At 34.3% G+C, this 57,671-nt stretch carries 56 protein-coding genes, 1 tRNA gene and 1 pseudogene (2 of these 58 only partly in view); 40 read left to right on the top strand and 18 right to left on the bottom strand.

Translation table 11 applies throughout. The features are described 5' to 3' along the window. The 10 genes from J8281_RS07955 to J8281_RS07910 form a co-directional block, all read left to right on the top strand. On the top strand, positions 1–734 hold the 3' portion of the coding sequence (locus J8281_RS07955; RefSeq protein ID WP_210197085.1) for an N-acetylmuramoyl-L-alanine amidase. The gene continues 394 nt to the left of window position 1, outside the view; the window shows 734 of its 1,128 coding nt (coding positions 395–1,128); the start codon falls outside the window, past its left edge; it ends in the stop codon at positions 732–734. An 88-nt stretch (positions 735–822) separates the two neighbouring features. Next, entirely contained in the window at positions 823–1,773 is a 951-nt protein-coding gene (locus tag J8281_RS07950; protein WP_210197084.1) for an MlaD family protein, read from the top strand. A 5-nt stretch (positions 1,774–1,778) separates the two neighbouring features. Continuing rightward, complete coding sequence (locus J8281_RS07945; RefSeq protein ID WP_210197083.1) at positions 1,779–3,095, top strand: (Fe-S)-binding protein; 1,317 nt, start codon at positions 1,779–1,781, stop codon at positions 3,093–3,095. A 55-nt stretch (positions 3,096–3,150) separates the two neighbouring features. Continuing rightward, positions 3,151–3,597 carry a phosphoheptose isomerase gene (locus J8281_RS07940; RefSeq protein WP_210197082.1) on the top strand — a complete coding sequence of 149 codons (447 nt, stop codon included), beginning with the start codon at positions 3,151–3,153 and terminating at the stop codon, positions 3,595–3,597. Then, the gene (locus tag J8281_RS07935) at positions 3,578–3,757 is read left to right on the top strand and encodes a hypothetical protein (RefSeq protein WP_210197081.1); all 180 of its coding nucleotides are present in this window, start codon (positions 3,578–3,580) and stop codon (positions 3,755–3,757) included. Before J8281_RS07940 ends, J8281_RS07935 begins: the two co-directional genes overlap by 20 nt. 44 nt (positions 3,758–3,801) lie before the next feature. After that, a complete protein-coding gene (locus J8281_RS07930; RefSeq protein ID WP_210197080.1) occupies positions 3,802–4,593 on the top strand; it encodes a (Fe-S)-binding protein in 792 nt (263 codons plus the stop codon). A gap of 410 nt (positions 4,594–5,003) precedes the next feature. Further along, positions 5,004–5,489, top strand: a complete 486-nt coding sequence (locus J8281_RS07925; RefSeq protein WP_210197079.1) for an ABC transporter ATPase — start codon at positions 5,004–5,006, stop codon at positions 5,487–5,489. 7 nt (positions 5,490–5,496) lie between these two features. Next, positions 5,497–8,421 carry a glycoside hydrolase family 3 N-terminal domain-containing protein gene (locus tag J8281_RS07920; protein WP_371812595.1) on the top strand — a complete coding sequence of 975 codons (2,925 nt, stop codon included), beginning with the start codon at positions 5,497–5,499 and terminating at the stop codon, positions 8,419–8,421. A 229-nt stretch (positions 8,422–8,650) separates the two neighbouring features. Then, positions 8,651–9,541: an aldo/keto reductase family oxidoreductase gene (locus tag J8281_RS07915; RefSeq protein ID WP_210197078.1), complete on the top strand. Its 891-nt coding sequence runs from the start codon at positions 8,651–8,653 to the stop codon at positions 9,539–9,541. 402 nt (positions 9,542–9,943) lie between these two features. After that, a complete protein-coding gene (locus tag J8281_RS07910; protein ID WP_210197077.1) occupies positions 9,944–10,396 on the top strand; it encodes a hypothetical protein in 453 nt (150 codons plus the stop codon). Positions 10,397–10,457: 61 nt separating this feature from the next. Here J8281_RS07910 and J8281_RS07905 read toward each other — a convergent pair whose 3' ends face one another. The 3 genes from J8281_RS07905 to J8281_RS07895 are packed head-to-tail and all read right to left on the bottom strand — an operon-like array spanning position 10,458 to position 12,443. Next, positions 10,458–10,991 (bottom strand): RsmD family RNA methyltransferase, encoded by a 534-nt coding sequence (locus J8281_RS07905; protein WP_210197076.1) that lies wholly within the window; start codon positions 10,989–10,991, stop codon positions 10,458–10,460. A gap of 2 nt (positions 10,992–10,993) precedes the next feature. Beyond that, the gene (locus J8281_RS07900) at positions 10,994–11,818 is read right to left on the bottom strand and encodes a DUF3822 family protein (RefSeq protein ID WP_210197075.1); all 825 of its coding nucleotides are present in this window, start codon (positions 11,816–11,818) and stop codon (positions 10,994–10,996) included. Beyond that, complete coding sequence (locus J8281_RS07895; protein WP_210197074.1) at positions 11,799–12,443, bottom strand: hypothetical protein; 645 nt, start codon at positions 12,441–12,443, stop codon at positions 11,799–11,801. Before J8281_RS07895 ends, J8281_RS07900 begins: the two co-directional genes overlap by 20 nt. A gap of 129 nt (positions 12,444–12,572) precedes the next feature. Between J8281_RS07895 and J8281_RS07890 the strand changes: the two genes are divergently transcribed. From J8281_RS07890 to J8281_RS07875, 5 genes and pseudogenes are all read left to right on the top strand, one after another. Next, the gene (locus tag J8281_RS07890; protein ID WP_210197073.1) at positions 12,573–14,003 is read left to right on the top strand and encodes an ATP-dependent RecD-like DNA helicase; all 1,431 of its coding nucleotides are present in this window, start codon (positions 12,573–12,575) and stop codon (positions 14,001–14,003) included. Positions 14,004–14,158: 155 nt separating this feature from the next. After that, positions 14,159–14,881, top strand: a pseudogene (gene kdsB / locus J8281_RS19650) (3-deoxy-manno-octulosonate cytidylyltransferase); the annotation flags it as partial. Positions 14,882–14,944: 63 nt separating this feature from the next. Next, on the top strand, positions 14,945–16,006 hold the full coding sequence (locus J8281_RS19645) for an iron-containing alcohol dehydrogenase family protein (RefSeq protein ID WP_246849031.1): 1,062 nt from the start codon (positions 14,945–14,947) through the stop codon (positions 16,004–16,006). Between the two features lie 200 nt (positions 16,007–16,206). Next, positions 16,207–16,767 carry a 1-acyl-sn-glycerol-3-phosphate acyltransferase gene (locus J8281_RS07880; protein WP_210197071.1) on the top strand — a complete coding sequence of 187 codons (561 nt, stop codon included), beginning with the start codon at positions 16,207–16,209 and terminating at the stop codon, positions 16,765–16,767. A 378-nt stretch (positions 16,768–17,145) separates the two neighbouring features. Next, entirely contained in the window at positions 17,146–17,829 is a 684-nt protein-coding gene (locus J8281_RS07875) for a DUF3455 domain-containing protein (RefSeq protein ID WP_210197070.1), read from the top strand. Positions 17,830–17,980: 151 nt separating this feature from the next. Here J8281_RS07875 and J8281_RS07870 read toward each other — a convergent pair whose 3' ends face one another. The 6 genes from J8281_RS07870 to rlmH form a co-directional block, all read right to left on the bottom strand. Then, entirely contained in the window at positions 17,981–18,703 is a 723-nt protein-coding gene (locus J8281_RS07870; protein ID WP_210197069.1) for a YebC/PmpR family DNA-binding transcriptional regulator, read from the bottom strand. A gap of 58 nt (positions 18,704–18,761) precedes the next feature. Next, positions 18,762–19,049 carry a 4a-hydroxytetrahydrobiopterin dehydratase gene (locus J8281_RS07865; protein ID WP_210197068.1) on the bottom strand — a complete coding sequence of 96 codons (288 nt, stop codon included), beginning with the start codon at positions 19,047–19,049 and terminating at the stop codon, positions 18,762–18,764. A 171-nt stretch (positions 19,050–19,220) separates the two neighbouring features. Continuing rightward, positions 19,221–20,153 (bottom strand): septum formation inhibitor Maf, encoded by a 933-nt coding sequence (locus J8281_RS07860; protein ID WP_210197067.1) that lies wholly within the window; start codon positions 20,151–20,153, stop codon positions 19,221–19,223. A 33-nt stretch (positions 20,154–20,186) separates the two neighbouring features. Continuing rightward, positions 20,187–20,774: a Maf-like protein gene (locus J8281_RS07855; RefSeq protein ID WP_210197066.1), complete on the bottom strand. Its 588-nt coding sequence runs from the start codon at positions 20,772–20,774 to the stop codon at positions 20,187–20,189. Between the two features lie 3 nt (positions 20,775–20,777). After that, positions 20,778–21,671, bottom strand: a complete 894-nt coding sequence (locus tag J8281_RS07850; RefSeq protein ID WP_210197065.1) for a geranylgeranylglycerol-phosphate geranylgeranyltransferase — start codon at positions 21,669–21,671, stop codon at positions 20,778–20,780. 82 nt (positions 21,672–21,753) lie between these two features. After that, the gene (gene rlmH, locus J8281_RS07845; protein WP_210197064.1) at positions 21,754–22,227 is read right to left on the bottom strand and encodes a 23S rRNA (pseudouridine(1915)-N(3))-methyltransferase RlmH; all 474 of its coding nucleotides are present in this window, start codon (positions 22,225–22,227) and stop codon (positions 21,754–21,756) included. A gap of 137 nt (positions 22,228–22,364) precedes the next feature. On the opposite strand from rlmH, the gene nadC reads away from it, so the two are divergent. From nadC to priA, 6 genes are all read left to right on the top strand, one after another. Next, positions 22,365–23,222, top strand: coding sequence for a carboxylating nicotinate-nucleotide diphosphorylase (gene nadC / locus J8281_RS07840; RefSeq protein WP_210197063.1), 858 nt, complete (start codon positions 22,365–22,367; stop codon positions 23,220–23,222). A gap of 4 nt (positions 23,223–23,226) precedes the next feature. Further along, positions 23,227–24,153 (top strand): YihY/virulence factor BrkB family protein, encoded by a 927-nt coding sequence (locus J8281_RS07835; protein WP_210197062.1) that lies wholly within the window; start codon positions 23,227–23,229, stop codon positions 24,151–24,153. A 27-nt stretch (positions 24,154–24,180) separates the two neighbouring features. Further along, positions 24,181–24,744, top strand: a complete 564-nt coding sequence (locus tag J8281_RS07830) for a chalcone isomerase family protein (protein WP_210197061.1) — start codon at positions 24,181–24,183, stop codon at positions 24,742–24,744. A gap of 421 nt (positions 24,745–25,165) precedes the next feature. Beyond that, positions 25,166–25,726, top strand: coding sequence for a chalcone isomerase family protein (locus tag J8281_RS07825; RefSeq protein WP_210197060.1), 561 nt, complete (start codon positions 25,166–25,168; stop codon positions 25,724–25,726). A gap of 43 nt (positions 25,727–25,769) precedes the next feature. Then, positions 25,770–26,195 (top strand): DUF2147 domain-containing protein, encoded by a 426-nt coding sequence (locus tag J8281_RS07820; RefSeq protein ID WP_210197059.1) that lies wholly within the window; start codon positions 25,770–25,772, stop codon positions 26,193–26,195. 382 nt (positions 26,196–26,577) lie between these two features. Continuing rightward, positions 26,578–29,028: a primosomal protein N' gene (gene priA / locus J8281_RS07815; protein ID WP_210197058.1), complete on the top strand. Its 2,451-nt coding sequence runs from the start codon at positions 26,578–26,580 to the stop codon at positions 29,026–29,028. On the opposite strand, the gene J8281_RS07810 is transcribed toward priA, so the two are convergent. Both J8281_RS07810 and J8281_RS07805 read right to left on the bottom strand, forming a co-directional pair. After that, entirely contained in the window at positions 29,025–29,732 is a 708-nt protein-coding gene (locus J8281_RS07810; RefSeq protein ID WP_210197057.1) for a LytTR family DNA-binding domain-containing protein, read from the bottom strand. The genes priA and J8281_RS07810 overlap by 4 nt on opposite strands. 405 nt (positions 29,733–30,137) lie before the next feature. Then, complete coding sequence (locus J8281_RS07805) at positions 30,138–30,842, bottom strand: LytTR family DNA-binding domain-containing protein (RefSeq protein ID WP_210197056.1); 705 nt, start codon at positions 30,840–30,842, stop codon at positions 30,138–30,140. A 249-nt stretch (positions 30,843–31,091) separates the two neighbouring features. Here J8281_RS07805 and rpsF point away from each other — a divergent pair, with 249 nt between their 5' ends. The 8 genes from rpsF (at position 31,092) to J8281_RS07765 (ending at position 40,141) form a co-directional block, all read left to right on the top strand. Then, positions 31,092–31,430: a 30S ribosomal protein S6 gene (gene rpsF / locus J8281_RS07800; RefSeq protein WP_210197055.1), complete on the top strand. Its 339-nt coding sequence runs from the start codon at positions 31,092–31,094 to the stop codon at positions 31,428–31,430. Positions 31,431–31,433: 3 nt separating this feature from the next. Beyond that, positions 31,434–31,730, top strand: a complete 297-nt coding sequence (rpsR, locus tag J8281_RS07795; protein ID WP_073312677.1) for a 30S ribosomal protein S18 — start codon at positions 31,434–31,436, stop codon at positions 31,728–31,730. A gap of 16 nt (positions 31,731–31,746) precedes the next feature. Continuing rightward, positions 31,747–32,199 carry a 50S ribosomal protein L9 gene (gene rplI, locus J8281_RS07790; RefSeq protein WP_210197054.1) on the top strand — a complete coding sequence of 151 codons (453 nt, stop codon included), beginning with the start codon at positions 31,747–31,749 and terminating at the stop codon, positions 32,197–32,199. A 107-nt stretch (positions 32,200–32,306) separates the two neighbouring features. Further along, positions 32,307–35,495 carry a carboxypeptidase regulatory-like domain-containing protein gene (locus J8281_RS07785; RefSeq protein WP_210197053.1) on the top strand — a complete coding sequence of 1,063 codons (3,189 nt, stop codon included), beginning with the start codon at positions 32,307–32,309 and terminating at the stop codon, positions 35,493–35,495. A 372-nt stretch (positions 35,496–35,867) separates the two neighbouring features. Beyond that, on the top strand, positions 35,868–36,341 hold the full coding sequence (locus J8281_RS07780) for a DUF6495 family protein (RefSeq protein ID WP_210197052.1): 474 nt from the start codon (positions 35,868–35,870) through the stop codon (positions 36,339–36,341). Between the two features lie 122 nt (positions 36,342–36,463). After that, positions 36,464–38,446: a hypothetical protein gene (locus J8281_RS07775; RefSeq protein WP_210197051.1), complete on the top strand. Its 1,983-nt coding sequence runs from the start codon at positions 36,464–36,466 to the stop codon at positions 38,444–38,446. Beyond that, complete coding sequence (locus J8281_RS07770; RefSeq protein ID WP_210197050.1) at positions 38,443–39,276, top strand: DUF2490 domain-containing protein; 834 nt, start codon at positions 38,443–38,445, stop codon at positions 39,274–39,276. Before J8281_RS07775 ends, J8281_RS07770 begins: the two co-directional genes overlap by 4 nt. A gap of 10 nt (positions 39,277–39,286) precedes the next feature. Continuing rightward, the gene (locus J8281_RS07765) at positions 39,287–40,141 is read left to right on the top strand and encodes an MORN repeat-containing protein (protein ID WP_210197049.1); all 855 of its coding nucleotides are present in this window, start codon (positions 39,287–39,289) and stop codon (positions 40,139–40,141) included. 46 nt (positions 40,142–40,187) lie between these two features. Here the strand turns inward: J8281_RS07765 and J8281_RS07760 are convergent, their stop codons facing one another. Further along, positions 40,188–41,423, bottom strand: a complete 1,236-nt coding sequence (locus tag J8281_RS07760) for an ABC transporter permease (protein WP_210197048.1) — start codon at positions 41,421–41,423, stop codon at positions 40,188–40,190. 261 nt (positions 41,424–41,684) lie between these two features. Here J8281_RS07760 and hisS point away from each other — a divergent pair, with 261 nt between their 5' ends. Together hisS and J8281_RS07750 are read left to right on the top strand one after the other, a co-directional pair. Beyond that, entirely contained in the window at positions 41,685–43,055 is a 1,371-nt protein-coding gene (gene hisS / locus J8281_RS07755; RefSeq protein ID WP_210197047.1) for a histidine--tRNA ligase, read from the top strand. Positions 43,056–43,137: 82 nt separating this feature from the next. Further along, on the top strand, positions 43,138–43,650 hold the full coding sequence (locus J8281_RS07750; protein WP_210197046.1) for a hypothetical protein: 513 nt from the start codon (positions 43,138–43,140) through the stop codon (positions 43,648–43,650). Positions 43,651–43,843: 193 nt separating this feature from the next. On the opposite strand, the gene J8281_RS07745 is transcribed toward J8281_RS07750, so the two are convergent. Then, positions 43,844–43,917: transfer RNA gene (locus J8281_RS07745), tRNA-Met, on the bottom strand. Between the two features lie 148 nt (positions 43,918–44,065). Between J8281_RS07745 and J8281_RS07740 the strand changes: the two genes are divergently transcribed. Together J8281_RS07740 and J8281_RS07735 are read left to right on the top strand one after the other, a co-directional pair. Then, positions 44,066–44,458 (top strand): START-like domain-containing protein, encoded by a 393-nt coding sequence (locus J8281_RS07740; protein WP_210197045.1) that lies wholly within the window; start codon positions 44,066–44,068, stop codon positions 44,456–44,458. A 58-nt stretch (positions 44,459–44,516) separates the two neighbouring features. Continuing rightward, entirely contained in the window at positions 44,517–45,365 is an 849-nt protein-coding gene (locus J8281_RS07735) for an aminotransferase class IV (RefSeq protein ID WP_210197044.1), read from the top strand. On the opposite strand, the gene J8281_RS07730 is transcribed toward J8281_RS07735, so the two are convergent. The 5 genes from J8281_RS07730 to J8281_RS07710 all read right to left on the bottom strand — a co-directional run bounded on the left by J8281_RS07730 (position 45,362) and on the right by J8281_RS07710 (position 50,631). Continuing rightward, positions 45,362–45,922, bottom strand: a complete 561-nt coding sequence (locus J8281_RS07730) for a YqgE/AlgH family protein (RefSeq protein ID WP_210197043.1) — start codon at positions 45,920–45,922, stop codon at positions 45,362–45,364. The two genes, J8281_RS07735 and J8281_RS07730, sit on opposite strands and share 4 nt — an antisense overlap. A gap of 228 nt (positions 45,923–46,150) precedes the next feature. Next, complete coding sequence (locus J8281_RS07725) at positions 46,151–46,423, bottom strand: HU family DNA-binding protein (protein ID WP_210197042.1); 273 nt, start codon at positions 46,421–46,423, stop codon at positions 46,151–46,153. A 392-nt stretch (positions 46,424–46,815) separates the two neighbouring features. After that, positions 46,816–47,763, bottom strand: coding sequence for a methionyl-tRNA formyltransferase (gene fmt / locus J8281_RS07720; RefSeq protein ID WP_210197041.1), 948 nt, complete (start codon positions 47,761–47,763; stop codon positions 46,816–46,818). A 402-nt stretch (positions 47,764–48,165) separates the two neighbouring features. Beyond that, positions 48,166–50,067, bottom strand: coding sequence for an ATP-dependent DNA helicase RecQ (locus J8281_RS07715; RefSeq protein ID WP_210197040.1), 1,902 nt, complete (start codon positions 50,065–50,067; stop codon positions 48,166–48,168). 6 nt (positions 50,068–50,073) lie between these two features. Next, entirely contained in the window at positions 50,074–50,631 is a 558-nt protein-coding gene (locus J8281_RS07710) for an AAA family ATPase (protein ID WP_210197039.1), read from the bottom strand. 183 nt (positions 50,632–50,814) lie between these two features. Between J8281_RS07710 and J8281_RS07705 the strand changes: the two genes are divergently transcribed. The 7 genes from J8281_RS07705 to murA all read left to right on the top strand — a co-directional run. Continuing rightward, on the top strand, positions 50,815–51,276 hold the full coding sequence (locus J8281_RS07705; RefSeq protein ID WP_210197038.1) for a (2Fe-2S)-binding protein: 462 nt from the start codon (positions 50,815–50,817) through the stop codon (positions 51,274–51,276). A gap of 52 nt (positions 51,277–51,328) precedes the next feature. Beyond that, the gene (locus J8281_RS07700; RefSeq protein ID WP_210197037.1) at positions 51,329–53,482 is read left to right on the top strand and encodes a xanthine dehydrogenase family protein molybdopterin-binding subunit; all 2,154 of its coding nucleotides are present in this window, start codon (positions 51,329–51,331) and stop codon (positions 53,480–53,482) included. Positions 53,483–53,489: 7 nt separating this feature from the next. Beyond that, entirely contained in the window at positions 53,490–54,554 is a 1,065-nt protein-coding gene (locus J8281_RS07695) for an XdhC family protein (RefSeq protein WP_210197036.1), read from the top strand. A 65-nt stretch (positions 54,555–54,619) separates the two neighbouring features. Beyond that, positions 54,620–55,240, top strand: a complete 621-nt coding sequence (locus J8281_RS07690) for an NTP transferase domain-containing protein (RefSeq protein ID WP_210197035.1) — start codon at positions 54,620–54,622, stop codon at positions 55,238–55,240. A gap of 73 nt (positions 55,241–55,313) precedes the next feature. Next, positions 55,314–55,607 carry a DUF493 family protein gene (locus tag J8281_RS07685; protein ID WP_210197034.1) on the top strand — a complete coding sequence of 98 codons (294 nt, stop codon included), beginning with the start codon at positions 55,314–55,316 and terminating at the stop codon, positions 55,605–55,607. 332 nt (positions 55,608–55,939) lie between these two features. Continuing rightward, on the top strand, positions 55,940–56,578 hold the full coding sequence (locus J8281_RS07680) for a DUF4290 domain-containing protein (RefSeq protein WP_210197033.1): 639 nt from the start codon (positions 55,940–55,942) through the stop codon (positions 56,576–56,578). A gap of 44 nt (positions 56,579–56,622) precedes the next feature. Then, positions 56,623–57,671, top strand: the 5' portion of a protein-coding gene (gene murA, locus J8281_RS07675; protein WP_210197032.1) for a UDP-N-acetylglucosamine 1-carboxyvinyltransferase. It continues 265 nt past the right edge of the window; only the first 1,049 of its 1,314 coding nucleotides appear in the window; the start codon lies at positions 56,623–56,625; its stop codon lies beyond the right edge, outside the window.

Raw genomic sequence — 57,671 nt, 5'->3', positions numbered from 1 at the left:
ATGAAAATTTTAATGTAGCAAAAAACGAAAACTCTGTTATCTTGCTCGAAGATAATTATGAAGCCAACTATGATGGTTTTGATCCAAATTCTCCAGAATCTATTATAGGTCTTACCTTAATGCAAGAGGAGTATCTTGATCAAAGTCTTACATTGGCCAGTTTTGTACAAAATCGCTTTAAAAAAGCCCTGGATAGAAAGAGTAGAGGGGTCAAGCAGGCGGGGTTTGTAGTTTTACATCAAACATACATGCCGAGTGTGTTAATAGAACTTGGGTTCTTAACAAATAACAATGAAGGACGATATCTTAATTCAAAAGCGGGTCAGGAAAACATGGCCAAATCAATTACCACATCAATTATAGATTATAAAGAAAGTCTTGATGCTATCTATTATGTAGAAAAACCTAACACAACAGAAACTTCGCAAACCACTGCACAAATCGAAGGGGATACGGTATTTAATGATATTACGTTTAAAGTTCAAATCGCAGCCGGTACTACCGACATTGCACTAGAACCTTTTAATTTTAATGGATTAGATCAACTGTCAAAAAAGAAAACAGGTGATCTTTTTAAATATTACTTCGGAAATACTTCGAACTATACCATGATTCAAGAATTAAAAGACATTGCGGTAAGTAAGGGCTTTGACTCTAGTTTTGTAGTAGCTTTTCGCAATAACGAATTGATTCCGTTAGCAGAAGCCTTAAAAGCTACCCCATCTTCTCATTAAATCTTTATTAATACGCAGAATTCCTTAAAGAATAAGCAGTAGAAATCTATTTTTTATCCTAAATTTGTGATTTAAAATTAAATCTATTTTGAAAATTACTCGAGAAGTTAAGACCGGTATACTAGCAGTATGTGCAATAGCATTATTAATATTTGGATATAGTTTTTTAAAGGGAAGAAATCTTTTAGAAAACGACCGAACGTTATTTGCAGTATACGACAATGTAGAAGGACTTATTCCCTCGTCCCCAGTCACTATTAACGGATTGGTCGTTGGGCAGGTGGTGGCTATTAGATTTGCAGATACGGCTGGCAATCTTGTAGTAGAGTTCAATGTAGATAGTGAATTCGAGTTTTCTAAAAATAGCGAAGCCAAAGTCTACGGAGGAGGGTTAATTGGTGGAAAAACACTGGCTATCATTCCAAAATATGAAAAAGGAAATGCCGCTGTAGACGGGGATACACTTCCGGGTAGAATAGAACCTGGCTTATTAGAACTTGTTAATGATAAGCTAACTCCTTTACAAGCTAAGCTTGAAACAGCAATAACCGATGCAGATACCTTACTTCGATCTGTGAATGGCGTTTTAAGTGTTGATAATCAGAATAATCTGAATTCGATTTTCGACGATCTCAGCGTTAGTGTCAAGCAATTTAAAAACACCTCGATACGGTTGAACAAAATTTTAGGCACTAATGAAGAAAAATTAAATAATGCGTTCACTAACGCCGATGTGATATCTACAAAACTTAAAAGTGTTTCAGACTCTCTTAGCGAAATAAATATTAAGAAAATAGGTCAAGAACTCGAAGTTGTTCTTGCAAATTTTGAAAGGATTTCGCAAGATCTTAATTCAGGAAAGGGTACGGCAGGAAAATTACTTAATGATGAACAACTTTATAATAATTTAGAAAGTTCAAGCAAACAACTCGAATTATTGCTTCAAGATTTACGATTAAATCCAAAGCGTTATGTACACCTTTCAGTTTTTGGGAGAAAAAATAAACCTTACGAAAAACCAACAGACTCGATAAATTAAAAATTATGCAATATATACCTAATATCTTATTTGTAATTGCCCTCGTGGCTGGAATTGGATATTTTACGATGAACATCCGAAAAATCATACGTAATATTCGTCTGGGTAAGGATGTTGATCGCTCAGATAATAAAAGAGAACGATTTAAAAATATGGCTATGATTGCTTTGGGGCAGTCTAAAATGGTGAGAAGACCCATCGCCGGTATTTTGCACGTTATCGTATACCTCGGTTTTATCATTATTAATATCGAAGTCTTAGAGATTATTATCGACGGTATTTTTGGAACACATAGGATATTTGCATTTCTAGGAGGATTTTATGATTTTTTAATCGCTTCTTTCGAAATTTTAGCTTTACTCGTATTAGTTAGCGTTATATTATTTTGGATACGTCGCAATGTGATTAATATTAGACGTTTTAAAACCCTAAAAGGATGGCCTAAAAATGATGGTAATATCATTTTATATTTTGAAGTTGTGCTTATGGCACTTTTTTTAACCATGAATGCAGCCGATTTACAATTACAAGAATTAGGAGCAGATCATTATGTAAAAGCAGGTGCTTACCCTGTAAGTCAGTTTATAGCGCCACTTTTTGATGGAATGACCCAAGGAAGTCTAATTATCCTAGAAAGAACAGCATGGTGGTTACATATTCTTGGTATACTTATATTTCTTAATTACCTATATTTTTCAAAGCATTTACACATACTTCTGGCGTTTCCAAACACCTACTATGGTGCATTAAAACCCCAGGGGGAGTTTGATAATCTAGAAGCAGTTACCAATGAAGTAAAACTAATGATGGATCCAAATGCTGATCCTTTTGCAGCGCCAACAACAGAGGTAGAAGAAGAGCCAGAGAAATTTGGAGCTTCTGATGTAATGGATTTGAATTGGGCACAATTACTTAATGCCTATACGTGTACCGAGTGTGGTCGTTGCACAAGTGAGTGCCCTGCTAACCAAACAGGAAAAAAACTCTCTCCTAGAAAAATTATGATGGATACCCGTGATCGATTAAAAGAAGTAGGGGATAATATAGATAAAAATGGAAGTTTTGTAGATGATGGTAAGCAATTATTAAACGACTATATCACTACAGAAGAATTATGGGCGTGCACCAGTTGTAATGCTTGCGTAGAAGCATGCCCTGTAAGCATCAATCCATTATCCATTATTATTGACATGAGAAGATATTTGGTGATGGAGCAAAGTGCGGCACCAACAGATCTTAATAATATGATGTCTAATATTGAAAATAACGGAGCACCATGGCCATTCAACCAAATGGATAGATTAAATTGGAACAAAGAATAACCACGAATAAACCATAGTATTAACCAAATTAACCACTAATTGAGAACTAAAAATTATGAAGAAGGAAGAAATTGATAAGTTACTGAATGAAAAGATAGAAGAGGGCGCACATATAAGTCCTGTATTGCCAGAAGGAATCAAAAATTATCTTATCGATATTGATGGAACGATAACAGAGGATGTACCTAATGAAGAGCCCGAACGAATGGCTACATGCGAACCCTTTCCTGATGCATTGGCAACCTTGAATAAATGGTATGAAGAAGGACATATTATCTGTTTTTTTACCTCTAGAACAGAAGAGCATAGAGAAGTAACTGAAACCTGGTTGAACAAACATGGTTTTAATTATCATAGTTTATTGATGGGGAAACCCAGAGGAGGCAATTACCATTGGATAGACAATCACCTGGTAAAAGCTACTCGATATACCGGTAAATTTACCGAATTGGTTGAAAGAGTAGTGACCATAGAGGTTTTTGATGACGGAAAACACGATTAATCTAAAGAAAGAATATATTCCTGAGAATAATCGAGAGTTATCAGGTTTTAGAACAATCAAAATTCATAAAGAACCGAGGGTATTAATACATGCAAAAGCCAAAACAGGTGTTTTCGGATTTGTTTTCGGAGATTTCGGTTTAATGAATGATTTGATTTAGAGTGAAGATTTCAATTATTTGAAAATGAATTTAAAATACTATTTATGAGTGAAACTATAAAGGTGCCTACAATGGCAGAGTATATGGCCGAAGGCAAAACGCCAGAGGTTTTATTTTGGGTAGGGTGCGCCGGTAGTTTTGATGACAGAGCAAAAAAAATTACCAAGGCTTTTGTAAAATTATTACATAATGCAAATGTTGATTTCGCAGTATTAGGCACAGAAGAAAGTTGTACCGGTGATCCTGCAAAAAGAGCAGGTAATGAGTTTTTGTTTCAAATGCAGGCGGTTACCAATATCGAAGTAATGAACGCCTATGAAATTAAAAAAGTAGTTACTGCTTGTCCCCATTGTTTTAATACGTTGAAAAATGAATATCCTGTCTTAGGAGGCGATTATGAAGTGATGCACCATACTCAGTTTCTTAAATCACTGCTAAACGAGGGTAAGTTAACCGTAGCAGGAGGACGATTTAAAGGTAAAAGAATTACTTTTCACGACCCTTGTTATCTGGGAAGAGCCAATAAAGTATACGAGGCGCCAAGAGATCTTTTAACCAAATTAGAAGTAGAGCTGGTAGAAATGAAACGATCTAAGCGAAATGGCTTATGTTGTGGAGCCGGAGGTGCACAAATGTTTAAAGAACCAGAACCCGGACACAAAGATGTTAATATCGAAAGAACGGAGGATGCACTCGAAACGCAACCCGATATCATAGCAGCAGGATGTCCTTTTTGTAATACGATGATGACAGACGGGGTAAAAAATAAGGAAAAAGAAGATAGCATAGCTGTAATGGATGTGGCAGAATTGATTGCTAATGCTCAGGATTTATAGCATCACACCGCATTGTATTTTTGATAGTAAATTCATTCTTTAATTTAGGATGAAAACTTGAGCGTATTGTATTCTTAGATCTAGAGTAATTGTTTCGGTCTTAAAGATCATTGTTGTCCGATAAAAAGATTGATAAGCTCTAAAAATCGCTATTACCATTAAAGATGTATGAGTTTATAGAAAAGACACCTTGCTTTTCTAAAATTTAGACAACTTATTTTGAAACTGAATCGCCTTTACTTCAAAAACCATAGGAGACAAGTATTTACAAATAAGTCTTTGTTCTATTTTATAGCAGCGCAGCGGTTTATTTTCTTTAACCGGACAATACTGATTAAAAATATTACGTTTTACTTCGATATGAAAAAGAAATAGTTTTATTACTTTAGTGCTACGTAAAATAAAAGCAGATGTTGGTAGATTTTAATGATCTAGCTGAAACGTCCAGAGTATGGATTTATCAAGCAAATAGATCGTTTTCTTCAGAAGAATTAGAAGAAATTGAACAGAAATTAGACAAATTTATCGCCAAATGGACGGCTCATGGTGCCGATCTTAAGGCAGGATATGATATCAAATACAAACGATTTATAACAATAGGTTTAGACCAAGCGCTCAATGCAGCCACCGGTTGCTCTATCGATGCATCTGTACATTTTATTCAGGAACTAGAACGTACCTATAAAGTCGATCTTATGGATAAAATGAACGTTTCTTTTAAACAAGGAGACTTCGTAGCCTATAAAACCCTCGCCGATTTTAAGAAAATGGCAAAAAATAGATCAGTATCCCCAAATACTATCGTCTTTAATAACCTGGTGACCAATATTGCTGAGTATAAAACGAACTGGGAAGTACCGGCAAAACAAAGTTGGCACAACCGATTTTTAAACTAAATTTTTCGTGTGGCATAAAACTAAAACCTACATTCTTCTTACTATTACATGTGTTTCTTCTGTATTGTATGCACAGCAGAAAAATCCATTATTATCAAAAGATCAGGAAGCTCAAAAGCGTTGGGTAGATAGTGTATATAATAGCATGACTTTAAAAGAAAAAGTAGGTCAGTTGTTTATGGTCGATATCTTCTCTTCCAAACCTAAAAAGGATACCGATAAGATTAAGCGGTTAATTGAAGATTATCATATAGGGGGCGTCATCTTTTCAAAGGGCGGTCCGGGTAGGCAAGCAAAATTAAATAATGAGTATCAATCGCTTTCTAAAATCCCTTTGCTAATCGGGATGGATGCAGAATGGGGCTTAGCAATGCGATTAGATTCTACAAAGGCATTTCCATGGAATATGACTTTGGGCGCTATTCAGAATAATCAGTTAATTGAAGAGACCGGCAGGCAGATTGCCAGACACTGTAAACGTCTGGGTGTTCATATTAATTTTGCACCTGTAGTTGATATCAATACCAATCCGAAAAATCCAATTATCGGAAATCGATCTTTTGGAGAAAATAAGGAAAAAGTAACACAAAAATCCCTCGCTTTTATGAAAGGAATGCAAAAAGAAGGGATTTTGGCTAGTGCAAAACATTTTCCCGGGCACGGCGATACCGACAGCGACTCTCACAAAACGTTACCTACTATAGGTTTTAATGCTCAAAGAATTGATAGTGTCGAATTATATCCATATCGAAAACTGATTAGTGAAGGACTTTCTAGCGTTATGGTTGCTCACCTTAATATCCCAAGTTTAGAATCCCGTTCTGGGTACCCGTCTTCCATCTCAAAAAATGTGGTTACTACTTTGCTAAAAGATAAACTAGAATTTCAGGGATTAATTTTTACCGATGCTTTAAATATGAAAGGAGCATCCGATTTCAAAGATCCGGGAGATATAGATTTGGCCGCTTTTTTAGCCGGTAATGATGTGTTATTAATTTCTGAAGATGTACCACTGGCTTCTCAAAAAATAATTTCGGCCTATTATTCCAAATTAATTACAGAGGAGCGTTTGGCGCATTCTGTACGAAAAATATTGCTTGCAAAATATAAGGTCGGACTTCATCATTACAAACCCGTAGATGAGGCGTTCCTTTACCAAGAATTGAATAGTGTAAAGAATGAAGTATTACATCATGAGTTGGTAGAACATTCGTTAACAGTTATAAAAAATGCAAGAGCAACCTTGCCTGTCAAAAATTTGGATCTAAAAAAGATTGCATATGTCTCTTTTGGAGATGATTCTGGTGATGCATTTTATAATCAACTTAGCAAATATGCAAAAGTAGATTGGGTAAAAGCCAGTCAATTAAGTGACATAATGAATGAATTGCGCCAGTATAATTATGTAATTATAGGATTTCACAAACCGAATACTTCACCATGGGCAGCCTATAAGTTTACCGATAAAGAATTAGTTTGGTTGTATGAAATAGCTCGACTTAATACTACTATTCTAAGTATTTTTGCTCGTCCGTATGCAGCATTGGATATACTTTCTACCACAAATTTTGAAGGTATCGTTATGGCATATCAAAACAGTAGTGTAGCTCAAGAAAAAACGGCACAACTTATTTTTGGTGCGTTAGAAGCTAAAGGTAAACTGCCAGTAAGTCTTAATGAAGAATTTCCTGAAGGAACAGGAATCGAAACACGATCATTAAAAAGACTTACATACGGTCTTCCAGAAAGCGTAGGAGTAAATTCATATAAATTAGGCAGAATTGACTCTATAGTTCATCGAACATTAAGAGAAAAAATGACACCTGGTCTGCAACTTATTGTAGCTCGAAAAGGAAAAGTGATATTTGATAAAAATTATGGGTATCATACTTACAATAACATACGTAAGGTAAAGGGGTCTGATGTTTATGATTTGGCATCACTTACAAAAATATTGGCTACCTTACCACTCACTATTGAGATGACAGATAAAGGCCTGATTTCTTTAGATTCAAGGGTTGGTGAATTATTACCCTCGTTCAAAGATTCGAATAAAAAAGATATCACGGTTAGGTCTATGCTATCGCACTATGCACGATTAAAAGCTTGGATTCCGTTCTATTTAAAAACTCTAGACACCATAACGCTTAAACCTGATAAAAAATATTATCGCAATAGGTTTTCTGAAGAATTTAATATAGAAGTCACTAATAACCTATACCTGCGTAGTGATATGAAAGATTCTTTGATGCTAAGAATTAAAGATAGTGAGTTGCGTAACAGGCTCAGTTATAAATATAGTGATTTGCCCTACTATCTTTTAAAAACATACATAGAAAATCATTATGGTAATACGCTCAATGCCTTAACCCAACAACATTTCTATCGACCATTAGGAGCAAATAATACTTCTTTTTTACCCCTTAAGCGATTTAAGAAAAAGCGAATTGTACCTACTGAAGATGATCAAGCTTTTAGAAAAGAAATTATTCATGGGTATGTTCATGATCAAGGAGCGGCTATGTTTGGTGGGATAGGTGGACATGCCGGACTTTTTGCGAATGCCAACGATGTAACCAAAATGATGCAAATGTATCTAAACGGCGGTTATTATGGCGGTAAACAGTATTTTAAAAGTCAAACCTTAGAAAAATTTAATACGTGTTATTACTGCCATAAAGATGTGCGTAGAGGGGTAGGATTTGATAAACCGCAATTAGGAGATATTGGTCCTACGTGTGGATGTATTTCTATGACAAGCTTTGGTCATAGCGGTTTTACTGGTACGTTTACTTGGGCCGATCCCGAAGAAGAAATTATTTATGTTTTTTTAAGTAATCGTACATTTCCTAATTCTGCTAACCGAAAATTAATATCCAACGATATTCGATCAGAAATACAGCGAATGATTTATGATGCTATTGATTATTAGTTAAATGTTTTAATTTAATATGAATATCCGTAATTTAATCGAAACGGTTTGCGTCAAGCTGAATACTGAAACGAGTTCAGCACAGGCTCGTTTCAGCTTCTCATCTCAATGTACTGAAAATAAATTTAATGAGATCCTGAAATGAATTCAGGATGACTTCTCGGTTAAATCTTAGATATAATAACGGACAATTAATAATTTAATGTCCTTTTTAAAAATAAAAAAGTAAATGTCAAAAAGTAGTCCTGTTTTTTCTGAAATTGTTGCAGGTTGTATGAATTGGGGATCATGGGGCGCTAATTTATCGGTAAATCAAACCCAGCAACTTATCAATGAATGTGTAGATAACGAAATAACTACATTTGATCATGCCGATATTTATGGGCACTACACTACCGAAGCACTTTTTGGTAAGGCCATGAAGGGGATGAATTCACTTCGTGAAAAGATACAAATTGTTACAAAATGCGGTATTAAGCTTGTAACATCTAATCGTCCTGAAAACTTGATTAAATCATACGATACTTCTACTCGTTATATAATTAGGTCGGTAGAGAATTCTTTACTCCATCTAAATACAGATTATATTGACTTGCTTTTGATACACAGGCCTAGCCCTTTATTAAATCCTATAGAGATTGCAGATGCTTTTTCAAGATTACAACAAGATGGGAAAGTACTTAATTTTGGGGTATCTAATTTTACACCATCTCAGTTTACGTTACTAAATAGTTGTATTCCTCTCACAACTAATCAGATAGAGATATCCGCTTTACATCTAGAACCTTACATAGATGGTACGTTAGATCAATGTATGCAATTTGGTATTAAGCCTATGGGATATTCAACTTTGGGGGGCGGTAAGTTTTTTACAAAGCATCCCGAGCAACGAGTAGCTCGAGTTCTTACTATTGTAAATCAGCTGGCGAAAAAGTATGATTTGTCTGTTGATCAAATCCTTTTGGCTTGGATTGTTAAGCATCCTTCGGGGATTATTCCTGTAGTTGGTTCTACACAAATTAATAGAATAAAGGCAGCAAAAGAAGCTATTACTTTAGAAATTACTGACGAAGAATGGTTTATGGTCTGGGAGGCATCTACAGGAGAAGAGGTTGCTTAAGGGATATAATTTTGTTAGGTAAATAGATAGCTATAGTGCGCTATGCACTGACTTTACATGTATGATTTTATATATTTTACTTTGTACATTTATGGCTTTACATCAAAAGCCTAATGTTAAATTACAAGTAAATTATCTTAAAGCTATGGTTTTTGTTTATATTTAACCTAAAATATACTTAAATTTTAGTAAAATATTATTGTAGTGATGTGCAGTATTGTTCTTGATGTATCGTTATGATAGAACGACAGCAGTCATAATACTACTTAATGAAAACACAGGATATTTAGATAATCTAAACATAAAATCGACAACCTATCGTGCTAATTAATTTTCGCATTATAGTAATAATAACGATTATATTCATACAAAAAACCCTAACCCTCTAATTCCCCCTATCCAATGAATAAGTATAAACTCACATTATTCGGATTAGCCTTATCAATTTTCATTTATTTATCTTCAATTTTTCTAGAACTTGATTTGTTTGAGAAATTTATGGCTTTTCTATCTAGCGTAGAGCAGTTCGAAATTGACGAAATGATAATTCCGTTTTTGATATTTGTTGTATTCCTTTTTATAGATACGTTTAGAATTAATAAAAAAGTAGAGATGGAAAGTGCGAAATTAAACATTTATAAAGCAATGTTGTCCTCTAGTCATCATATTTTAAACAATTTTATCTATCAAATGGATATTTTTAAGCTTACAGCTGAAGATACACCTGGATTTGATGCAAAAGTGCTGGCTTTTTATGAAGACATTATAAGCAACGCTTCAGAACAGATTAATTCACTAAGTAACCTTACTACCATAGATGAGTTTTCTATTAGGACTTCGGTAATGAGTGACTAATGTGATACTTGTATTTCACTTTTTATTGACACCGCCAAAGGGCATAATACTCTGAGGTAGTTTACTGAAAAAAGCTAAAAACAGAACCACCATATTTTCTTGAATGGGTATAATGAGGCGTATCTTCTAAAGACATATATTTTGAATGTTCGATGATTAAGATACCATCTTTATTCAACAGTTTTTTTTCGAATACTAGCTGTGCTATTCTGGAAAATTGTTCTGTTTTAAAATCGTAAGGTGGATCTGCAAAAATGATGTCGGCCTTTCGATTCGATTTTTCTAAAAAGGTGTATACGTCAGATTTAATAATTTCTAAAGAAATGTCAAGCTCCTCAGCAATACTTTTAATGTAGCGTAAACATAAATGATGCGAATCGACAGCAATGATATCTGCTGTGCCTCTCGATGCAAATTCGTAGCTAATATTACCAGTACCGGCAAATAGATCAATTACTGATATGTCTGAGAACGTAACTTGATTATTCAAGATATTGAAAAGTCCTTCTTTTGCCATATCTGTTGTGGGACGAACGGGTAGTTTTTTGGGAGCGAAAAGTCTTTTTCCTTTATATTTTCCAGAGATAATACGCATATTTAAAAATGACTAAGTAGTGAAAAATATTCGTGAGGTTGTATAGGATTTGTGCTTGAGGCGAATGAATAATTTTGATCATGACTGCCAAAATCTACATTCTTTATATAGGTACATGCGATATCGTAATAGTCACTCGTCTTTTGAATGTTCCCTAAGAATACCAAAGAAAAATCCCTTGCGTTTAATTTTGTTTGTTCGATTGTAAATAACAGGTAATATAGAAAATCTTCTTTCGTTGTGTGATGATAAGAATTAGCCAGAATTAATTTACCTTTTACTATAATGACAAGGTCAAACGACTTATCATTCATATTTGCAAATGCCTTACTGGTATCGCTATTTTTTTCTTGTAAAAGAAGCGTGTTTAATAAAATTGTACTAATATGCTTATATGTAAAAGCCCCAAAAGTTTCAAAAAAGAAATTATTGATGTTGGTGTAGGGAACATAAACTATATTCATTTCATGTTGGTCTAGTTCATCGTAAGCTATAAAATCATTTTGAAGTAATCTTACATTATAATTTAAATATTCTTTTACGGTATTCTCATCAAAAAGCGCCTTAGGGACGATGCTATATAACATGTTTTGATGAATAACTTCAATAGTCTCAAAATCTGTTTCTAAAAATGGATTTGTATCCAAGTGATGTTTAATTTTCTGAAGCACTTGTTCAGGTGTAAGCTGTATGCCAAAAGCGTCTTTTTCAAGTGTTACTATTTGCTTATTCGCGTTTACAATACAAAAAGAAAGTCCATTCAAGCTAACCTGAATGGACAATGTATGTTTTGTATCTTTTATATGATTATTGGTCGTTTGCACCATACGTTCTTGGCCAGTTACCCGACGTCATTACTTCTGTCATAGATCCAACAGATAAATAGGGACCATTTACTCCATCTACAGAAACTACTTCCTTTTCCTGTGCCAAAAGATCTCTGTCTTGATCATGTAAAAGTACATCTTTACCTACCTTTGCTTCAAATACAGGGATTCGCAGATCATTTTTATTAATGAAACCTGCATTCATTTCAAATTTGGCATCAACTCCTTCCACAGGAACCTGCATCATATTTTTATGACCATCAGCTTTGAATAGCGAATCTTTTACCGAAGCGTACCCTAATGTATCTACAACTACAGTATCTTTAGGTTCGTCTATTCTCAAAATCTTATTATAACGTATAAAACTGGAATCTCTTCGTTGCGTAAGCGTAAATTTTGCCGTGTCTATAAATGAGATTAGTTTTTCAGGATCTTTTTCAAATCGTCCTGTTATAGATCTATGAGCTAATTGGGCGGTACGGATTTCTCGTAGATTTTCAACGGCTTGAGCATATCGCGCTTGTTTGATTTTATTGAATTTCACCGGACCGTTAATAGAATTGAATACCAGGTATCCCAAAAAACCTATAACTACCCACAGAACTAATTGTATAACAATTTTCATTTTATGATTTAGCTTTAAACATTAGTGTATACGCAAATCTACAATTTTTTTTTAATCGTAAAAGTTTATTGCCAAAAAATCATTCCTATCTTTGGTGTATTAAAACCCATTAGCATAATAAACGAAGTAATGAAGGGAAAAGAATTTTATGAATTACTTAAAAAAGATTTTCCTTTTGAACCCACTCTAAAACAAGATATTGTACTTCAAAAATTAGCTCATTTTATTCTAAGCAGCGGCAAAAATTCTATTTTTTTATTAAAAGGCTATGCGGGAACTGGTAAAACAACGCTGGTGGGTACTTTGGTTAAAAATTTGTGGAAAGCTAAATTAAGCGCCGTACTTTTGGCTCCCACAGGAAGAGCTGCAAAAGTTATAAGTAACTACTCTGGGAAGCAGGCACAAACAATCCACAGAAACATTTATTATCCCAAAAAAGATAAAAGCGGAGGTCTAGCTTTTCAATTAAAACAAAACAAAGCCCGCAATACCATTTTCATTGTAGATGAAGCTTCTATGATTCCAGATACACCTAGCGATAGTAAATTGTTTGAAAATGGTTCGCTGCTCGACGATCTGATGATGTATGTATATTCTGGATACCAATGTAAAATTTTATTTATAGGCGATACGGCACAATTGCCGCCGGTAAAATTAGAAGTTAGTCCGGCACTCAATCCTGATAATCTATCTGTAGGATTCAATAAAGATGTGATACAAATTGAACTAGATGAAGTAGTAAGACAAGCAGAGGATAGTGGTATTTTAATGAACGCTACACGTTTAAGAGCGTCTATTAATGATGGCTTTTATAGTTCTTTTCAATTTGAAATTACTGGATATGCAGATATAGTCAGATTTTTAGACGGTCAAGAAATTATTGAAGCCTTGCAAGAGGCATATGCAAGTTCTGGTCACGAGGAGTCTGTAATTATATTGCGGTCCAACAAAAGAGCCAATATCTATAATCAACAAATACGATCAAGAATTCTATTTCAAGAAGAAGAGCTTTCTGCCGGAGATTACTTAATGGTGGTAAAGAATAATTATTTCTGGTTAGATAGCAAAAGTGATGCTGGTTTTATTGCTAACGGGGATATTATAAAAGTACTCGAAATTTTTGCTATTAAAGAACTGTATGGTTTTAGATTTGCAGAGGTGAAAATAAATATGGTCGATTATCCTAATCAAGATCCTTTTGAAACCGTACTCATATTAGATACACTTACTTCAGAAACACCTTCGTTAACTTACGAAGAATCGAATACATTATATCATGAAGTTATGAAAGATTATGAAGAAGAAAGATCTAAATATAAAAAGTTTTTAAAAGTAAAAAATAGCAAGTATTTCAATTGTTTACAAGTCAAGTTCTCATATGCGGTTACGTGTCATAAATCGCAAGGAGGACAATGGGATAAAGTATTTATAGAGCAACCCTATTTAGCCGATGGAATTACTAGAGAGTATTTGAGATGGTTGTATACCGCTGTGACCCGAGCTAAAGAAAAATTGTATTTAATAGGTTTTAAGAATGATTTTTTTAGCGAAAATGAATAGGTTCATAACCTGTTATTGAGAATCGGTGACGATTTTCTACGTGAAATATGATAACTTCCCACTCGCAGAGATTACATAATTGAGTAAAAAAAGCTATTTTTGCAATTCTAGAAAAGCAACATACATTGAACAAAAATACACTAAAAATCATCGCAATGATACCTGCGAGATATGCTGCAACGCGATTTCCAGGAAAATTAATGCAAGATCTTGCCGGTAAAACTGTCATAAGACGTACTTATGAAGCAACCATCCAATCAGGACTATTTGATGCTGTATATGTAGTTACCGATAGTGATATTATATATCAGGAGATAGTAAATCATGGGGGTAAAGCGATTATGAGTAAAAAAGAGCATAGTTGTGGTAGTGATAGAATTGCTGAAGCAGTAGAAAATATGGACGTTGATATTGTAGTTAATGTTCAAGGTGATGAACCTTTTACTGATCGTGAAAGTTTAGAGAAAGTATTGAATGTTTTTTATGAGGATGATTCTGATAAAATCGATTTGGCAAGTCTTATGACCCCAATTAATGATTGGGATGATATAATGAATCCAAATAGTGTAAAAGTTATTGTAGATGAAAACAACTATGCGCTTTATTTTTCTCGAGCTCCCATACCGTATCCAAGAGATAAAGAACTAGATTATACATACCATAAGCATAAAGGTGTTTATGCTTTTCGTAAACAAGCGATTTTAGATTTTTACAATCTACCCATGCGAGCTTTAGAAGCTTCAGAAAAAATAGAATGTATACGCTATCTAGAATATGGTAAAAATATTAAAATGATTGAAACACAACACGAAGGTGTTGAAATTGATACCCCGGAAGATTTAGAAAGAGCAAAAAAAACAATGAACAAAGAAAATGTTTTGAAAACGAAATCTACAATTACTACTTCCGAAGGGCATACTTCTGATCATAAAAATTTTCCTATGGTGCCCAAAGTGGTATTCGGTAAAGGGGCTTTTAATCAAATTGGAGAGATTATAGCAGTTGAGCGTAATGGGATTGCACCATTTGTTTACTTGATTGATAGTGTATTTGAAACTAATAAGGCATTTATTGAAGATAGAATTCCCTTATCTTCAATAGATGAGATTATATATATATCAACCGCAGAAGAACCAAAAACGTCACAAGTAGATGATATTGTTTCTAAAATAAAAAAGAAGTATCAATATATTCCTAGTGGAATCATAGGAATAGGAGGAGGATCAATATTAGATTTGTCTAAAGCAGTGGCCATAATGCTTACTAACCCAGGAAGTGCGTCAGAATATCAAGGCTGGGACTTGGTAAAAAATAAAGCTGTATTTCATGTAGGAGTACCCACTATATCTGGTACAGGAGCTGAAGTATCTAGAACAACCGTGCTTACCGGACCCGAACGTAAATTGGGAATTAATTCAGATTTTACTCCTTTTGATCAGGTAATTTTGGATCCCGAGTTGATTAAAGATGTACCCAAGGATCAATGGTTTTATACGGGTATGGATTGTTATATTCATTGTATAGAATCACTAGATGGGACCTATTTAAATGCTTTTAGTCAAAGTTATGGTGAAAAAGCGTTAGATCTGTGTAAAGAGATTTTTGTAACGAATTCATTAAGCAAAGAAGAAGCAGATGCAAAATTAATGATGGCATCTTGGCATGGTGGTATGAGTATTGCGTATTCGCAGGTAGGTGTCGCCCATGCCATGAGCTATGGCCTAGCCTATGTTTTGGGTACCAAACACGGGATAGGCAATTGTATTGTATTCGATAAATTAGAGCGATATTATCCCGAAGGTGTAGCAATTTTTAAAAAAATGAAAGAATTACACAACATTAGTTTACCTGTTGGGGTATGTGCTAATGTAACCGAAGACCAACTTAATGTTATGACAAATGTAGCCCTAAGCCTGGAACCCCTATGGGAAAATGCATTGGGAGCAAAATGGAAATCAGAAGTAAACGCTGATATTTTAAAAGAAATCTATCGATCTTTATAGAAACTGGTTCAAACACTTTTTTTAATTAGTTAGAAAAATGCTGTTTTGCCCTTATATTTCGTAATTTAAACTTCCGTAGCACTGCTATCAAGTAAAAAATTACTTCATCTAAGCACAAAATCTTCATTTTTGCCCTAAATCAAAAAAGTTAAACCAGCTCATCATCTATTTTTGAAATATCGTTACTACAACTCAATTTTATGAAACGTCTTTATTCTTTTATTTACCATAATCTATTAGGTTGGAAAATGATAGGAGATTTTAGTAAAAAAACAGTTAGTAAATGCGTTGTTATTGCTGTACCCCATACCAGTTGGCATGATTTCTACATTGGGCTATTAATACGAAAGATTGACGGTGTTCGAATACATTTTATGGCAAAAAAAGAATTGTTCAAATGGCCTTTAGGATGGTATCTTAAAAAAGTAGGAGGCATCCCGTTAGATAGAACTCCGGGGCAAAATAAAGTGGAAGCCATAGCAAAATCATTCGAAAAAAGAAACGAGTTACGCCTTACTATTGCACCAGAAGGAACACGTAAAAAAGTTTCAGAATGGAAAACTGGTTTTTATCACATTGCAAAGGCGGCACAAGTTCCTATTATTATGGTCACTTTTGATTTTGGAAATAAACAAAGTAAGATTTCAGAACCATTCTATCCTACAGATGATATGGAGAAAGATTTAAAATATATGTATGGTTTCTTTAAGGGAGTAAAAGGGAAAATACCGAAGTATAGCTTTGATCCAGAACACATTTGATTGTTTCGTTTTTGTTTATGAAATGGTTTAGACTTTTTTGATTTAAGTAGCACCGACCGATAAGGAAACTGCCAGATGGTACGCTTGCGAAAGGTTTTTTGCTCAGATGAAGCAACTTTTTACTTGCTTTGACCGGAAGGAAGAAGTGTGTAAAGGCCTTTGACTACGCTAGGATGACGTACAATTTTAGATCAGCAAAGCTATTATCGGTATAATTTTTCTTCAAGTTATCTGGAGCGGAGTCGAGAAGTTATTACGAAAAACCACTCGAATTGACATTTTTTTACTATTCTTTTCTTAATGCACAAAGGGTCTTATAAAATATTCTTGTGTTTTAATACGTTATAACTTTATAATTAATCTTAAAACCTTTTAATCATGAAAAGTAATTTTTTTATTGCCCTATTGCTAGGGACGTTTTTACTCACTGTAGGATGTTCAAAAGAAAATGATTCTTTCGAAGAACAAGGAGTGCAATCCAAAGAATCTGAAACCAATGTACCTTTATCCAATGATGATTATGATCTTCTAAGTGATGATGATAATGATTCTTTAAGTAACGAAGCTTCTTTTATGGCTAAAGCAAGCACATTAGATTTTAATGATATTATCGCAAAAGCCAAGGCAGATGCCAATGCAAAAGGACTTAAAGTGAAAAAAGTGGTATATGCTCGAGGTATACAAGCTTATGAATTACAACCTTCTTCAGAATGGGCGGGAAAAGGTCCACTCGCAGATTTGTATAAAGCATCAATTGATGATGTCGGAGATTTGCACGTAGATTTTAGTCAAACCATCGGAACACACTACCAACATTTATCTACACCTGCCTGGGAATTTCCTAACGGTAGAGTAATTGCAGAGAGTGCTTCGCCTATTCCAGGTGCCGGTCCAAGAGACATAGACTGGCTTAACGTAGTACTGCAGTTACCTAACGAGTTCGGGTATAAGCGAATCTTAAGAATTGTTACTTTTAAGGGTAAAGCACCTAGAAGAACAAATTTTAGAAATTTTAAAAGATTTGGATCAGGGTACGAAACTGTTTATGTATTCTTAAAGTAGTTATTCAAAAAAATAGTGAAGTAAAGGCGACTTGTTCTATTATAACTACTATAGAATAAGTCGCTTTACATGTATTAGAAGTGTATCTGAAATTCAGAAATAGATGTATTCCCTTGTGTGAATATCAAGTTTATTGAGATTAATATAGAATTTATGATGCTGAAGATTCTTCCATAGTATGATATACATTTTGTACATCATCATCTTCTTCAATTTTTTCTAATAATTTTTCTACATCTGCCGCCTCTTCTGAAGTTAGCTTTTTTGTCACCTGCGGAATGCGCTCGAAACCTGAGGATAATATTTCAATTTCACGACTTTCTAGTTCTTTTTGAATGGCCCCAAAGTTCTCAAAGGGGGCATAAATCAAGATTCCATCTTCATCTTGAAAAACTTCTTCAGCTCCAAAATCGATAAATTCAAGTTCCAATTCTTCGGGGTCTATTCCTTCAGCATTAATTCTAAAGTTACAAGTATGGTCAAACATAAATTCTACAGATCCTGAAGTTCCCAAATTGCCATCACATTTATTAAAATATGACCTTATATTGGCTACAGTTCTATTGTTATTATCTGTTGCTGTTTCGACTAAAATAGCAATACCATGTGGTGCATATCCTTCAAAAAGTACTTCTTTGTAGTCTCCCTGGGATTTATCTGAAGCTCTTTTAATAGCTCTCTCGATATTATCCTTTGGCATATTAACAGATTTGGCATTCTGTATAACTGCTCTTAGACGAGAATTAGAATCAGGATCAGGACCGCCTTCTTTTACAGCCATTACAATGTCTTTTCCTATTCTAGTAAAAGCTTTGGCCATTGCAGACCAACGCTTCATTTTACGTGCTTTTCTAAATTCAAAAGCTCTTCCCATAAGTGAAATTTAAATTGTACATACAAACATAAGTAGAAACCAAGTTTTTGACAAATGTTTATGCTCCTTCTATAATTTCTTCTATAGTTTTGGCCAGCTTAAAATCTTTATCTGTTACACCATCAGCATCGTGGGTGGATAAACTAATTTGCAGGGTGTTGTACACATTGGACCAGTCGGGATGATGTTGTTGTAGTTCGGCTTCAAAAGCGATACGGGTCATTACCGAAAAAGCATCTTTAAAATCATTGAATTCGAATTTCGTATGAATTGCATCATCTTGATACTCCCATCCATCTATAGTTGCTAATCGTTCTTTAATTTCTGATGCGGTTAATTTTTTCATAGGTATACTGTTCTTATTATAATTATTGTAATTTGAATATCACTTATTTGCAAATTGAAAAAAGTAAACTACCTATGGGCAAGCCCGCGAGGCATTCGTTGAAAACAATTTTTCAATTTCGAGATAGGCCTTGGGGTATTATCCCCTTTGGCGGTGCCAATAAATAGGTATTTATAACCCCAAATCTTCTCGAAGCGTACTGTCGTTATTCGAGTTTTTATTCCAATAAGCAGATTTGATACGTTTTATTTTTGTAGCCTTGGTTACCAGTTCTTTAGCAGTTGGTCCAGAACCACTTTTGAAACTTTCGGTCCAGCTCTCTATTTCATGCGGAAAAGAAGTATTGAATGTAATGGTAACATTTCTTTTGAGTTCGGGGTACTCAAGGAAATAACTAGTTGTAGTTCCATTCTTGTTAATAGAAGCCTTTGCTGTATAACTTTTGATCTCTTTATGTTTAAGTCTAGAATACTCGAAAGACGGAATAATAGCTAGATTTCCTGTAGGTAAATGATCAGGATCAATTCTAATTTTTGTCCATAGTTCATTTTCTAGGATAGCTTTGTCTAACGAAAAGTTTTGATCCGCTTCGTTTTGAAAGTAAGAATGAGCCGTAATATCGAATTTGTCTCTATTATTCAGTTGCGCATAGATATGACCGCACCATTCTTGTATAGAACTTGATACTTTGATAGCATGTTGATTATCGGATACCGGATAAAAGGTACTTTGCATAATAGAATAGGGATAAATCCCTGTATTGAATTTTTTTGTAGCGTTAAGCTTTAATACCGGAATGTTTTTAGGATTGCTGTTATCTGCCTTTACCTGTTCATTAGGCAGAAAATCTTCGGTCACATAAATTAATGCTGCGGTACCTTTTCGTATTTCGCCATAGCGAACTTGTTCTAGTGCATAAGATGTGATTTCGGCATGACCGGCATACCAGTATTTTTTAAATTCTTCAGAAAGCGTTTTTGAAGATTTTTTTATGGTTTCTTCAGATTTTTCATGATTTTTATGTGCCACATCGGCATTCATACGGTTACAGGCAATACATAGCAAAACTCCCAGAATGGTTGATAGCAGTAGTACTTTTTTCATTTTCTCAAATTTTTTATACAAATTACAACAATGTTAGGATCTGGCAAGTGTTGTTAACATTTCATATACAAGATGTACAGGCAAACCCATTACATTAAAATAACTTCCTTCTATTGCTGTAATTCCTATAAAACCTATCCATTCTTGTATACCATACGCTCCTGCTTTATCTAGCGGTTGATAGGTGTTTACGTAATATTCAATTTCATCCTGTGTAAGTTCTTTAAACGAAACTTTTGTTGTGCTATGAATTATTTGGCATTGGTGTACAGTTTTAAAGCAAACCGATGTAATTACCTCGTGCGTAGTATTCGACAATGAAGTAATCATGTCTTTTGCATCCTGAAGATTTTTGGGTTTGCCAAGTGCTTCATTTTTATGCCAGACAATAGTGTCGCTGGTAATTAAAATGTCTTGAGGTCTTAAATCTTTGAACTCGTTCGCCTTCAATTTGGCTAAATAATTCGAAATTTCTTCTTTTTCTAAATGTTCTGGATATATTTCGTCAACTGCTCTTACATCAATTGTAACATCTACACCTAAATCTTTAAAAAATTGCTGTCTTCTGGGAGAACCTGAAGCAAGTATTATAGAATGATTCTTTAAAATAGTGTTCAGCATAATTTAAATTAATATAAATTGATAAAATAATAAAGATATTGCTGCTGCTATAAGTTCTAATTTTAAAAGTCGTTTTAAAATAGCGATATGTTGATGTGACTCCGCAGTAAAACATCGTATCATAAAGTAAATTAGCGGACCAACTAAAATAAATAATGCAAAAATAACCGCTAGCGTATTAGAGAATAAATAGGTGTAGACATAGTAAAGTATAGCTATTATCGGAACTAGAGCAACAATACCTATCCATTTTAGAGCACGCTCCTTACCCAAAACCATCGGAATGGTTTTAATTTCTAAACGATGATCTCTGTTCATAAACAAACAATCCTTAATAATTTCTCTCATAACTATAATGATAAACGCAAATATCGAATAGTCTAGAACGATAGAAAAAATAACCGTTTGCGATGCGCGGTTTTTTACCGTGATAGCAGGGAGTAAATCAAAAATCCCTACGACAATCAAGCACAACGCACCTAATATGGCGATAACTAAATTTTTGACCACAAGCAGCTCTTTAAGAGATGTGGCATACATATAAAAAGCACCTGACACTAGAATAAATAAAGCCGCAAAACTAGGTTTGTTGACTAGGTTTGCCAAGTAGAAACCAATGAGAACACCAATAACATTGAAAATTACAAACAAACGGTATGCAGATTTGATGGTAATCCCGCCGTGCAATAATCCTTTATTTTCTTGCTCATATATTGCAATGATTATATTTCCTGCTGCAGCAATTAAAATTGTGGCTATAACTAGTAAAATAATACCAAAATTGCTTAGTGTGATAGCGATTCCAAAAGGTGAAAAAAGTCCGAATTTGATACATAGTTGCGCAAAAGCAAGAATTAATAGATTATCAAATTTAATAAGTTTGAGGTACAAGAGCATAAACTATAAGTTAATTAGAAGGCAAATGTAATTAATAATCTACTTCTAATGCACAAGGTAAATCAAATAGCTACTTTCTATATTATCGATGATGGTAGGGTTCATTTTTGAGAATAGTAAAACTTCTATATACTTGCTCTACTAAAAATAATCGTATCATTTGATGTGAGAATGTCATCTTAGACAGCGATAATTTGCCATTTGCTCGATCATATACAGCTTTACTGAAGCCATAAGGACCGCCAATAACAAAAACTAATTGCTTGATACCGCTATTCATCATTTTTTGAAAAAACTCAGAAAAATCAATAGAATTGAGCTGCTTTCCATTTTCGTCTAGTACAATCAAATGATCAGAATTTTCAACTTTTTTTAAAATCAAAGTACCTTCCTTTTCCTTTTGCTGTAATTCGCTTAGATTTTTTGAATTTTTTAGATCCGGAATAATTTCAATAGTAAACTTTACATAAAAACTTAATCTTTTGGTATAGATGTTTATCAGATCTTCTAATTGTCTGTTATCTGTCTTACCTATTACCAATAATTTAATATTCATAATATAAGTTTTTATCACTTTATGCTGCAAACAGCGTCGTATAATTACAAATAAATGAAATTACATTACAATGGCACATGCATAAGGCTTCGTACTTCCGACTTCTTTTTTTACATTAGCAAAAATAACCATTCAATATGATTAGTAAAGCTCAATTTGATAAAGAAATTAATTTGATTATCGAGAACGCTATTCGAGAAGATGTAGGCGAAGGAGATCATAGTTCGATGGCATGTATCCCAAGTACAGCTACCGGTAAAGCCAGACTCTTGGTAAAGGATAAAGGAATTTTAGCCGGAGTAGAATTTGCTAAAAGAGTATTCAGATATATTGATCCCAACATAACTATGAAAATAATGATACACGATGGAAGTGCTGTAGCCTATGGGGATGAAGCTTTTTATGTATCAGGAAACTCTCAGTCTATTTTAAAAGCAGAACGATTGGTACTTAATGCGATGCAAAGAATGAGTGCGATTGCGACCAAGACCAGTCAGTTTGTAAAACTTTTAGAAGGTACAGACACAAAAATTTTGGATACGCGCAAAACTACTCCGGGAATTAGAGCTTTAGAAAAATGGGCAGTAACTATCGGGGGTGGGGAGAACCATAGATTCGCTCTTTACGATATGATTATGTTGAAAGATAACCATATCGATTTTGCCGGCGGAGTCAAAAAAGCTATTGAGAAAACCAAGGAATATTTAAAAAAGCACCATCTTGATCTTAAAATTATTGTTGAGGCTCGTAATCTTCAGGAAATTAAAGAAATTCTTGAAACCCAGGGTGTTTATCGTATTTTAATAGATAACTTCAATTACGAAGATACTAGAAAAGCTGTCGATTTGATCGGTGACCAATGTCTTACCGAATCTAGTGGAGGGATTACAGAACAAACACTAAGAAAATATGCAGAATGTGGGGTTGATTATATAAGTAGCGGGGCCTTAACACACTCTGTACATAATCTTGACTTAAGTTTGAAGGCAGTATAAGCGCATGACAAAACCTATTGAAGATAAATTAGCAAAAATTCCCATCATCAATATTTTGGTTGCCTATGGAAAAAAAGCAGTTCTTCCTGGTTTAGAAGGTCTGTCTCTTTATGATTTAATAGAAATTTATGTGATCGGTATCATAAGAGGAACATTTTCTGCCAGAGCTAGTGCCATAGCTTGGAGTTTTTTTCTCTCCATATTTCCATTTTTACTCTTTTTACTTAATTTAATTCCGTATGTGCCAATAGAGAACTTCGAGAGTAATTTCTTCGAATTTATTAATGAGTTATTACCCAAACAAACTTCGAATTTCTTTTCGGCAATTTTCGAAGACATTGCATCAAATCCAAGAGCGGGTTTGCTATCTACGGTTTTTTTACTTTCAATTTTTTTTATGACCAATGGTATTAATGCCGTTTTTTCAGGTTTTGGGTATTCTTACCATGTAAGCTTAAACCGTACTTTTGTTAGACAATATTTAATCGCACTTGGAGTATCTATCATTGTGGCATCGTTGTTGCTAATTACAGTAATAGGAACCTTGTATTTTACCTATTTGGTTAATGATTTAAATGAAATAGGAGTAGTTAATGATACCGTTTTTTGGTTAACCTTCGGACGGTATTTACTGTTTGTTTTAATGATATTTGGGATCATAGCAACATTATTCTATTTTGGCACTTCTGAAGGGAAACTTAACAAATTTTTCTCGCCTGGTGCTTTAATGACAACCATGTTAATCATAATAACAACGTATTTGTTTGGAATTTATATAGATAACTTTTCTACCTACAATAAACTATATGGTTCAATAGGAGCCGTTTTGATATTGATGATTTATATTTGGCTTAATGCAAATCTATTACTATTAGGTTTCGAATTAAATGCATCACTAAATCAATTAAAGAAAAATTTTGAAACATTTTAATAACATAAACTTTAATAAATTTTAAAAATGAAAAAACTGAGCGTAGTACTTTTAATTTTGATTTCTTCAATATCCATGCAAGCCCAAATAGAAGTAGGGGATGCTGTACTTCCTAAAACTGTAACGTTTAATGGCGAAAATCTTACAATCAATGGATATGGTCTAAGAGAGAAATTTTTTATTGATATATATGCAGGAGGGTTATATGTAAAACAAAAAAATACAAATGCCAAAGCAATTGTCGAAGCAGATGAGACAATGGCAATAAAACTACATATCGTTTCTGGATTAATGTCAAGAAGTAAGATGGAAGGCGCTTTAAGAACTGGTTTCGAAAAATCTACGAATGGTAATCTTGCACCTTACCAAGAAAGAATTGATACTTTTTTAAGTTTTATTCAAGAAGAAATCGAAGTTGATCAGATCTACGACATTGTTTACGAGAAAGGAAAAGGAAGTGTGATCTACAAAGATGGAAAAGAGAAAGGATATATCGCCGGACTAGATTTTAAAAAGGCATTATTTGGTATTTGGTTAGGAGATAAACCAGCTGATAAAGGATTAAAAAAAGAAATGCTTGGGCAGTTTTAACAATAAAAATATTGTCGTATTTTTATAATGAATTGATGTAAACTTTTCTGATTTAGGTAATAAAGTTTACATCAATTTATTAAATAATTTGAAATTGACGTAAGAAAAATGCACTTTGTTTGCGTAATTATTTTGAAAACATAGTATTAAAAATTAGGTAGTTCTTTAATTACATGTAGTATTGCTTTATGTATTGTGAGAAGGTGTATTATTTTTTATAAGTCTTCTAAGATAAAGTAAACACGCTGTAAAGAAAAACTACTGAATTTGAAGGTTTTTAGCCTGAAATCCTGATGAAAATTTACAGAAATTAAAATAAATATAGCTTTTATTATTATGCACGCATAGCTTATTTGTTAAACTAAGTATTCACATTTTATAAACTAAATATTAATTTACCCCAACCAACTACGTATGTAATATGAAAAAAATTACTTTTTTCGCAGTGATGGTATTGTCTATAACAGTTTCTGCGCAAATCAGGGTAGGAAAAGCTATTCTACCCTATGAAGAAAATTTTGCCGGTACCGATTTAAAATTAAATGGAGCCGGAATGAGAGAGATGCTTTGGATCGACTTATACGCCGGCGGTCTCTATCTTTCAGAAAAAAGTAGAGATCCAAAAGTAATTTTGGATGCCGATGAAACCATGGCTATCAAACTCAACATTGTGTCTAGCTTTGTGACGCAAAAGAAAATGATAAAGGCGGTTAGAGATGGTTTTAACAAAGCTACTTTCGGTAATACCCAACCTTTACAAGAACGAATCAACAAGTTTATCAGATTCTTTTCAGATCCTATAGTGAAAAACGATATTTTTGATATTGTTTATGTAAAAGGAAAGGGTGTTGAAGCTTATAAAAATGGAAAAAAATTAGGCACGATAGAAGGTCGTGATTTTAAATACGCCCTTTTTAAAATTTGGTTGGGTGAAGAGCCAGCTAGCGAAGGCATAAAAAATGGAATGCTAGGGTTACAATAATTTTGTAATTACTTATTTTTCATTCATTATAAAAATTCAGTAAATGAAGATAATCAGAATAGTACTTATTGTTGTATTAGTAAGCGGGGCAGCAAATGCCCAACAAGCTATTTTTGGCAAATGGAAGACAATCGACGATAATACCGGCGAGCCTAGGTCTATAGTCGAGATTTATAAAGCTGATAATAAAATATACGGTAAAATCAAACGAATATTAAAAGAGTCTGATAGAGATAAGGTATGCATCGAATGTAAAGGAGATAACTATAACAAACCTATCGAAGGAATGGTTATTATACGTGATCTTCAAAAAGATGGTAATGAATATGAGGATGGGACTATTTTGGATCCCGAGAACGGTAAAGTATACCGATGTAAACTTTGGGTTGACGAAGAAAACAAAAACATTCTTAACGTTCGAGGTTACATCGCTTTTCTGTATAGAACACAGCAATGGGTCAGAATATAATTGAATGACAACAATACCTTGAAGTTTTGCTCAGGTATCGCTCTCAGATTTTAAGTTTATAGCACGAAGATCTAGGATATAAGGCTCGCTTTTAGTTTCTAATACACTCAAAGAGTCAATCCCAAAACGTGGAATTCTCAATTAATCGATGCGATTAAGGCAAAGGTGTTGCTTTGCTTCGGTTTATATTTTTATTCAGTTCTTCATCGATTTGATAATTTTTCCAAACTAAACTTGTACTTTCGTTACAATATATTTTATAATTTTTCATTAGATAATTCGGGTTTAATTATTTCGAGGCTTGCTTCGGAAATAAAAATTAGTGACTAACAGATGCCTCATGCGCTTATCCTGAGATAGTTACTTTATATTTTGTTTAAAAATGCCATATTTTATAGATGTAATCCTTCCAATTCCACTTGATAAAGAGTTTACATATAGCATAAACAAAGATGAAGCCGGCTATATAAAACCGGGAATGCGAGTAGCTGTTCAATTTGGTAAGAGTAAGGTATATGCAGCCTTGGTAGTGAGCGTGCATCAAAACCCTCCTTTAGTATACGAAGCCAAAGATATCGAGCATATTCTTGATGAAACTCCAATAGTTACGGCTAATCAATTAAAGCTTTGGTCCTGGATTGCACAATATTACATGTGTACCAGAGGTGAAGTGATGCGTGCTGCCTTACCTAGCGCTTTCTTATTAGAAAGCGAATCTATTATCTTAAGAAATGAAAAAACAGAAATACAGGAGTCTACATTACAAGATGATGAATTTTTGATCTTCGAGGCACTACAATATCAAAGTTTACTTCGTATACAAGAAGTAATGACGATTATAGGAAGAAAAAATGTACTTCCGGTGATTAAGAGATTGATTGAAAAAGAGGTCGTATTCATAAAAGAAGAAATCTATGAACAATATAAACCGAAATTAACACGATACATCAAATTGCATCCTGACTTTCAGGAAGAAGAAGCATTACGCACACTCTTAGATGCAATGAGTCGGGCACCAAAGCAAAGAGAAGTACTATTGCAAATGTTTAGTTTACAAGCTCAACAGACGAAGCCTATCAAAATGGCGACGCTTGTCAAACGGTCAAACAGTTCATCATCTGTGGTGAAAGCTTTAATTGATAAAAAAATTCTTTCTGAATACATTATGCAAACTGATAGGGTGAGTTTTGAGGGAGAGGTTAGTTCGATCAAAGCGCTAAACACCTATCAGTCAAAAGCCCTTGAAGAAATCAAAACAATTTTTCTTGAAAAACAGGTTTGTTTATTACATGGGGTAACATCTTCTGGAAAAACAGAAGTTTACGTTCAGCTTATCCAAAATATGCTTCAAGAAGGTAAGCAAGTATTGTACTTACTTCCTGAAATTGCGTTAACTACACAGCTTATCTCGCGTTTGCAAGCATATTTTGGGGAGCAGCTTACCGTGTATCATTCTAAATATTCTATAAATGAAAGGGTAGAGGCATGGAATAATAGTAAAGATAACAAAAGGAAAGCGCAATTTGTAATCGGAGCAAGATCTGCTATTTTTCTTCCTTTTGTAAATTTAGGTCTCATCATTATCGACGAAGAGCATGAAAGTACATTTAAACAATATGATCCCGCACCACGATATCATGCAAGAGATACCGCTATCGTTTTGGCCAACTTGTTTTCTGCAAAAGTTCTTTTAGGATCTGCAACACCATCTTTAGAAACCTATTTTAATGCCAAAAAAGAGAAATACGGTGTAGTCCAACTTACACGAAGGTTTGGTGATGTATTAATGCCAGAAATTAATCTTATAGATCTAAAAACCAAATATAAAAAGAAGGAAATGACTGGTCATTTTAGCGATACCTTATTAGATAGCATTCGGGATGCGTTACGAGAGGGTGAGCAGGTTATTCTTTTTCAAAATAGACGTGGATATTCGCCGATTGTAGAATGTAATACCTGTGGGCACTCTCCACAATGTCCCAACTGTGATGTGAGTTTAACGTTTCATAATTTTAAAAATCAATTAAGATGTCATTACTGTGGTTATCATATTGCAATGTTGAAGCAGTGCATGGCATGTCATAGTACAGCACTATCGACAAAGGGTTTTGGTACCGAGCAAATAGAAAAGGAATTACAAGAGTTATTGCCCGAGCACACCATTGGCAGAATGGATCAGGATAGTACACGAGGAAAGCATGGGTATGAAAAAATAATCAATAGCTTTGAAAATGGAGATATCGATATTCTTGTGGGTACGCAGATGCTTTCTAAAGGATTAGATTTTAGAAATGTAAGCCTTGTAGGAATCATGAACGCAGATAGCTTGCTTAATTTTCCGGATTTTAGAGCACATGAGAGAAGTTTTCAATTAATGCAACAAGTGTCGGGTAGAGCCGGTAGAACTAAAAAAAGAGGAAAAGTGCTTATACAGACGTATAATCCCTATCATCAAATTCTTCAGCAAGTATCGGTTAACGATTTTATAGGCATGTATAAAGATCAAATAGAAGAACGGAAACTATATAAATATCCACCTTTCTATAAGCTCATCAAAATTACTGCTAAACATAAAGACTATACTAAAGTTAACGAAGCGATGAACTGGTTGGCTACCTCATTAACCAATATATTCTCAGATCATCTTTTAGGGCCAGAATTTCCTCCCATTCCTAGAATACGAAATCAATATCATAAAAACGTACTACTTAAAATTCCACAAGGGCAATCGTTGTCAAAGACGAAAATAGCCGTGCATAAAGTTATTAAGTCTTTTAAAAGTATTAAGGAGTTTTCGGGAGTACGAATACTAATTAATGTAGATTACTACTAATTATTTAGCGCTTCGATAAGAGAATGTTTTTTGTGTCTACTTAAAGGAATTTTTTCATCAGCAATTTCAATATTTCGACTATTGTAACGCTCTACTTTATCCAGGTTTACGATGTAAGACTTGTGAATTCTTAAAAATCGATCACTAGGCAACTGGGCTTCAAATGATTTCATAGTAGCCAACACAACGATAGGATCACCCTCTTCCATAATTAATTTAACATAATCACCCAAAGCTTCTACGTATTTTAATTGACTTAAGAAGATCTTTCGCTTTTTAAGATTACTTTTTACAAAAATATAATCATCGTCCTCTACAGGTACACCTTCGACACCTAGGCGCGACATACTTAATGCCTTATCTACTGCTGCGTTGAAGCGATCCTTTTTCAAAGGTTTTCTCAAATAATCAATAGCATCATAATCAAATGCTTTAAAAGCATATTTGGTTTTTCCCGTGACAAAAATGATGTGAGGTTTATTTTCCAGATCATCCAAAAGATCGAAACCTGTAAGTATAGGCATTTCGATATCGAGAAAGAGTAAATCCACTTTGGTATCTAATAAGCCATTCTTAGTCTCAATAGCATTATTCCATTCCGCCACCAGTTCTAAAGAAGAATGTTCATCGATTAGCTTTACTATAGCTAATCTCTGTAGACGAGAATCATCTACTACCGCGCATTTTAATTGAGGTTGTTCCACTTGCTTAGTGTTATATTTTCTAAATACAATATTAATGAATATATCTTATTCTCACAAACAATTCTTGTTTTTTGTCGATAAAAATAGTGTTTCGTCGAAGTGTAAATTGTGGCGGAAATGGGGTTCTTTTAAAGGTTTTTTACTCAATCGCTTACGTCTTAGCCTTTTTTAAAAATACATTATCCGTCAATTCCAATGCTTCGACCAGAAGAAAAAGTGTATCAAGCCCTTCGAAAAGCAAAATATGACTTAGGATTTTGGATCCGAAACGCTATTCTCGATATCCCCAATCAAGTTGAGGATAGGCTAATTTTTCTTCATGTTATCTTGAGCGGAATCTAGAAGTTATTACGAAAAACCATGCGAATTGACGTTTTTCTTTACTATTTCTGTCATAATGCAGAACTAATATAAAACATTTTTGAGTTCTCGTCTCTTTTGCCTGCTTATTGGGATGACTTCATTTTTTATTTCTAAATATCTTGTGGTAAAACGTTCTATTTTTTCCAGATTCACGATAAAGGATCTGTGTATTCTAAAAAATTGTTGTTCGGGCAATAGTGATTCCAGATATGTCATCGTTCCGGCTACAATTAACGGACTGTCTTTTTCGAAATGAATTTTTGCAAAATCGCCCATTGCAGACACATATAAGATGTCTTGTAAATATACTTTGTATTGTTTTACACCACTTTTTATAAATATAGATGGAGCACTTTTTTCAGTTTCTATGTTTGTATTGTGGAAATGTAATTTTAAAAGTTTATCTATGGCTATAGAGAAACGATTCGATTTTAGAGGCTTTTTTAAAAAATCGACAGCTTGATAATCAAAAGCTTTTTGCGCATATTTTGATTTTCCGGTTACAATAATAACATGAGGTTGGCATTCTAAGTTATCCAGTAGGTGAAAACCATTTAAGATGGGCATTTCAATATCCAAAAATAGCACATCGATTTCTATGTCGAGTAACCCATTTTTGGCTTCAATGGCATTGTTCCATGCGCCAATAAGTTCTAAATTAGGATGTTTTTTTATTAAATTAATGACGGTACGGCGTTGCAATTGAGAGTCTTCGACTACACCACATTTGATTAGGGGCTTTTTCATTGTATTGGTTTTAATGCTATGCAATAGTACTAATAATTTCTATAAATGTAAGTATATTCTTCTAAAATATCGATAGAATGTGTTTTATGTCGATAAATAGTGTTTTATATCTATAATTACTGTTTTATATCGATTATTTCATTAATACATTCTTTTAGTTTTTCTCGCAACTTTTTAAGAGTAACCCTATTGAATAATCCAAAAAATAGTACTATTTTTGCACCCAATTTTAATTAAAACATATATTTTATGAATCATTATGAAACTGTTTTCATCTTGAATCCCGTTTTATCTGATGACCAGATAAAGGAAACAGTTAAGAAATACGAAGACATTCTTGTTTCTAACGGTGCCAAGATGATTTCTAAAGAGGATTGGGGGCTAAAGAAGCTTGCTTACGCTATCCAACACAAGAAAAGTGGCTTTTATCACTTATTTGAATTTCAGGTTCCGGGTGAGGCTATCAGTCCTTTGGAAGTAGAGTTTAGACGTGATGAGCGTGTTATGCGTTATCTTACTGTGCGTTTGGATAAACATGCTATTGCCTGGGCAGAAAAAAGAAGAAATAGAAACAAACAAAAAGCTTAAGAAATGTCATCTATAGAACAACAAGCAAAAGGTAAAAAAGACGGAGAGATTAGATATCTTACTCCTCTTAATATAGATACTACCAAAAATAAAAAGTACTGTCGTTTCAAAAAGTCTGGTATTAAGTATATAGATTACAAAGATCCAGATTTTTTAATGGCATTTGTAAACGAACAAGGTAAATTGTTACCTCGACGTTTAACAGGAACTTCATTAAAGTATCAACGTAAAGTTAGTGTAGCCGTAAAAAGAGCTAGACACTTGGCTTTAATGCCATATGTTGGTGATTTATTAAAATAAAACTCGTCGTAACATTATGGAACTTATATTAAAGAAAGACGTTGAAAATCTAGGATTTGCAGACGATGTAGTAGAGGTGAAAAATGGTTACGGTCGTAACTATCTTATACCTAATGGTTTTGCTGTGTTGGCAACTCCTTCGACAAAAAAGGTATTAGCAGAAACGCTTAAACAGCGTTCTTTTAAAGAGAAGAAAGCTATTGAAGATGCTCAAAAAATAGCCAAAAAGCTTAGCAATCTAGATATCAAAATAGCTGCCAAAGTTGGAACAGGAGACAAATTATTTGGTTCTGTTTCTAGTGCAGATGTATCTGAGGCTTTTGCAAAAGAGGGTGTGGATATAGAAAAGAAGTTTATCTCAGTTCCTGGAGGTACTATCAAGCGCCTGGGACAATATGAAGCGTCTGTTCGTTTACACAGAGAGGTTGTCGAGGCCGTTGCCTTTGAGATCGTAGCACAGGGAAAATAGACCCGTTAATAACTGCTTTATAACATTAAGAAAAATCGCTCTACTGAGCGATTTTTTTATTTTAATTTTACATTAAATTAACATATTACGATTTCAAAATTTTAGTAATGAAAAAACTTATACTTTTACTATTTATCATATCGATAGGATATGGATCTCATGCCCAAATTACAACAGCTAATATTTCTGGGATTGTTTACGATTCTACAAATCAATTGTTGCCAGGAGCTAATGTAAGCGCTGTACACACACCTACAGGTACAACTTATGGTGGAGTGACAGATTTTGATGGGCGTTTTAATCTAAATAACCTTAGAGTTGGTGGACCCTATAGAATAACTATTAGCTACGTAGGATTTAAAAAACAACTAATCGATGATATTTTCCTTCAATTAGGAGAGACCTTTAATTTGGATGTGATCCTGGTTGAAGATGATAATCAATTAGAAGAGGTAATAATAACATCAAATAAAAACTCAACTTTTAGTAGTGAGCGTACTGGAGCCGAAACAAATGTAGGGCGAAGAGAATTAACAACATTGCCTACTATTTCTAGATCCGCACAAGATTTTACTCGATTAGAACCAACCGCGAGCGGCAATTCTTTTGGAGGTAGAAATGATCAGTTTAACAACTTTAGCCTTGATGGTGCCGTTTTTAATAATCCTTTTGGGCTGGATGCTGCTACTCCCGGGGGTCAAACAGACGCACAACCTATTTCTCTAGATGCCATAGAACAAATCCAGGTATTAACAGCACCTTATGATGTAACTCTGGCAGGTTTTACAGGCGCTTCAATAAATGCAGTAACCAAAAGTGGAACCAATAATTTTTCGGGTACCGCATATGGATTTTTCAGAAATGAAGACCTAACAGGTGGTAAAATAAAAGGGGATGATGTGTTTAAATCTGATCTTGAACAAACGCAATACGGTTTCAGCTTTGGCGGACCTATTATCAAAAATAAAGTGTTCTTTTTTGTAAATGCTGAAAGAGATCAGCGAACAGACTTAGGAACACCCTGGCTTCCTAATACAGGTAGCGGAGCTATAAATGAATCTAGAGTATTAGAATCTGATATGATTGCTGTAAGTAATGCCTTGGCAAATTTAGGATATGAAACAGGTCCCTACCAAGGGTTTACTCTGGATGCAGCATCTACAAAAGGTATTTTTAAGTTAGATTGGAATATTAATGATAAACACAGGGCTGCTATTATTTACAACTTTTTACGAGCTTCAAAAGAGAAGCCGGCCAATCCCACTGCAATTACGCCCAGGGGGCCAAGCGCTGCCACACTACAATTTAGAAATTCGGGTTACGAAATAAATAATAATATCAATTCTTTTCAATTAGAGATCAATTCTAATTTTTCTAGCAAATTTGCAAACAAGTTTCAAGCTGGATATACGCACTTTGATGATTTTAGGAATCCATTTTCATCTCCTGCACCAGTAATTACGATTCAAGACGAAGCATCGGGTTCTAATTACATTATTGCAGGTCACGAGCCTTTCTCTATTAATAATAAGCTCGATCAAAAAGTGATTCAGGCAACGAATAATCTGAATGTTTTTCTAGGAAATCATACGCTCACTGCAGGGGTTTCTTTCGAAATGTTTTCGTTTAAAAACTCTTTCAATTTGGCCGCTTATGATAATTTCGGAGCTGCTGCCTATAGGGGAACCTTTTTAGGAGGAGAATACCCTTCTGTAGCAGATTTTTTAGCCGACGCCGCAAATCCTAACGGGGTTCTTGCTACGAATCTAGCGTTTGCGCAAGATGTATTTGCCACTAGGAATGCTCTAGGTGATGGGGTTGATGGGGGATGGAGACTTGCAGAGCTAAAGGTTGGGCAGTTGGCTTTTTATCTTCAGGATGAATGGAATATTAATAAACGACTGAAAATAAGTTATGGTCTTCGAGTTGATAAACCTTTATATTTTAATACCGATGAATTGATTCAGGACTATATCGATACCGACAATGGAGCAACTAGAAACCTTGAAACTGTATATTTTAATCCAGATACCGATGAAGAAGTTACACTAGATTCTACTATCTTACCTACAGATAGAGTATTGTTATCTCCACGTTTAGGGTTTAATTATGATGTTTTTGATAATAAAACGCTTCAAATACGTGGTGGAACAGGAATTTTTACAGGTCGGTTGCCTTTTGTATGGTTAGGGAACCAGGTAAGTGGTGCAGACGACGCATTTTTCCAACTGGTAGATCCTGATTTTCAATTTCCGCAGGTGTTTAGATCAAGTCTCGGGATAGATTACAAATTACCCAATGGTATCATTTTAACAGGTGATTTTGCATATACCAATGATATTAATGCTGTGCATGTTCAAAACTGGGGTATTCGTAGACCTACCGAAACACTACAGGGAGTAGATAACCGACCAATTTATGGAGCCAATGATAGGGGAGAGAATAATGCATACGTATTAACCAATTCTAACCAGGGACGAGTGATTAATGCCTCTTTCAAGGCTGCTAAAAGGTTTTCAAATAATTTATATGCGAGTATAGCCTATAGCTATTTAGATGCCAAAGATGTAAATTCAATTGAAGCCGAAATTACCGGCGATGCTTTTAACGGTAATCCGGCTTTAGGTAATGTAAATAATGATGTATTGGCTAACTCAAAATATGGTGATAATCATAGAATAATCGCCGTAGCTTCAAAAAAATGGACATACGGTAATGAAAAGTATGCTACCACGATCTCTGGATTTGCAGAATTTGCACAAGGAGGGCGTTTTAATTATATATACGCCGGAGATATTAATAACGACGGAGCTTTACCTTTCCCAGGTGCAGGCGGGTCTAATGTTAATGATTTAATTTATATTCCTACAGCTTCTGAAATTGAGTTAATGAACTTTAGTGAGGCAGGGCAGGCAGAAGCTTTTGAGGCCTACATTCAGCAAGATGATTATCTCAGAGAAAACAGAGGTCGTTATGCAGAAAGATATGGAGCGATTGCACCGTGGAGAAGCCGGGTAGATGTCAAAGTACTACAAGATTTTAATTTCAATATTAATGATAAAACAAATACGATACAATTAAGTATTGATGTTTTAAATATTGGAAATTTAATTAATTCTGACTGGGGATTAGTACAACAACCTAATAATGCTCAGGTGCTTGGTGTTAGTGTAGATCCTAATACAAATGTTCCAACCTATACTTTTGACGAAGGCGTTACAGAAACTTTTGGTGTAGATGCGAGCTTACAATCCAGATGGCAAATGCAATTTGGATTACGATATATATTCAATTAGGTATAATACCAAAGTCGTGTCATGCTAAATTTATTGGCACCGCCAAAGGGTATAATACCCCGAGGTAGTTTACTTTAGCATCTCATTAAGGTTTAGTTTTTGACACTATGCGAATCGAGACTCTGAAACAAACCTGTGCTGAATACTAAAACGAGTTCAGCACAGGCTCGTTTCAGCTTCTCATCTCAATGTACTGAAAATAAGCTTAATGAGATCCTGAAATGAATTCAGGATGACTTCTCAGTTAAATTTTAGGTATACTAACGAACAATCAATTTTATGTATACTAAACTACTCAATACCAAATACTTCTCAACTCAGTATTTATGATTATTTTTGCATCAATTTTACTATTATTTAAATCTGTCAGAATTGAAATATCAAAGACTAACCAAAGAACAATTAGAAGAACTTCATCCTGAGTTTATCAAATTTTTGGCTACTCAATCCATAACTGCAGAGGAATGGAATACTATCAAAATGGATACACCTAGTGTAGCAGAAGAAGAAATCGATGTTTTTAGTGATTTGGTGTGGGAAAAAGTGTTAACCAATGCTAGGTATCTGGAGCATTTTTCAAAGGATCAGATTCATTTATTTGAGCTTAAGGATGATGTTATGCAATTGATCGCTGTAAAAGTAGAAAATGAAACCATTGACATAACTACTACCAAAGGTTATCAATGGTTACAAGATAATTTACTTAACGACGATGTCGTCTTCTACAATGCTTCCAAATCGTATGGAGATGATAAACATCTTGATATATTCAAATTGATTCAGCAAGGGGCAAATATTACCAAAGGAGATTTGTATCAATACTTTAGTAAACTAACAAAATCGTAGTTGCTTTCTTTCAAAACAAAAGGTAATTTTTATTTGTGTAAAAGAATATCATTTCATTTAATATATTTGCTGCGATTTTTAGACCTTTTTAGTTCTAAATACTAGATTATAAATAGCTCCAAATGTTTTGTATATCAAATAAACCGTATGTTAAGAAGGACCTTTATGTAATTGGTTTGATGTTCTTTTGGATATTCATGTGTTTTTCTCAAAATCAATCTTCTACCATTGATGCGGGACGAGTGGAGCGACCCATGAAAATTGAAGAATATAGTGGTATCGCCAACTATAATTATATACTTAAGGATAGAGATACATTACTAAATGGAATTTTTCAGCTCAAAAAAGATATTAATACATCTAATTTGAATGAAAAGGAAAAACGCTTCTTTTCTTTTATAGGGGCTTTCAGCAATAATGTACCCGTCAAAAATTGGCAATTTACGTTCGGAGAGTTCAAACCTAACACAAAATCTAGTGTAGTTGATTATAAGTACGTGATAGAACTTAACGGATTGAAAGAGCTGGTTAAAGGTAGATTTGACAGCGGCAAACCTCAAGGACTCTGGTCGGTACGTAGTGATAGTATTAAAGACTCTGATGTAATTTCAACTTTGTTTCTTAGTGAAGTAGAACTTAATGATGGTATTCCGCAAAAGAACCTTCGCATAAAAACACCAAAGGTTTCATTGGTTGGTAGGTTTTTAAGAAATGGATATGCCCATGATCAATGGTCTTTGTTTCCAAAAGAAGGTATCGATGATGCTGAACATTGGTATTTTGATCACGGAAAACTCGATCTGGTCGAGGTGATCCGCAACGGTCAAAAAACCGATATACCTATTTTCAAGAATATCGAGAAAGATTTGGTTACAGTCCACATGGATGACAGGTATATCGATATTTTAAAACTTTCTCAGGTTCATTATAATCAAAACCAATTTCTTACAGAAGGAATAGGAGCATTACTCTTACAAAATGATGGATATTATGATCGTATAGAGCGCATTCTATCGAACTTAGGTGAATCTGTAAAAATTACACTATCCAAAGTTAAAGTTCCGTATTATCCATTAACGTCTTTAGAAAAAGAGGCTTTGGATCAAATTACGACTACAATACTACATTGTAAGCAAATTACCACTTCGATTTTAGATAATACGCAATTGAATATATCAAAATTATCAAACCCCGTAATGGCTAATTTGTTTAATGATACAGAACAAATTTTGCAAAAATACATAGTGCCTCTTGATAATTTAGTTTACTATCATAAACACGATCTTCTTCATCACAAACAAAGAAATCAATTAATAACCTATCTTTTTCCCAAAGGTGTACCTTCTATAACACCATCGGTTCAAAGTTTTGAAGAATTCTTAACCCCTTTAGTATCAAAAGATGAGTATTTAATGTTAGATGGAACAGATATTTCCAAATTGACTCAGCTTACTACTGCTATTAAACACCTATTAGATGCTTTTGATGCTTCTTTAGAAAAAAGAATTTCAAAGGTAAAAAGGCAGGAAAAGATTTTAGAAGAAGAAGAGAAACTTATTGAAAAGGCCAAAAAACTGTCTGATACGATCAATTCTTTAAAAACAACACTGCCATCGCAAAGCAAAGAAGCTTTAGTTGGTCTAAATAACTATATCAATAAAATTTTAAGTGACTATTCAAATCAAAACCAGAGTCAAGGAAAGATTGGTCTGGTTAAAAATTTGAATTCTTGTTTTTCAGATATAGAGCATCTGATTTTGCGAATTGCAGAACTTCCAGAGCAAAGAAAAACTATAGAAAAACTCTATACCGAGCCGATGTGGAATCCTTTTACGTCAACCACAATGAATGAGATTGTTAAGAAAAGAATTTATGATGCTTATGATAAAATCCTGCTTCCATATCTATTAACAGAAATTGGTAAGCAACCCCATTGTGATACTTTTGTTGATCAACACCAAATTTTTGAAGACATTTTTGTCAAACTGAAAGCTTTACGAAAGGAAGATACATATAAGTTAGAGCGAAAACTTAGAAGGGTAAAAAATCCAAAAACCGTAATGAATCTTTTGGGTGTAACCTATAAAGCAGTAGAAGATAAATGAGTAGGAGTAGGTTACATTGTTTTATAATTAAGAGCTTATTAGGGGCTTTTATTTTTCCTATATTTTTAATTGCGCAAGAAGAACCAGAGGTTTTACCAGAGACTTCGCAATTTAAAGACCCGGTAACAAGATATTGGCTTAATACGTATGGCAATATTAGAATCTCAAAACGACTTTTTTGGGTAGCTCAAACGCATTTCAGATTTGAAGAAACCGAAGACACCCCGTTCATAGGGCAAATTGGTCAAATTTACAATCGTCATGCTATAGGGTATATTTATTCGAAATCATTTAACATGAGCTTAGGAGGGGTGTTACGTCTCAATTTTAATACCGACTCTAATTCGAATGATCGAAACTTGGTGCCAGAATGGCGAATATGGCATCAATATCAATTTGCAATGCCTGTTTTAAGTGCAATGATCTATCACCGAATTCGTATTGAACATCGTTGGACTCAAGGTTTTGCAGAAAATAGTAGCTATATTTACAGAAATCGATATCGATACATGTTTCGGATGAAAATTCCGTTAAATCAACCTAAATTGAAACCTAAAACGTTATATATTTCGCCAGAAGCAGAGCTTATTATGCAAAGTGGTAAAGCTGTAGTGGCGAGTCCTATGGAAGATTTGCGACTTAATACGACTTTGGGATATATCATCACTCCCAGATTAACTGTCGCTGCAGGATTGATGTATTCTCAAGGCCAGACATTAGACAATGGTGGGATTTATAAGCAAAACTGGACGATTAGGACACATCTATATTTCGCTCCAGACTTTAGAAAGGTAAAGAACAAATTACCCTCTATCCATTTAAACGATTAATTATATTGGCATGACAAAGAAACGTAAAAAATACCCTATATATCTGCTGCTGATAACCTTATCAGTAATCGCTGCTTTTTTTATATTTAGAACAGGGTATTTATTAAAAAGAGTGAAAGAATTAGAACTTGTAGAAGAAAAGCATCAACAATTTGAAGAAAATTATCAAAAATTAGGAAAAGTGGATAGCTTACTGTCAAAAGGTTCGTATCAAGAAGCACTTTCAGCATATAAGAATATCAAGAATTATATCGCTCCAGAAGATAATTTTGTCATAAATGGTCGCATTCAATTTACAGAGGAGCTCATAAAAATGAAGGATAGAATCAAGCTGAAGTATCAAGAATTCGATTCTATTTTTGACAGTCAAACGAGTTTAACTTCCTCTCAAGAAAATTTGCGAGGTGCTAACAGTTATGATTCCTTAAATTTTGCGCTAGAAAAAACTAAAATTCAACTGAACAATATTAAAAATCAGCTTCGTGAAAAATCTTTTGGAGAGTATTTAACATTTAAAAGCAAAAAGGGAAACTCTCTGTATTACGTAGGAGAGGTAAAAGATGGAAAGGCTAATGGATTTGGTATCGCCATACTTGATACTGGTAGTCGTTATGAGGGGGAATGGAAAAATAATTTGCGACATGGTAAGGGTAGTTTTTTTTGGATCGATGGTCAACGCTATGAGGGAGAATATGTAGATGATTTGAGAGAAGGTCAAGGAACATATTACTGGCCAAATGGCGAGAAATATACCGGACAGTGGAAAAATGATATGCGCAGTGGATCCGGAAGATTTTTTAATAAGGAAGGTGATATGACAACAGGGTTTTGGAAAGAGGACAAGCTGGTAGAACAGCTAAAATAGGAATTATAAACTTCTTCTTTGTCTAGGTAAATGTATAAATAATTGATCATTCATATCGTAATGATGCTATAGGATCTTGCTTGGCTGCTTTCACTGCAGGATATACCCCTGATACTACCGCTGTAAGAAAAGAGGTAACCACGGCTGCAAAAATAGCTAGCCAAGGAGTGCTGAATTCAAAACTTAAAATTGATGCTGCAAGAGCACCAACCGCAATACCAAGCACAATACCAATAATTCCGCCAAATTGACCAATAATAACGGTCTCCAGAAAGAATTGACCAGAAATGGTATGTTTTTTTGCACCAAGAGCTTTTCTAACTCCAATTTCTCTGGTGCGCTCTGTAACTGAAACGAGCATGATATTCATAAGCGCTATAGACGATCCAAAAATGGTAATTATACTGATGATCCAGGCGGCATAATATAAATAAGACGTTATACTAGATATACGATTTAGAAGATCATCGCTACGTTCAAGTCCAAAATTATTCTCTTCTATGGGGTTTAGTCTTCGTATATTTCTAAATGTTACAATGGCTTCGTCTTGAGCACCTTCCAAAAACTGTTTATCATCTACCTTAATGCTAATATTATAATTAATATTAGGTAGCGTAAAAATAGACCTGGCAACCTGTAAAGGGATAAGTACTTTCAAATCTTGATTATTTCTAAAGGTCGCTCCTTTGCTTTCTAGTAGTCCGATAATTTTAAATTTAACTCCGCGAATACTTATGGTTTGTCCTATCGGACGTATATTCTTAAAAAGGTTTTTCGTAAAATCGGATCCTATCAAACATACATGATTATTATTTTCAATATCAAAAAAAGTAAAATTTCTTCCTTGATCGATTTCAGTTCCGGTATTTTCAAGATAATTTTGATTTACACCTAGAACTGTAACTTCTGGATCGGTTTTTTCATTTTCATAGGTTACTTCAGCGTTACGTGTTCCTGTAAAATAAATTGAAGTCTTTGTAAAAGGATATGCATAACGTTCATTAAAAGCTCTTACGTTTTGATAACTAATAATTGGATTGATTAGCTTTCGTTCCCTATTATTTCTGGTAGTAAACTCATAGCGTTGAATAGTAAAGGTATTGGCTCCCATAGCAGCAAAATCCCCTGTTATCGTTTTTTCTAATGCTCCTAAAAAAGTTAGAATCCCTACCAGAGCAGTAATACCAATAGCAATAATAAGAACAGTAAGCACGGTTCGTAAAACCTGACCTTTTATCGCATCTAATGCTATACGTATATTTTCCTTAAAAAGTGAAAACATGAGAGTTTTCTTTGTTTGATTGTATAATACCACTTCCACTTTAAAATTGCTCTAATAAAAAGCAGAACTGGTATAGTAAGACGCTTTATAGTTTCTAAAGTTACTTAAAATTCGATATTTTTTTGGGGGCTCGAAATGTCTTTGTACTTTTTTTAGGATATTTGCAGCCTTATTGGTTTTGAATTTCAACTTAAAGGTTCATTGTATATATAGCCTGTCACGTCCTGAAATTGAAAAACCTAAACCTATAAATTTTTTAAAATGGCACAAAAACCATCATTGCCTAAAGGAACCCGAGATTTTTCGCCTGTAGAAGTAGCAAAAAGAAATTACATAATTGATACTATAAAAGAACAATTTGAGTTATTTGGTTTTCGTCCTATCGAAACACCAAGTTTTGAAAATAGTGAAACATTGCTGGGGAAATATGGTGAGGAAGGAGATCGACTCATATTTAAAATATTAAATAGTGGCGACTACTTAAAAAAGGTAGATGATGTAGTATTTAATAGTAAAGATAGTGCAAAAATAACCCATAAGATTAGTGAAAAAGCGCTTCGTTACGATTTGACCGTTCCCTTTGCAAGATATGTAGTGCAGCATCAAAATGATATAGTTTTTCCTTTTAAACGATATCAAATTCAACCGGTATGGAGGGCAGATCGACCTCAAAAGGGGAGGTTTAGAGAGTTTTATCAATGCGATGCAGATGTTGTTGGAAGTACTTCCTTGTGGCAAGAGGTAGATTTTGTGCATTTGTACGATCGAGTATTTACCAAACTTCAGCTTCCTGGTGTAACTGTTAAAATCAATAATCGTAAAATATTATCCGGAATTGCCGAAGTAATAGGGGCAAAAGATCAACTTATTGATTTTACGGTTGCTCTCGACAAGCTTGATAAAATTGGAGAAGCAGGAGTAAAAAAAGAAATGCTTGAAAAAGGAATCGCCAAATCTGCCCTAGAACGAGTACAGCCGCTTTTTAATTTTAAAGGAACAACATCAGAAAAAATAGAAAGCTTAAAAACCCTGCTGAACTCCTCTGAAGAAGGAATGCGTGGTGTAGAGGAATTAGAATTTGTAATTCATTCTATAGAAAAGATGCCTTTACAAACTGTTTCTCTTGATTTAGATGTTACGCTGGCAAGAGGGCTAAATTATTACACAGGAGCTATTTATGAAGTAGCTGCTCCAAAAAAGGTAAGCATTGGTTCTATAGGTGGCGGTGGTCGATATGATGATTTGACCAGTATTTTCGGGTTAAATAATGTTAGCGGTATAGGGATTTCTTTTGGATTAGATAGAATTTATCTTGTACTAGAAGAACTTGATCTTTTTCCAAAAACGGTAGCCCTTCAAACCAAAGCCCTATTTATAAATTTTGGTGAAAAGGAAGCAATGTATGCTCTTACAGCTATAAATAGACTAAGGGATGAAAGCATTGTAGCAGAATTATACCCCGACCAGGCCAAAATGAAAAAACAAATGGGATATGCCGATAAAAGGGGTATCGAATTTGTCGTTATGGTAGGTACTTCAGAAATTGATAAAAATACATTCACTGTAAAAAATATGAGGGATGGAGAACAAAAAGAAATGGATTTTGAAGAATTAAAAGTGGTATTACGATAATATTTTAGTAAATTAAGGCAAAAAAAGCACACATCATCAAAATAGGTAATTGATAACAATTAGTTTTTTGAAAATTGAAATTATGATAAAGAACATCGGTATTCCTTTTTTAAGTACAGTAGTACTTCTTTTATTTTTTTCGTGTAAAAAAGATCCTAAAGCTACAAATTTTGAGGCCGTAGAATATCCTGTGGATTCAACCTATGTTGAGGGAGAAAATAAGGGAGTGGTTATTAAAAATGCATCAACTAAAAAGAAAAAGAAGTCGTACACAAAAAAGAAAAAGAAAAATAATACCAAAAGAAAAACGGCAAAAGATGATGCAGTAATACGTATTCCCGGAACGTTTGAAAGAACGAGTAATAGTTATGCAAAAAAGTATATTAAAGATTACGAACGATATGTTGCCAATTACAAAAAAGCAGTAGAGGCCAATGATATGGACTCTTTTTTAAAGCTAAGTAATGCAAGTAGTGATCTCTCTAGGCAATATAACCGTTTGATGAGCATTCTTCCCGGTGAAGAAATCGAAAAGCTAAGTCAATATATGGAAGTTAAATCCAAACAAATCAATGCTCTTTCTGCCAAAATGTAATTTAGGATAGTAAAAAGTAAAGAAGTGTTTGACGAATAAAGTAAACTGCTGCTTAGTAAGTTTATGAGGCATTCGTTAGACACATTTTAAGTTTTTCGGCATATCCTGGGGTAGTAAATTCTTTTGATAGTACTAATAAAAAAAGGTTGCATTTAGCAACCCTTTTTTTGTCTAACATATATTATTTTTACCGTAGCGAGGGGGGGGCACGATCCCCCGACCTCTGGGTTATGAATCCAACGCTCTAACCAGCTGAGCTACCTCGCCAAATAGATGCTACATTAATAATAAATGCGGGTGCAAATATAAAAACAAAATACAATGGCACAAACAATAAAGTAGAATTAATTTTTTTTTCAATGTCCTTTTAAAGTCGACAATTAATCTATATATTGGCTTATCAACAATTAATAATATGTCTGAAAAAACAAAATATGAACTTGAATTTGTGGTACAATCATCACCACAACTATTATATCAATATATTTCTACACCTTCTGGACTTTCAGAGTGGTTTGCAGATAACGTAAATTCAAGAGGAGAACTCTTTACATTTATCTGGGATGATTCTGAAGAGGAAGCAAAACTATTGAGTAAGAAAAGTGGTGAGCGTATCAAATTTAGATGGGTTGAAGATGAGGAGGAAGGAAATGATTATTTTTTTGAAATGCGTATTCAAGTAGATGAAATCACCAAAGATGTATCGCTTATGGTAACAGACTATTCTGATGATGACGAGATAGACGAGAATAAAATGCTTTGGGATAATATGATAAGCAATCTTAAACATGTACTAGGTTCGGCGTAAATTCTTCTTTTAAATTTTAATTTTATTTCCTGTAAGCGCTTTTTTACAGGTATTTTTTATGATTAATAGTAACGGAATACTACTAGAAAACGACAAAGCACACTTTCATATAGATAATCGCGGATATGCTTATGGAGATGCCTTATTCGAAACGATTAGAGTTAATGCGAAGCAAATTTTATTTTGGGAAGATCATTATTTTAGGCTAATGGCCTCAATGCGCATTTTGAGAATGGAAATTCCCATGCAATTTACGCCAGAATTTTTGGAGCAAGAAATTTTGAATCTTATCGAAAGAAACCATCTTTCTGATGCTTCGGTTCGCGTGAAACTTATGGTGCATAGAGTTGCAAAAGGATTGTATACACCTACCTCTAACGAGGTAGCATATGCCATTACTGCATCACACTTACCATCTAATTTTTATACGATAAATGACACTCCTTACGAAGTATCACTTTTTAAAGATCATTATATTGCTGCCGATTTGATTTCTACCTTAAAAACAAACAATAAGGTGGTCAATGTTTTGGCGGGTATTTTTGCAAAGGAAAATGGTTTTGATAATTGTTTATTAATGAACGCTAATAAAATGATTATTGAAGCATTAAACGGTAATTTATTCTTGGTAAAAGGAAAGGTGATAAAAACACCACCAATCTCAGATGGTTGTCTTAAAGGTGTATTGAGAACTCAGCTTTTAAGAATTTTAAAAAATATATCTGAATATGAAGTACAAGAAGCTTCTATTTCTCCTTTCGAATTACAAAAAGCCGACGAATTATTTATTACCAACGTGATTCAGGGAATTCAACCCATTCATAAGTTTAGAAAGAAAGAATATAACAATGCCACTAGCAAAAGAGTATTGGGAATTTTAAATACAAAAGTCAGATTAGGAAACTAATTGTAAGTAGGATTTTCAGGGGCATTCGACCAAAGTACATAGTCTCCACCAAGTTCAATCATTTTTTCTTTCCAAAAGGTATCATAGGATTTTCCGAAAATATTCTTTTTGTAATTATTTTCAACGATCACCCACGAATTTGCTTCAAGTTCTTGATTAAGTTGTTTTGAATCCCAGCCAGAATAGCCCAGAAAAAAACGAATTTCATTAGGGGTTATCTTCTTTTGAGATATAAGTTCAGAGACGACTGTAAAATCCCCACCCCAATAAATACCTCCTGAAATTTCAACGCTATTCGGAATTAAATCAGGAACCTTATGAATAAAATATAAATTATCCTGTTCTACAGGTCCGCCATTATATATCTTAAACTCTGATGTAATTTCTGGAACGAGATCGGCTAAAAAATAATCTAATGGTTTGTTCATAATAAAACCAATAGATCCTTGTTCGCTATGGTCGGCAAGTAAAACGACAGAGCGATTAAAAGATACATCACCAATTATAGAAGGCTCAGCAATCAACAAATGTCCTTTAGAGGGTTGAAGTGAAATCATGTAATGGTTTTGATTGGCACCGCCAAAGAGTATACCACCCTAAGGTTTGCCTCGAAATTGAAAAACTGTTTTCAACGAATGCCTCGTGGACTGGCCCCGAGGTAATTTACTAATTTAAATCTAATTAAATATTTCTAATAATCAAAGAAGTCATGTTTTTTTTGTGTTAAAACCATAAAAAAAGCTCCTGAAACCAGGAGCTTGTACTTTAATATCGAAACGAACTGATTAGTTTACCGAACTAGATAAATCTGCACCAGCCTTAAACTTAACAACGTTTTTCGCAGCGATTTTGATAGTTTTCCCAGTTTGAGGGTTTCTACCTTCTCTTGCAGCTCTTTTAGAAACTGACCAAGATCCAAATCCGACTAAAGAAACACGATTACCTTTTTTTAGAGCTCCTTCTACGTTTCCTAAGAAAGATTCTAAAGCTTTTTTAGCCGCTGCTTTAGTGATTCCAGCGTCAGCTGCCATTGCATCGATTAATTCTGTTTTGTTCATAATTCTGTTTTTAAATTAATTGTTGGTTAAACCAATCTTTTTGTTAAACGCTTTACAAATTTATACGGATTTATCATTCATGCAAGGATTAGCCCAGTAAATACAAGGATTTGTTGATAACTCAGGGCGATTGTTAATAAACAAAGGTGATTTCAATAGAATTTCAAATATCTTGTCCTCGAACCGAACAAAGGTAAACTCTTCGACACCAAAACATTCCGATTTTAGAAGTGATATAACTGTGTTTTTTAAGTTCAAAGTTTTAGACATAATAGTAAAACTACTTATTGATTTGCTATAATTTTTACTTAACAATCGAGATGTAACCCTCATTATGTAATTCTATGCGTCATCCGGGTTTAAACATTCTAAAGGCTTACCCCCAAGATAGTTTATTTCATTTTGGCATCACTAAAAAAAGTATATCCATTGAGTAGGGCTTTGCTTTCCATGGCTTTTTTCCCTGGTAATTGAATTTTTTTAACGTTTAGAAATCCATCAGCAGTAGCCACTTTGATTACTGAATTTTCTATGATTATTTTTCCTGTATCAAAAGTGTGTGTTTCATATAACGGTGTAGCCTCGTAAATTTTTACAGCTTGACTTGTGCCATTATTACACATTTCTGACCAGGCTCCGGGATAAGGGCTTAAGCCTCTGATCAGATTATGTATGGTAGATAGCTTCTGATTCCAGTCGATCTTTGTATTATCCCGGTTTAATTTTGGGGCAGTTTTAAAGGTATCCTCCTTCGATTGTGGTAGTACTACAAGATCATCATTTTTGATTCTTTCAAGAGTTTGTACTACCAATTGTGCTCCTTCTTTCATTAATACATCATGTAAATGCCCTGCATTGTCATTTTTACCGATAGTTACCTTTTCCTGTAAAATGATATGACCTGTATCGATTTTTTCATCTATAAAAAAAGTGGTAACCCCTGTCTCTTTTTCTCCATTGATGATTGCCCAGTTAATAGGTGCAGCGCCTCGGTAATCCGGAAGTAGAGAAGCATGTAAGTTAAATGTGCCATATGCTGGCAACCCCCACACTATTTTAGGAAGCATTCTAAAGGCAACAACTACATTTAGAGTGGGTTCTAGAGCTTTTAATTCTTCTATAAATTTTTCGTTTTTTAGATTAGTGGGCTGAAGAATTTTTAAACCTTTTGATAACGCATATTCTTTGACTGCAGAGGCTTTTAGTTTTCTACCTCTACCCGCTGGCCTATCTGGAGCGGTTATTACACCTACGACATTGTATTGATTTTCTAAGATAACCTTTAAGGTTTCTACAGCAAAATCAGGCGTACCCATAAATACAATTCTTAAATCTTTCATACGTTTAAATCTTTTTAATTGTTTGAAAACGGAATAATTAAAAATTGAGAACGTATGTAACTGCTACGCTCTCACATTAAAAATTTTAGACATTCCCTTTTGCAAATTAATTTTTAAAATTTATTACTATTCGTTTCATCTGTTTAAAATTTTAAACGAATATCCGTAATTTAACCTAAACGGTTTGCGTCAAGCTGAACTCGTTTCATCTTCTTATCTCAATGTACTGAAAATAAACTTCATGAGATCCTGAAATGAATTCAGGATGATTTCTCAGTTAAATTTTAGGTATAATAACAGACAATCAAAAAATTTTATAATTCAATGAAAATAAGTAATTGTACCACTTCGTTTTCGCATATACTTATTTTAATCATATCGGTAGGATATGTTTATATATCGTTATCCTATTTGATAATTGTTATCGTGATTAATTTTTATGATTCGAAGCTCATTCATCTTTCGTAAGACCTGTAAAACTAATTTTTCAGGGTAGTGTAATTGCTTTGTTAAGTCTCTTGATGACATTTTACGCTCCGTAAGCAGTTTTATAATATCAGTCTCTACTTGTTTTTGGGAAATATTGTTAATATTAAGATTCTTTGCATCTATGCAAAAACTGCAGATTTCGCAATCAAACGTATCCTTTTCGCCAAAATAATGAAGTAATTGCCTGCTTTTACATTTCGTATGATCTCGGGAAAATTTCAAAATGGATTGTACTTTTTTAATCTTAGATTCGTTTTGTTCGATCAAAATTGGTTTGATCTTATTAATAGTACGCTCGTCCTCCCGGGGAACTAGAAAAATTAGTACAGCATCTGATAATTGATGAGAAAATTCAAGAATTTTTTGTTCTTGAAGTGTATTAAGTATTGCGATAATTGCTTTTTCATCTATATCGGTCTTTGACGCTAGATCAGGAATATTAATAGCAACCTTTTCGTCAAAAATATTGCTGTACGATCTCAAGATAGTCTTAATAATCAATTCGTAAGTCGAGTTATTCGCTATAAATCTTAATACTTGACTACCACTAATTATTATTTGAAGATGATTTTTTTGACTAAAACGTTGTGTGAATCGTATAACCTCACAGCGATCCAAAAATTGAAGCGTATTGTAGGTAAGAAGTGTGCCAAAACCGTAGGTTTTACAAAATGAATTAAAGTCGAACTCGTGGGTAGTGTGTTCGCCTTCGCCATACGATATCTGAAAATAATTACAAAGTTTACGATATATGGTTTTTACTGCTTCAATATTAGGCAGTACTTTGATAAACTGATTGTGTAATCTTTGATGATCATTTTGGTTTTTTAATAAAAATGCATGTGATAATTTCCCATCTCTTCCTGCTCTTCCTGCTTCCTGAAAATAACTCTCAATACTTTCAGGAATATCATAATGTATGACCGTTCTTACATCAGGTTTATCAACCCCCATCCCAAAAGCATTGGTGGCAACCATGATTCTAATATCATTAGTAATCCATTGTTTAAATCTTTTGGTTTTTTCTTTAGCATCAACACCACCATGATAATATGTAGTGCGGTGGCCATGGTCATTTAGAAAATCATCCAATTCGATTGTAGTCTTTCTGTTTCTGGTATAAATAATAGAACTTCCGGGATGCTTTTCAAGTATTTGAAGAATATTATGATGTTTATCCCCAGCATGTATAACTCGGTATGCAAGATTAGATCTGTAAAAAGACTGTTTGAAGATTTTTGGTTGAAATAATTCTAATTCGTTTATAATATCTGCCACTACTATTTTTGTAGCCGAAGCAGTTAAGGCGATCATGGGTATGCTGGGAAAAAGTTCTCTAAGTACACTTATTTTTTTATAAGAAGGTCTAAAATCACTACCCCATTGTGAAATGCAGTGGGCTTCATCAACAGCAATAAGATTGATACTCATTTGCTTTAAGCGCTCTTGAACAATGTCTTGCTGAAGCCGCTCTGGAGACAAATACAAAAACTTATAATTTCCATAAATACAATTATCTAATAAGGTATCTAATTCAGCGTACTTAATTCCACTAGTAAGGGCAATTGCTTTGATTCCTTTTTTTTGAAGGTGATGTACCTGATCCTGCATTAATGCGATTAACGGTGAAATCACTACGCCAATACCCTTTTTCATCATAACCGGTATTTGATAGCAGATAGATTTTCCGCCCCCGGTCGGTAATAACGCAAAAGTATCTTCTCCTTCTATAACCGAATCGATGATTTCACCTTGTAATGGTTTAAAACTAGAATATCCCCAATACTTTTTTAATATGTCTAGCGAAGTATGCATATATAATTATGATACGGTTTGCAGTATAAAATTACTTCGCTCTTCAACATGTCCAAAAGGAACTTCAATACAATGGTATCCTAATTGGGTATACGTATCGTATAAATGGTGGTGAATTTCCTGAGCTTGTTCAAAACTTTCAAAGCGTTCTTCATCAGCTTTGTAAATTTCTTTCCAAGGGGGTAATATAAAAATGTAATCGTACCGATATCGTTTACAGCTATTTGTAAACGAGCTTTCATACGATTGTTCAAAATAGTCCATATAAGCAATCACATCAGGAATTCCTCTATCATAAAATATAATGTCTTTTTTGTAAAACGAAGCGTCTTTAAACTGTTGCACTCTAGCTTCAAGAATAGTAGTATTGAATTGATAAGGATCAGCGACAGATACAATCGGATTAGAAACCATTTGTAAGGCTTCATTATTGTTTTGGGCTTCCTGTGTCATCTGACGGATCACCTCGTGAAAACAGAAAAAATTGAGTTTTTCGAGTTGAACCACAATTGAGGTTTTGCCCGTACCCGGCGCACCTGTTATTACAATTCTTTTTTGTGTCAAGAGATTTTTTTTTGCGAATTTCGGAATAATAAAAGAATTTAAAAAATACTGTACTGTAGAACTATAAAGCTCTGTTAAAATTTAAATTGATAAAACGAATTTTCTTAACTTTTATACCAAAGATGGTCTATAATGCTTTATTTAGACCAGTTAAAAAGAACATCATCATAAAATCAAAAACTCATGCCTGTTTACAATTTAAAAATCAATGGTAGTTCTCAGACTGTCGAGGCTGACCAAGACACGCCACTTTTATGGGTGTTACGAGACCAATTAGACTTGGTAGGTACAAAATTTGGCTGTGGTATCGGCCAATGTGGTGCCTGTACCATACATCTAGACGGTTCTGCGACCAGAAGCTGTTTGCTTAAAGTTTCTATGGTTCAGGATATGAATATTACAACTATTGAAGGGATATCTGAAGATGCCTCACACCCCGTGCAACAAGCCTGGAAAGAGATTGATGTACCACAATGTGGATACTGCCAGGCCGGTCAGATAATGTCTGCAACAGCATTTTTAAACCAGAACTCTAATCCGAGTACATCTGATATCCGCGATGCCATGAGTGGTAATATCTGTAGATGTGCTTCTTACAATAGAATAGAAAGAGCCGTAGCGCTTGCTGCCAGTAAAATGGACTAATTCTCAATTTTTTGGTTATTTCATTTTCAAACAATTAAAAACATCTAAACGTATGAAAAATATAGCATCAACTTCTTTGAGCAGGAGGTCTTTTATAAAAACGTCTGCACTTGCTGGGGGCGGAGTTTTAATTGGATTTAATCTTTTTCAAGCTTGCAAGCCAGAGGCAACGCCACCCGTTGATATTTCTAAGTTAAATTTTAATGATTTTAATGCATTTATAAAGATTGCAGATAATGGAATGGTCACTATTTTTTCTCCAAACCCCGAAATAGGACAGGGAGTAAAAACATCTATGCCTATGATTATTGCTGAAGAATTAGATGTATCATGGGATAATGTACACGTAGAACAAGGTGCCCTAGATACCAAAAACTTTACGCGTCAGGTAGCAGGAGGAAGCCAATCTATCCGTTTCGGATGGGAGGCTTTAAGACAAACGGGGGCAACTGCCCGGCAAATGTTGATTAATGCAGCAGCAGCCAAATGGGGTATTGATGCTGCCGATTGTAAAACAGAAAATGGGATCATAGTTCATCCTAATGGAGAACAATTAGGATATGGCGATGTTGTAAATGACGCGGCTTTACTCGAAATACCCGAAAATGTAACTCTAAAAAAACCTAAGGACTTTAAAATTATAGGTAAAGATGCCTGGAATGTTGATTTGGATAAAATTATCACAGGAAAACCATTATTTGGATTAGATTATAAAGAGAAAGGGATGATGCATGCAGTGGTACTTCGACCTCCGGCTTTTGGTAAAAAGTTATTGGATTATGACGATAGCGAAGCAAAAACAGTATCTGGAGTTGAGAAAATTATAAAGTTTGGGGATAAAGTTGCCGTATTAGCTAAAGATACTTGGAGCGCTATGAAAGCTAAGAAAATGCTCAAGGCGAATTGGACTTCTGATTCAAAATTAGAAGATTCTGAAACACATGATAAGATTCTTACAGATCTTCTTAACGGAAATGAATTTAAAACCATGAGAGCAGATGGTGATATAAAAAAAGCATTTGCCGCTGCAGATCAGGTAATCGAGAGGGTATATGAATCTCCATTTTTACCTCATAATTGTATGGAGCCTATGAACTTTTTTGCTGATGTGACTGCCGATAAAGTTCGACTCGTGGGTCCCATTCAAACCCCGGCAGGAACTGCAAAAAGGGTCGCAGAATTATTAGAACGAGATGTTGAAGAAGTTTCTGTAGAAATGACCCGCATGGGTGGTGGTTTTGGAAGAAGATTATACGGTGACTTCGCTTTAGAAGCAGCAGAAATATCAAAATTAGCGCAACAACCCGTTAAAGTAATATATTCCAGAGAGGATGATATGAGCGCAGGAATTTATCGACCTTCTATAAAATATAAGATCAGCGCTTCTGTAAAAGATGGTGAAATTACAGGATATCATTTAAAAGAAGCTTCTGTTAATTCGAATATGTACGGACTTATCCCTAACTTCTTTCCGGCGGGTGCTATAGAAAATTATCAGGTTGATGTCGCGGCCTACGATAGTAATATCACTACAGGAGCTTGGCGTGCACCTTACACCAACTTTTTATCGTTTGCAGAGCAAAGCTTTTTTGATGAACTGGCTGAAATTTTAGAAGTAGACCGTATTAAATTACGCCTGGATCTGCTTCAGAAAGTGAAAGGTACTACCGATGAGAGAATCCAATATTCTCCAGAGCGTTTGGAAAAGGTCATTAATGTTGCTGTAGACAAGTCGGGATGGGGAAATGCAAATGACGATGTTTATCAAGGGTTTAGTGCCTATTATTGTCATAATACACATGTAGCTGAAGTTGCAGATGTAGTACTAGAAAATGATATGCCTGTAGTCAAAAAGGTAACTTGTGTTGTAGATTGTGGTATTGTAGTGAATCCTTTGGGTGCAAAAAATCAAATAGAAGGGGGGGTTATCGATGGTATTGGTCATGCCATGTATGGTGATTTTTCATTTGCTAACGGAGAACCAGAGCACAACAACTTTAATACGTATCGATTAATACGAATAAATGAAACACCTGTTGTAGAGACTCATTTTATAGAAAATGAATTGGCTCCAACGGGCTTAGGTGAACCTACATTGCCTCCTGCCGGTGCTGCAGTTGCTAATGCGATTAAGGCGGCAAAAGGAATTCGATTGTATAAGCAGCCTTTTATGAAGTATATGAATGCTAAAGCGCCTCTAGGATAAATAATCAATGACACATGAGTTTAAAGAAATCATAGAAACCTATGCGTTGGTTAAACAGCAAAAAATGAACGCTGTATTGGCCACAGTTGTCGAAATCGAAGGTTCTTCATACAGGAGACCTGGTGTAGGAATGTTACTCTTGGAAGACGGAACGACCAAAGGAGCAGTAAGTGGGGGGTGTGTAGAGAAGGAAATATTCAAGCAGTCACAGTCGGTTTTTAAGACAGGGACTTCCAAAATCATGACGTATGACGGGAAATACAGATTAGGTTGTGAAGGGGTGCTGTATATCTTAATAGAACTGTTGGAAATGGACTCTACGGCTACACTTCGCATTTTAGAACATATAAAGAATAGAGAAGTATTCGAAATCTCTTCAGTATATACAAAAACACAAGGTGAACACCATCATATAGGTTCTTCAGTTCAATTTTTAAATGAAGAAGATATTAAACTTTCTAAAAGATCAAATATGCTACCAAATAGCAGCTTGGCCTTAAAACGTTTTGTAAGCAAGATGTTACCATGCTTTAGATTGATAATTATAGGCGCAGAACATGATGCAGTAACCTTGTGCAAACTGGCTTCTGTTACGGGTTGGTTAGTAGAGGTCATATGCTCACCAAACAATCCTAAACAACTAGGAGATTTTCCGGGAGTTTCGCATATACATGCTGATGCTCCTGAAAATTTGTTGATTGAGAACGTAGATAATCAAACAGCATTTGTAGTTATGACGCATAACTTCGCAAAGGATTTGTTGTACCTTCGTTCACTAACCGATTTAAGACCTGCATATATTGGCTTACTTGGACCTGCTCGAAGACGAGAGAAACTTCTGGAAGCCCTAATTGAATTCAACCCTAATGTTTCAAATGCGTTCTTAGATATTATACACGGTCCTGCGGGATTAAATTTAGGTGCAGAGACTCCAGAAGAGATAGCTATTTCTATTATTTCAGAAATTTTAGCGGTTACTCGAGAACAATTGCCTATTTCTTTACAAGAAAAGTCAGGGGCTATTCATGATACTAGTGAACGAAAGTCTATAAGGCATCCGGCTGAAAACTAATTTCTATTTCTAGATAAGTCCGTCAAGCATTTAAATCTTGAGTATCGAGTAAACGATAGTTTTGCATGTCTCTTCAAAAAAAAATTAACATAGTTCATCTTATTCTTGCCGCCGGTTCTTCTACCAGAATGGGAGCGCCCAAACAATTATTACCCTGGGGTACTACATCATTAATAGGTCATGCGATCACTAGAGCACTATCAATAGAGAACACGCCCGTTTTTGTAGTGTTAGGGGCAAACTATGAGTTAATTTATAATCAAATTTCTCATTATGCTATAACCAGTATTTATAATAAAAAATGGTCTTTGGGTATGGGTTCTTCTATACGTTTAGGACTGCAAACAATTAAACGCAAAGTTGCTGGATGCGAGGCTGTTTTAATTTCTATTATTGATCAGCCGGTTATTACTGTTCATCATTTGAATGCGTTAATTACAAGTTTTGAGTCGGGAACCAATTCTATTGTTGCTTCAAATTTGGGTGCCAAAATTGGAGTCCCGGCGATTTTTTCAAAACATTATTTTGATGAATTGGAAGCGTTACATTTAGATTATGGAGCAAGACATATTATAAAAAATTATAGCAACCAGGTTGGTGTTATTGATGCTATCGATATTGGAATGGATATTGATACCATAGCACAATACGATACACTTAGAAAAAGATTCGATCTTGAGATGTAATTCTATCATTTGTTTCTTGAGACTAGCTGTTTTTATAAGTGATTAGTCGTATCTTTGATCAAAAATCTGATATATGTCTACTTCAAACGATTCAGAAGAATTTTACAAAAAACTTAAAACTCAACTCACCGAAACATCACTTTGGCCAACAGCGTATTTATATAAGTTTATTGTACCCACTCATAGTTCAAAAATTGAACAAGTTGAAGGTATTTTTGATAATATGGGTGCTGTAATCACTACAAAACAGTCTAAAAACGGTAAATACACTAGTGTTTCTATTAAAGTACGAATGAAAAATCCCGACCAGGTAATTGAGAAATATAAAGAAGTTACCGATAAGGTCGAGGGTGTGATTTCTTTGTAAATTCGAAATACAAAGTAAAATTTACTTAAATTACCCGTTGTTTATTACAAATCTGTCAATCAAAGTGTTTCAAACAATGGAATAAATATACCGAGCCCTTCTATTACGTTCGGGATTACATAGGGTTTTGAGTTCGAAAAGCTATTAGAGATAGCTGCCTGTTAAAGGTAGATAGGCAATTTTCTTGTATTCTATTATGAAAAATTACCAGAATTGATGCTTTTCTTCAATAGTTCTTTCAAAATACACAACGGGTTTATTTAATTTTAGTATTTTGCGATAGAAATAAAAACCCTTTAGAAGCATAGTAATGCTTCATCAAATTTTTTTTAATGACAATTGATAATTTAGAATATAATACAGAGAGAGAAAAGTTAATCATACCAGAATATGGGCGCCATCTTCAGAAAATGATAAACTATGCAGTAGCTATAGAGAATAGAGAAGAAAGAAATAAAGTTGCACGGTCTATTATAGCCGTAATGGGTAATTTACAACCACATTTGCGAGATGTACCAGAGTTTCAGCACAAATTATGGGATCAGTTGTTCATTATGAGTGACTTTAAATTGGATGCAGATGCTCCGTTTCCGGTACTTACCAAAGAAAAACTTCAAGAACGTCCAGAACCCTTAAACTATCCTCAAAATTTCCCGAAGTATCGTTTTTATGGTAATAATATAAAGCGAATGATTGATGTGGCTAATAAATGGGAAGAAGGCGATTTAAAAACGGCACTTACGTATACCATAGCCAATCACATGAAAAAGTGCTATCTCAATTGGAATAAAGATACCGTTGAAGATAGTGTTATTTTTGATCATCTTTATGAATTGAGCAACGGTAAAATTAATCTAAAAGGGAGTGATGAAGATCTTACTGAATCTTCTAACTTACTAAGAGGTAAGAAAAAGAAAACCAATTCTGGAAGCAAAAAAAATTACCGAAGTAGAAGTAAGAAACGCTACTAACCACCGTTATTTATTATTGTTAACCGCTAATATCTATTTACCAAATGGGTACTTTTCAAATTGAAGGGGGGCATCAGCTCAAAGGGGAGATTACACCCCAGGGTGCAAAAAATGAAGCTCTTCAAATTCTTTGTGCAGTATTATTAACTCCAGAAAAAGTGACTATTTCTAATATTCCTGATATTAGAGATGTCAACAAATTAATAGAGATCTTAAAAAATCTAGGCGTCAAGGTAGAGAAGTTGGAAAAGGGCAAATACACTTTCCAAAGTGATGATTTAAACCTAGCGTATCTAGAAAGTGAACAATTTAAAAAAGAGGGTAGTGGTTTAAGAGGATCTATCATGATTGTAGGACCCCTGCTTGCCAGATTTGGAAAAGGATACATCCCTCGACCAGGAGGTGATAAAATAGGTAGAAGACGATTAGATACACATTTTGAAGGATTTATTAATTTAGGAGCGAAGTTTCGTTACAATAAAGAAGAACGATTTTATGGTGTCGAAGCACCCAAAGGTTTAACTGGAACGTATATGCTTCTTGATGAAGCCTCAGTTACGGGAACGGCAAATATTGTGATGGCAGCAGTATTAGCTAAAGGGACGACTACAATCTATAATGCAGCCTGCGAACCTTATCTTCAGCAATTATGCAAGATGTTAAATGCTATGGGAGCGAATATTAGCGGAGTAGGATCTAACTTATTGACGATTGAAGGTGTATCTTCACTGATAGGTTGTGCACACCGTATCTTACCCGATATGATAGAGATTGGATCCTGGATCGGTCTGGCAGCGATGACTAAGAGTGAAATTACAATTAAAAATGTAAGTTGGGAAAACCTAGGGATTATTCCTAATACCTTTAGAAAATTAGGAATTACGCTAGAGCGTAAGGGTGATGATATTTATATTCCCAAACATAAGAATGGATATCAGATTGAAAGCTATATCGATGGATCTTTTATGACTATTGCTGATGCCCCATGGCCAGGATTTACGCCTGATCTTTTAAGTATCGTATTGGTAGTTGCTACCCAGGCTAGAGGAGAAGTGATGGTTCATCAAAAGATGTTTGAAAGTCGTCTGTTTTT

This window comes from Aquimarina sp. U1-2, assembly GCF_017897595.1.
In the GTDB taxonomy this organism is placed as follows: domain Bacteria; phylum Bacteroidota; class Bacteroidia; order Flavobacteriales; family Flavobacteriaceae; genus Aquimarina.
Note: the sequence above shows the minus strand (reverse complement) of the source record. Positions and strands in the feature narration are given on the sequence as shown.

Coding starts and splice junctions, on each gene's coding strand:
- J8281_RS07855 (WP_210197066.1), bottom strand. CDS start 20,774: ATGCTGAACACTATTTTAAAGAATCATTCTATAATACTTGCTTCAGGT.
- J8281_RS07880 (WP_210197071.1), top strand. CDS start 16,207: ATGAAACGTCTTTATTCTTTTATTTACCATAATCTATTAGGTTGGAAA.
- J8281_RS07900 (WP_210197075.1), bottom strand. CDS start 11,818: ATGGTGCAAACGACCAATAATCATATAAAAGATACAAAACATACATTG.
- J8281_RS19645 (WP_246849031.1), top strand. CDS start 14,945: ATGGTGCCCAAAGTGGTATTCGGTAAAGGGGCTTTTAATCAAATTGGA.
- J8281_RS07805 (WP_210197056.1), bottom strand. CDS start 30,842: ATGAAAAAGCCCCTAATCAAATGTGGTGTAGTCGAAGACTCTCAATTG.
- fmt (WP_210197041.1), bottom strand. CDS start 47,763: ATGAAAGATTTAAGAATTGTATTTATGGGTACGCCTGATTTTGCTGTA.
- rplI (WP_210197054.1), top strand. CDS start 31,747: ATGGAACTTATATTAAAGAAAGACGTTGAAAATCTAGGATTTGCAGAC.
- J8281_RS07835 (WP_210197062.1), top strand. CDS start 23,227: ATGACAAAACCTATTGAAGATAAATTAGCAAAAATTCCCATCATCAAT.
- J8281_RS07820 (WP_210197059.1), top strand. CDS start 25,770: ATGAAGATAATCAGAATAGTACTTATTGTTGTATTAGTAAGCGGGGCA.
- J8281_RS07685 (WP_210197034.1), top strand. CDS start 55,314: ATGTCTACTTCAAACGATTCAGAAGAATTTTACAAAAAACTTAAAACT.
- J8281_RS07770 (WP_210197050.1), top strand. CDS start 38,443: ATGAGTAGGAGTAGGTTACATTGTTTTATAATTAAGAGCTTATTAGGG.
- J8281_RS07875 (WP_210197070.1), top strand. CDS start 17,146: ATGAAAAGTAATTTTTTTATTGCCCTATTGCTAGGGACGTTTTTACTC.
- J8281_RS07905 (WP_210197076.1), bottom strand. CDS start 10,991: ATGCGTATTATCTCTGGAAAATATAAAGGAAAAAGACTTTTCGCTCCC.
- rpsF (WP_210197055.1), top strand. CDS start 31,092: ATGAATCATTATGAAACTGTTTTCATCTTGAATCCCGTTTTATCTGAT.
- J8281_RS07785 (WP_210197053.1), top strand. CDS start 32,307: ATGAAAAAACTTATACTTTTACTATTTATCATATCGATAGGATATGGA.
- J8281_RS07940 (WP_210197082.1), top strand. CDS start 3,151: ATGAAGAAGGAAGAAATTGATAAGTTACTGAATGAAAAGATAGAAGAG.
- priA (WP_210197058.1), top strand. CDS start 26,578: ATGCCATATTTTATAGATGTAATCCTTCCAATTCCACTTGATAAAGAG.
- J8281_RS07860 (WP_210197067.1), bottom strand. CDS start 20,153: ATGAAAAAAGTACTACTGCTATCAACCATTCTGGGAGTTTTGCTATGT.
- J8281_RS07750 (WP_210197046.1), top strand. CDS start 43,138: ATGATAAAGAACATCGGTATTCCTTTTTTAAGTACAGTAGTACTTCTT.
- J8281_RS07730 (WP_210197043.1), bottom strand. CDS start 45,922: ATGATTTCACTTCAACCCTCTAAAGGACATTTGTTGATTGCTGAGCCT.
- J8281_RS07700 (WP_210197037.1), top strand. CDS start 51,329: ATGAAAAATATAGCATCAACTTCTTTGAGCAGGAGGTCTTTTATAAAA.
- J8281_RS07895 (WP_210197074.1), bottom strand. CDS start 12,443: ATGAAAATTGTTATACAATTAGTTCTGTGGGTAGTTATAGGTTTTTTG.
- J8281_RS07760 (WP_210197048.1), bottom strand. CDS start 41,423: ATGTTTTCACTTTTTAAGGAAAATATACGTATAGCATTAGATGCGATA.
- J8281_RS07910 (WP_210197077.1), top strand. CDS start 9,944: ATGAATAAGTATAAACTCACATTATTCGGATTAGCCTTATCAATTTTC.
- J8281_RS07945 (WP_210197083.1), top strand. CDS start 1,779: ATGCAATATATACCTAATATCTTATTTGTAATTGCCCTCGTGGCTGGA.
- J8281_RS07870 (WP_210197069.1), bottom strand. CDS start 18,703: ATGGGAAGAGCTTTTGAATTTAGAAAAGCACGTAAAATGAAGCGTTGG.
- J8281_RS07830 (WP_210197061.1), top strand. CDS start 24,181: ATGAAAAAACTGAGCGTAGTACTTTTAATTTTGATTTCTTCAATATCC.
- J8281_RS07890 (WP_210197073.1), top strand. CDS start 12,573: ATGAAGGGAAAAGAATTTTATGAATTACTTAAAAAAGATTTTCCTTTT.
- hisS (WP_210197047.1), top strand. CDS start 41,685: ATGGCACAAAAACCATCATTGCCTAAAGGAACCCGAGATTTTTCGCCT.
- J8281_RS07695 (WP_210197036.1), top strand. CDS start 53,490: ATGACACATGAGTTTAAAGAAATCATAGAAACCTATGCGTTGGTTAAA.
- J8281_RS07865 (WP_210197068.1), bottom strand. CDS start 19,049: ATGAAAAAATTAACCGCATCAGAAATTAAAGAACGATTAGCAACTATA.
- rpsR (WP_073312677.1), top strand. CDS start 31,434: ATGTCATCTATAGAACAACAAGCAAAAGGTAAAAAAGACGGAGAGATT.
- J8281_RS07775 (WP_210197051.1), top strand. CDS start 36,464: ATGTTTTGTATATCAAATAAACCGTATGTTAAGAAGGACCTTTATGTA.
- J8281_RS07680 (WP_210197033.1), top strand. CDS start 55,940: ATGACAATTGATAATTTAGAATATAATACAGAGAGAGAAAAGTTAATC.
- J8281_RS07725 (WP_210197042.1), bottom strand. CDS start 46,423: ATGAACAAAACAGAATTAATCGATGCAATGGCAGCTGACGCTGGAATC.
- J8281_RS07715 (WP_210197040.1), bottom strand. CDS start 50,067: ATGCATACTTCGCTAGACATATTAAAAAAGTATTGGGGATATTCTAGT.
- J8281_RS07705 (WP_210197038.1), top strand. CDS start 50,815: ATGCCTGTTTACAATTTAAAAATCAATGGTAGTTCTCAGACTGTCGAG.
- nadC (WP_210197063.1), top strand. CDS start 22,365: ATGATTAGTAAAGCTCAATTTGATAAAGAAATTAATTTGATTATCGAG.
- J8281_RS07930 (WP_210197080.1), top strand. CDS start 3,802: ATGAGTGAAACTATAAAGGTGCCTACAATGGCAGAGTATATGGCCGAA.
- J8281_RS07915 (WP_210197078.1), top strand. CDS start 8,651: ATGTCAAAAAGTAGTCCTGTTTTTTCTGAAATTGTTGCAGGTTGTATG.
- J8281_RS07690 (WP_210197035.1), top strand. CDS start 54,620: ATGTCTCTTCAAAAAAAAATTAACATAGTTCATCTTATTCTTGCCGCC.
- J8281_RS07850 (WP_210197065.1), bottom strand. CDS start 21,671: ATGCTCTTGTACCTCAAACTTATTAAATTTGATAATCTATTAATTCTT.
- J8281_RS07935 (WP_210197081.1), top strand. CDS start 3,578: ATGACGGAAAACACGATTAATCTAAAGAAAGAATATATTCCTGAGAAT.
- J8281_RS07825 (WP_210197060.1), top strand. CDS start 25,166: ATGAAAAAAATTACTTTTTTCGCAGTGATGGTATTGTCTATAACAGTT.
- J8281_RS07740 (WP_210197045.1), top strand. CDS start 44,066: ATGTCTGAAAAAACAAAATATGAACTTGAATTTGTGGTACAATCATCA.
- J8281_RS07925 (WP_210197079.1), top strand. CDS start 5,004: ATGTTGGTAGATTTTAATGATCTAGCTGAAACGTCCAGAGTATGGATT.
- J8281_RS07735 (WP_210197044.1), top strand. CDS start 44,517: ATGATTAATAGTAACGGAATACTACTAGAAAACGACAAAGCACACTTT.
- J8281_RS07765 (WP_210197049.1), top strand. CDS start 39,287: ATGACAAAGAAACGTAAAAAATACCCTATATATCTGCTGCTGATAACC.
- rlmH (WP_210197064.1), bottom strand. CDS start 22,227: ATGAATATTAAATTATTGGTAATAGGTAAGACAGATAACAGACAATTA.